Below are 54889 nucleotides of genomic sequence, written 5' to 3' on the forward strand. Positions count from 1 at the left end.
TCCGCCGGCGTGATCCCGCCTCAGCCCCGGCTCTCGGCGAGCGCTTGGTTGGTTTGCTCCAGGCGCAGCGCGAGCACCCGCATCAGGGCGATACTGATCTGTGGAAACTGTGCCAACAGCTCCAGGAACACGCCGCGGTCGATGCGCAGGGCGGTCACCGCGGATTCCGCCGTCACGGTGGCCGACCGGGGCTGCTCGGCCAGGATGCCCATCTCGCCCACGAGGGCATCCTGGCCGAGCAGCGCCAGACGCACCGGGCCGGCGGGACCGTCGATGCTGACCTCCGCGGTCCCCTGCAGGATCACGTAGGCCGCATCCGCCACGTCGCCGCGGGCGAAGAACCGCTGCCCGGGCTCGAAATGCACCCGCTCGCTGGTGAAGGCCAGGAGCTTCAGGCGCGCCGGCTCCACTTCGCGGAACAGCGGCACCTGCTTCAGGGAGGAAACCTCGGTGTCGAGGGTCATACAGCGGCTCCGCGGCGGATCTCAGGCCCAGGACGGCGGGGCCGGACGAGCCCGCACATCCATGCGGTTCGTCAAGCACTTGTCTAGTCCCGCACCGGGCCAAGGGGGCTCCCGGACGCGCCGGAGCCTCACCGCCCTGTCGCTGCTGGCCCTGTGCCTGGCCGCGCCGCCGGCCCGGGCCCGCCTCGTTCAGGCCGACCTCGCCCGCGTCGCGGCGGCACCGTCGCCGGGCGCCCGCGCGCCCCTCGACCTTCCGGTCACAGACGCCCGTACCGGGCGGGCCACGACGCTCGGACAGGCGCTGGCCGGACGGCCCACCCTGCTGCTGCCGGTGGACTACACCTGCGGCAACGTCTGCGACCCGATGGTGTCCATGTCGGCCGACGCCCTGGCGGCCACCGGCCTGCCGGCGGGCGGCTATGCCCTGATCCTCGTGGGGATCGACCCGCGCGACGATGCCGCAGCCGCCCGCCGGATGATCCGGGAGACGCTGGGCGACCGCGCGGACGCGATCGCCCTCGTGCCGCTCGTGGCCGCGGAGGCGGCCGTCGCCCGGCTCACCGGGGCCCTCGGCTATACCGCGATCTACGATGCCGACACGGACAGCTTCGCCCACCCAGCCGCCGCCCTGCTGCTCGCCGGCGACGGGCGCGTCGCCCGCGTGCTCTCGCCCCTGGCTCTCACCGGGCGGGACCTGCGCCTCGCGCTCACGGAGGCCGGCGAGGGCCGGATCGGCGGGCTGGCCGACCGGCTCGCCCTGCTGTGTTACGGCTTCGACGCCGTCCGCGGCGTCTACACGCCACTCGTCCAGCGCATCCTCGCCGTGGCCGGGATCGTCACGATCCTGGCCATCGGACTGCTGATCTTCGGGCTCACCCGCCTGACGCGGAGGCAGGCGGGCTGAGCCGGCACCTCATCGCTTGGTCGACAGGCCCTGCTCGCCGGGCCCGGGGGCCTCGCGCTTGAGGCTCGCATTCAGGTGCGGCGAATCCACCGGCTCCTCGCGGGTCGTTGGACGGGCGGAATCCTCCGGTGCCGGCATCGGCGGAAGGGGCGGTGCATTCGGCTTCATCTGCGGCGGCGACCCGGCGCCGTCCTTCACCATGTTGCGATTCGTCATCCTGTCAGAAGCCCTTTCGCGATCGCCGCCCCATGCGGCCCGCCGAGTCGTCCGCCGCGCCTCGGGCGCATTCCGAGAACAGGCGCGGACAAGCAAACCCGGTCGTTCGGTGGTCAACGCGGCGCACAAGAGCCCGGTTGCCGCCAAGCTGAGCTGTTAGAAGCTTAAGCAGGTCTCGGAACAGGAACCTTGGTTATTGCTGAAGGTTGTTGCGGGGTGAAGCGAAGCCTGAGGAGGAACTGATGGCATCCGGAAATTCGACCTCGAAGCGGGGCTTTGCCTCGATGAACTTGGAGCGGCAGCGCGAGATCGCCAGCAAGGGCGGCCGCAGCGTGCCCGCCGAGAAGCGTTCGTTCTCCCAGGACCGCGAACTCGCGTCGTCGGCGGGGCGCAAGGGTGGCCAGTCCACGGGTACCGGCCGCGCCGAGTGACGCAGCCGAACCTTCGTAATGCGTAACGGCGCCGCGTCCTCCGGACCGGCGCCGTCTTCATTCCCAACATGGCGCGCACAACAAAAGGCCCCGCCGATGGACGGGGCCTTTTGTTGTGCGCGGTGATAGGTTTCTCGATCAGGAGATGCAGCGGCCCGGGGTCATGCGCCGCGCCTCAGGACCGACCAGTGAGCTGAGGGCCGTCTCGCAACCCTCACGCACCAAGCGACGCGGGGGCTGCTTCAGGATCGGGCGGATGCTCAGATCCTCCGCCTCGCCCGCCACCGGCGCCGTACGGCTCTCAATCTTCTGGACCCCCGCGACCCGGGTGGGGCTGATGGACAATGGGACCGGCCGCATTCCCGGCAGCGGCGCTTGGCTCATCTGCATCGTCGGGACCGGCGCAGTCCAGCGATCGGCTGTTTCCCGCACCACCGGCTGCACCAGAACGGTGAGGAGAGCGGCGGGAGCGCTCACGCCCAGAATGAAACCAGACCGCAGCATCGCCCCGACCTCATCGCGAGAGCTTGACAGGATGTGGTGATAACGCGGCCTGCAATCGCAGGTTCCTAGACTTCCGCGCTTCTACGCGCCCTCAGTATTCAATCGCCGTCGCGGGATTGGTGCGACGGCGCACGCGCGCCATCCACAACTGTCCCCCGTGGTTTTTTAGCCACTTCCGTCGAAAAAGTGCGCGCCCTGGAACCTCCCGGTTCCGCGGCCGTTTCTCCAGCACCCGGCCACCTGGTCCTCCCCGCATTCCCCTTGTGCATCGGCCGGAACCTTCGCGACGGGCTGGAGCCTTCTCCGGCCCGTTTTTTTGCGTCCGGCGCCGGACCGTGCCGGCATAAAAAAACCCCGGCTCGCGCCGGGGCTTCGTATCCGTTCGGAGACGTCGGGGCGGCGGACTGTCCCGCCGATACGCCGCGTCAGGTCACGCGGTCTTGGCTTCCCGACGGCGGGCCGTCTGCTGGAAGAACAGCGCTTGGCTGATGACAGCGGAGACGTTGGCGGGCTGGAACGGCTTCGCGATGAGGAAGGCCGGCTCGGGCCGCTCGCCGGTGAGGAAGCGCTCCGGATAGGCCGTGATGAAGATCACCGGCACCTCGAAAGTCTTCAGCAGGTCGTTCACGGCGTCGAGACCGGAGGATCCGTCGGCGAGCTGAATATCGGCCAGGATCAGTCCGGGCCGCTTGCCCTCGCCAGCGATCTTGATCGCTTCGGTGCGAGTGCGGGCGACGCCGATCACGTTGTGGCCGAGACCCTCGACAAGCGCCTCGAGATCCATGGCGATGAGCGGCTCGTCCTCGATGATGAGGATCTCTGTGGCCATGTCGGCGGCGAGCTCACGGCCGGCCTCGTCCACGAGGTCGCGGACCTCTGACACGTCGACGGCCAGGATGATCGCAGCGTCCTCCTCGGAGAAGCCTTCGAGGCAGGAGAGCAGGAAGGCCTGCCGCGGCAGCGGCGTGATCTGGCCGAGGCGGACCTCCGCCGGAAGGTCGTGCTGAACCTGCTCGCTGCGGCCGTTCACCGAGAGCGAGTTCCAGATCCGCGTGAAGACGCGGAACAGGTCGGCCTTGATGTTGGTGCTGCGGCCGAGCGTGTCAGGCTCGTTGACCAGGGTCTCCAGCGTGGCGGCGACGTACGCGTCACCCGCCACTTGGCTCCCCGTGAGCGCGCGCGCGTAGCGGCGCAGGTACGGCAGGTGCTGTACCACGAGTTGCGATGTCGACATTCGATCCCCTGTGCCTCGCCGTGTTGCCCGGCCGCGTCACCTCGATCTGTAACCGAAGCGGTGCCGGGGCCGGCTTGTATCCTGCGCAGCCTACCGCCCAACGCGGCGGCCCGCACTCCGTTCCACCCCCCGGCGGAACCGATCCCGGCGGGCAGGCGTTGCCGCCGCAGCCATGGCGTATGTCGAGCCGCAGCACAATGCGGCCAAGCCGACTTCGGCACTAAGGGGCGTATCGATGGTGGACCAGGGGAAGGATGCGGCTCTCCGCGCGCGGGATCCGCGTTCGGGAACTGCTTCCGATCACAGATCAGAGATCCGAAACAGCAACGTCGACGAAACCCGTCCGTCGAGCGCCAGAAATGCGACCCGCAGCAGCCTGACTGATCACACCCGCAATCGCCTCGCCGCGCAGTTGCGGACGATGTACGATTCCATCACGCAGCAGCCCGTGCCCGATCGCTTCGCGGACCTGATCGCCAAGCTCGACAGTGGTGACGGCGGGAAAGCCTGACGGGCGTCTGGTTTCGGCCGCTCATCGCGGCAACTTTGCGCGACGCTCTCTGCGCAGTCTTCGCGGGCAGATGACGACAGCGGAGACTCGTGAGGCGTGGCGGCCGCAGCATCCGGTTGCTCCGCTCTGATCGCGCAGGCCGGCCGAGAACAAGGCTCGCAGTTCACCAGAGGCCAACGGACCGGAGCACGCCTGCGTGTCTGAGAAGCGGCACTGCCGCGATCGCGAAGCCGCCCGTCGCACCGACCGATAGTATCAACGAAGAAGCCGCCGCGAATCGCGGCGGCCCTCACCTTCGTCGCGCCGGCACGAACGCCGGGCCGGCGTGAATTGACACGCGTCAGAGTGTCGGCGAGCGGCCGCGCATCAGGCCCACGACGGCCGAGATCGCGAATAGGACGATCGCCACGAAGAACACCAGCTTTGCGGCTTCCACAGCCGTTCCGGCGATTCCACCGAAACCAAGCAGCGCGGCCACGAGGGCGACGACAAGGAAAGTTACGGCCCAACCGAGCATTGTTCGTATCCTTCGAAAAAATTCAACGCGGGCGGGCCGCGTCGTTCTGACCACGAAAACGCCAAGGTTTCGCTCGGGTTCCGCCCCCTCGACAAAGTCCTGTGCGCGGTATCCCCAGGGCTGCGACGTCCAGAACGTCGGGCCGCGGCAATGGGTGACGGAACGGTACGGAGAGGCTAGCGTTCGAAGATAGGTCGTCAGGTTCGAGCCGGGATCCGTGATGCTGCACTCTGCCAAGAAAGCCGTTCAATCGAAGACAGCCGCGACGGCCGCCCGCCTCGCGGCGTTCATCGACAGAGCCGGCGACGCTCTGCGCGAGGCAGCGCTCGGCCTCGTTCCGGCCCCCGCGCCCGTCCCGGTCCGCGTCCGCGCCCGGCGCCAGAACCGGGCGGAATGAGCCGACGCCGTCGGTCGATCCCAGACCGGCCCGCATCGGCGGCTGGCCCAGGATGTCGTCGGTGCCTGCAGCGTTTGCTACGCGGCGTGGATGAGCCTTAGGAAGCGCCCACCAGATCGCGCGAGGCGGCGATGGCGGACGCAGACGAGATCAAGCTGACTTTCGATCCCTCGATGCCCCGGGCCGAATGCCTGGAGACGGTCGCACCGCTGATACGCCGGCGCGTGGCGCCGAACGGCGGCCCGTTCACGGCGAGCGGCACCTGCACCTACGTGATCGGCCAGGGTCGCGTCGCGGTGCTTGATCCCGGCCCGGACCATCCCGGCCACATCGACGCGCTCCTCCGTGACCTCTCCGGCGAGACGATCGAGGCCATCGTAGTCACCCACACCCATCGCGATCACTCGCCCGGCGCCCGGCTCCTCGCCGCCCGGACAGGGGCGCCGATCCTCGGCTGCGGATTGCATCGGACCGCGCGGGACCTGACCGACGCGGAGGTACCGAGGCTCGACGCCAGCGCCGACCGGGATCACGACCCCGACCGTGTCATGGCGGAGGGCGATGCCGTCACCGGTCCGGGCTGGACCCTCGTCGCGGTGGAGACGCCCGGGCACACGATGAACCACCTCGCCTTCGCGCTGCCGGAGGCGGAAGCCCTGTTCTCGGGTGACCACGTCATGGCGTGGTCCACGACGATCGTGGCCCCACCGGACGGGACGATGCGCGCCTACATGGCCTCGCTCGACAAGCTGCGCGGCCGCACTGAATCCATCTACTGGCCGGGCCATGGCGGCCCGGTCCGCGACCCGGCCCGCTTCCTCCGCGGCCTCGCGGGCCACCGCCGCCAGCGCGAAGCCGCGATCCGGGGCCGGCTGGCCGCCGGTGACGAGCGCGTCGCCGAGATCGTCGCGGCGATCTACCAGGGACTCGATCCGCGGCTGAAGGGAGCGGCGGCCCTGTCGGTCCTCGCCCATCTGGAGGATCTGGTCGGGCGCGGGCTGGCGCGGACGGAGGGCACGCCGAGCCTCGACGGGACCTTCGCCCCCGCCTGAGGACGGTCGGCGCGGCCTCACTTCACCGCGAGGGCGAGGTTGGCGACGTCGTCGAGGTAGGCGCGGATCCGGTCGGCATTGCTGCCGAAGTCGCGCCCGCCGAGCCGCGAGGCCGACCGGACGTCGATCCGGGCCCCGTCGGCACGGGGGCGGATCCGGACGGTCACGTCGTCCGGCAGGTTGAGGATCAGACCGCGCGCCACCGCCTCGATCCGGCCGTTGCCGGTGCGGCCGCCCGGGCGGATCGCCTCGACGATCTGCCAGTTCCGCTTCAGGGCGGCCTTGCGGGCCAGTTCGAAGGCCTCGTCGGCGCCGATATCGAGGGTCAGCGGGGCGATCTGCGGATAGGCGCCGCGTTGGCGCTCGCGGAGCGACGGATCGGGTTCGGCCGGGTAGCGGCCGCCGCGGGCCGTGAAGGCGGCGCGGGAGCGCGAGTAGGCGGGCGGATTGTCGATGTCGGTGGTGATGTCCGACAGGGCCGGCAGGCGCAGGCCGCGCAGGCCGAGGAAGGCCGGATAGCCCAGCACGAGGAGTGCGAGGATCAACCCGGCGACGGCGGCGCCGAGACCCCGCGCGCCCTCGCGCCAGACCTGCACGAAGGCGAAGACCGCGGCGAGCGCCGCCGCGATGGCGATGCCGAGCCCGGCCACCAGGGCGGCGAGCGCCGCGTCGGTATCGGCACGCGGGTCGCGGACCAGGATCAGCGCGATCCCGGTGGCGACGATGGAGAACACGGCCAGCCGGCGGGCCAGCGGCCCCGCGCGGGTGACGGGTTCCTCGATGAGCAGGCGGCGCATGGGGATCATGGGGCGGTGGGCGCGATCTTAGAGCTTGGCCGTCGAAGGCGCCATCGGGGATGCTACGGAGCGTAGGCGCGGACCGTGCCGGGGAGGCCCAGCGCGGCGGGTTCCTTGAGGGCTTCGGGCAACATCGCCTCCCCTGCCCGGCCCGCCGCCTCGGCGGCCTCGTCCTGCGCGCCGGTCTGAACGGCGGGCGCGCTCAAGGGTCCCGCGATCTCGAAGGACAGCCCGCGCGACGGCTCGCTCGAGGGTCGCAGGACGAGACTGCCCCTGGCGTTGAGGCGCCGGTCCGGCAGCGACACCTGTCCGTGCAGGGTCGCCCCGACCGCCGACCCGATCAGGCCCGCCTCGGCGATCTCGCCGATGCCGTCGGCGAAGCGGAGGGTGATGGCGGCGCGCTCGAAGGCCGTACGGCCGTTGCGGCGCGCGAGCGCCCCGGCCGCGACGGCACCGTTGCGGTGGATGACGTCGGCGAGGTCGAGGCCCGTGATCGTGCCGTTCTCGACGGCGAGGCTCGCCCGACCGCCGAGGCGCGCCAAGAGGCCGGCGCTGTCGCGGGCGCTGGCCTCGAGGGCGAACTGGCCGTGCGCAGGCCCCGTCAGCCAGCGGGCTACGCCGAGGTCGCTCAGCAGGCTGCCGAGATCGAGGCGGTCGAGGCTTCCCTGCGCGCGCATCTCGGTCGCGTCCGGATCGGCTCCGCTCGCCAGGGTCATCCGGCCCTTGAACGTGCCGTTCTGGATCCGGGCCCGGTTCACCGCGATCTCGACGGCGGCGTCGCGCACCAGGACGCTCGCCGCCAGATCCTGGACCTGAACCGGCCCGACCTGTCCCTCGGCCGCCGACAGGCGCAGATCGAGGTCCCCGCGCGTGAACGGTCCCAGGGCCAGCGGTCGGGTTTCCCGGTCGAGGAGTTGCCTGAGGTCACCGACCAGGGGCGCGAGGTCGAGGGTCTCGGCCGCCAGCGTCGCCTGAACGGAGAGGCGGGGCGTGGCGCCGGGGCCCAGGGCGACGGAGCCCGCGCCCTCCAGCACGTTCTGGCCGAGGCCGATCCGCAGGCTTGGCCAGGACACCGACCTGTCCGCGGTCTCGATCCGCCCGGCGATCGAGAAAGCGCCGGCGAGGGGCGAGAGCGGCACGTCCCGGCCGATCCAGGTGAGGCACTCCGGCAGCGCGCGCGTCTCGAACCGCACCTGTCCGGCGAGGACCGGCAGCGCAGCGCCGGGCCTCGGGGGCGCCACCGTCCCGTCCGCCGCGAGGCGCCCGCCCGGCCACGCGACCTCCGCGGAGAACGGGCTGCTTCGCCCCTGGACGATGTCGGCCGGGCGCAGGTTCGCCAGGGTGATCCGCGTGGCCACGCCCTGCCAGGTCAGGCTCGCACGGCCCTCCGCCGCGGCGCTCCAGAACGGCCATGCGAGGTCGAGGTCGATGTCCCGGGCCTCATCGCCACCGTCGAGGCGGGCAGCGCTCAGAGTGATCCGGCGCGGCCGCACCGTCCCGCCGGCGCGGGCCTGCTCGGCGAGGCGGGTCAGGGGCGTCCGCCAATCGGCGTCGCGCGCGAGGCGGGCGCCCTCCAGGCGCAGCCCCCCCACGGCCGCCCGCCCGGCGAGCAGGCTCAGAAGATCGAAGTCGAGGACCAGGCGGCCGTCCGCCGCCAGCGGCGGCCCGTTTGATTCCGCCGCCACGCGGACGCGGCCCAGGGTGAGGCGCGGCAGGGGCAGCAGCGTCAGGCTCGCCGGCCCCTCGACGGTCACCGTGAGACCGTATGCGTCGAAGGCGCGGCCGGCGAAGGCGGAAGCCCTCACGGCATCCACCGGCCAGTCGCGCAGGCCGAGACCAGCGACGACCACGCTCCCGGCGGCGAGGAAGAGGATAGGGCGGCGCGGCGACATCTTGCTCCGGACGGGCCGCGGTTGCGGCCGGAAGCCGGGGCCGCGCCAGGCCCCCTCAAGCCGTCGCGGGGCCCGGCAGGCTCTGCTCATCGAGGCGGCGTTGTAGCGTCCTCCGCGGGTTTTGTCTGCCGGCTCCGCACAGGACCTTCGGCCCCTCCCCTGCCGCCGGGGGTTACGGATCGCCGCCGGCCGCACGGAGTTGCGGTGTACGGCACTGGATTTCGCCGGGGGAATCGCCGACAGGGGGCGCGAGGAAACGCGCTTCCCAAAGATTTCGGCCGGTCGGGTCCGGCGGGAAAAGGACGGTTCGATGAAGAAGGTCTACTCGGATGCCGCCGCGGCGCTCGCCGGCCTCCTGCGCGACGACATGATGGTGATGTGCGGCGGCTTCGGCCTGTGCGGCATTCCCGACGAGCTGATCGAGGCGGTGCGCCTCTCCGGCGTCAAGGGCCTGACCGTCGTCTCGAACAATGCCGGCATCGACGGCGTCGGCCTCGGCAAGCTCCTCGACACCCGCCAGGTGCGGAAGATGATCTCGTCCTACGTGGGCGAGAACAAGGAATTCGCCCGGCAGTATCTCGGCGGCGAGCTGGAGATCGAGTTCAACCCGCAGGGAACGCTGGCCGAGCGCATCCGCGCCGGCGGCGCCGGCATCCCGGCCTTCTTCACCAAGACCGGCGTCGGCACCAAGGTCGCCGAGGGCAAGGAGGTGCGCGAGTTCGACGGCGAGCACTTCGTCATGGAGCGCGGCCTGTTCGCCGACCTCGCCCTGGTCCACGCCCATACGGGCGATACCGAGGGGAACCTCCGCTACCGGATGACCGCGCGCAACTTCAACCCGATGATGGCGACCGCCGCCCGGATGACGGTGGCGCAGGTGGAGCACCTCGTGAAGCCCGGCGAGATCGACCCGGACACCATCCACACGCCCGGCATCTTCGTGAAGCGCATCATCGACGTGGGCACGCGCGACAAGCGCATCGAGCAGCGCACGACCCGCAAGCGCGGCGACAGCACCCCGGCCGCCGCCGCCGGCGGCGGCACGCACTGATCGGACGGGAAGGGAGCGAACATCATGGCCTGGACCCGCGAGCAGATGGCGGCGCGCGCCGCCAAGGAGCTGGAGGACGGCTTCTACGTGAACCTCGGCATCGGCATCCCGACGCTGGTGTCGAACTACATCCCCGAGGGCATGTCGGTGCAGCTTCAATCCGAGAACGGCATGCTGGGCATGGGTCCCTTCCCGTACGAGGGTGAGGAGGACCCGGACCTGATCAACGCCGGCAAGCAGACCATCACCGCCCTGCCGACGACGAGCTACTTCTCCTCGGCCGACTCCTTCGGGATGATCCGCGGCGGTCACATCAACCTGTCGATCCTCGGCGCCATGCAGGTGGCCGGCAACGGCGACCTCGCCAACTGGATGATCCCGGGCAAGATGGTGAAGGGGATGGGCGGCGCCATGGACCTCGTGGCGGGCGTGAAGCGCGTCGTGGTGGTGATGGAGCACGTCGCCAGAAACAAGGACGGCACCGAGAGCCCGAAGCTGCTCAAGGCCTGCGACCTGCCGCTGACCGGCACCCAGGTGGTCGACCTCGTCATCACCGACCTCGGCGTGTTCGAGATCGACAAGAAGGGCGACGGCGGCATGAGGCTCATCGAGCTCGCCGACGGCGTCACCGAGGACGAGATCCGGACGAAGACCGAGGCGGACTTCACGGTCGCGCTGAAGGGCTGATCCACGCGAGCCCGGCGACACCCTTCGCCGGGCATCGTGATCGGGGATCGTCCCCCCCGCGTTATGATCCCGAACGGCTCCGCAGCAGCCTCGGCGGCGCGCTCCCGGGACGCGGTTCGATCTGGGGGCTTCCGCTGCGCCCCCGCACCGCGCGATGGCGGCGCGGGCGGGATGGCCCGCGGCGGCGGAGTCAGGCCCCGCGCTCCGACCATTCCGGTCCGCCCGACGAGGATCGCCGGGCGGGCCCCTCGCGTCGTTACATGGGCGGGGTCAGGCCGTCCTTGCCGACGGCCACCAGCTTGCCCTCGGCCTTGGCGCCGTCCTTGGCGACCACCGCGAACACCTTGGAGCCCGGGCTCAGGATCGCCTTGTCGGCCGGCTCGAAGGCGACGATCGGCGCCGAGGACGGCACCACGATCTCCTTCGACCCGTCCTTGCCGTAGCTCACCGTCAGGGTCCGCTCGCCGCCGGAGGCCGCCTTGTCGGCCTTCACGGTGCCGTTGGTCATCGCGCTCTTCACCTTGGGCGCGTTCGAGGTCTCGGCCTTCACGGTGCCGTTGGTCATGGCGCTCTTCACCTTGGCGCCGGCGCCCGCGGTCTGGTCGGTGATCGTGTCCCAGCCGTAATGGCCCTCGCCGGTGCCGCGCATCGACTCGGGGAACAGCACCACCTCCAGGGCCGTCATCGGATCCTCGCCCTTGGTGGCCGTGCCGATGAAGACGCCGTCCTTGATGGCGTCGAGGTTCGACGGGACCACCCAGGCGAACTTGGCGCCGCCGACATCCACCGTCTCCGACTTGCCGTCGTCGGTCTTGATCGTGAGCGTGCTGCCCTCGGCCTTGTCGATGGTGCCGCGGACGCGCTCGACCTGCGCGGCGAGGGCCGCGCTCGACAGCAGGGCTGTCAGGCCGGCGGCGGCGAGGGTCTTGCTGAGGTGCTTCATCGGGATCCCATCCTGACTTCAGGAGCCGGGTTATGGGGCGCCAGACCCGCCAAACAAGGTTGCGCGCAAGCGAAACATACCAGACTGACAGACAAATAAGGCGGCGCCCTCCCGGGCGCCGCCTCGAACTCACCCGGGTGCGGCGCGAACGCCGCCCCGCTGAGGGATCAGGCCGCGAGCGAGCGCAGCACGTAGGGCAGGATGCCGCCGTTGCGGAAGTATTCCAGCTCGTCGAGGGTATCGATCCGGCAGGTCAGCGGGACCTCCTTCACCGAGCCGTCGGCGGACTTGATCTCCGCGATCAGCGTCTGGCGCGGCTTCAGCTCACCCGCCAGCCCCTTGATGGTGACGGTCTCGTCCCCCTTCAGGCCCAGCGACTGCCAGCTCGTCTCGCCCTGGAAGACCAGCGGCACCACGCCCATGCCGACGAGGTTCGAGCGGTGGATGCGCTCGAAGCTCTCGGCGACCACGGCGCGGATGCCGAGCAGCTTCGTGCCCTTGGCCGCCCAGTCGCGCGACGATCCGGTACCGTATTCCTTGCCGGCGAAGACGACGAGCGGCGTACCCTCGGCGGCGTATCTCTGCGCCGCGTCGTAGATGAACATCTTCTCGCCGGAGGGCTGGAACAGCGTCCAGCCGCCCTCGACCACGCTGCCCGAGGGGTCGCGGACCATCTGGTTCTTGATGCGGATGTTGGCGAAGGTGCCCCGCATCATCACCTCGTGGTTGCCGCGCCTTGTGCCGTACTGGTTGAAGTCCTGCACGCGCACCTGATGCGACTGCAGGTACTCGCCGGCCGGCGAGGCCGCGCGGATGTTGCCTGCGGGCGAGATGTGGTCGGTGGTGATCGAGTCGAGGAACAGGCCGAGGATGCGGGCCTCCGCGATGTCCTCCACCGGCTTCGGGGTCTTCTCCATGCCGACGAAGTACGGCGGGTTCTGCACGTAGGTGGAGCCCGGGTTCCACGCGAAGGTCTCGGCCTCCGTGACCTCGACGTCCTTCCAGTTCTGGTCGCCGCCGAACACGTCCGCGTAGCGCGACTTGAACAGCGCCGAGGTGATGTTCTCCTCGATGAACTGCTGGATCTCGGCCGAGGACGGCCAGATGTCTTTCAGGTAGACGGGCTTGCCGTCAGACCCCAGGCCGAGCGGCTCCGTGGTGATGTCGATCTGCATCGAGCCGGCCAGCGCGTAGGCGACGACCAGCGGCGGCGAGGCGAGGTAGTTCGCCCGCACGTCCGGGTTCACCCGGCCCTCGAAGTTGCGGTTGCCCGAGAGCACCGCCGCCGCGACGACGTCGTTGTCGTTGATCGCCTTGGAGATGGCCTCCGGCAGCGGGCCGGAATTGCCGATGCAGGTCGTGCAGCCGAAGCCCACGAGGTTGAAGCCCAGGGCGTCGAGGGGCTCCTGCAGCCCGGACTTCTCCAGGTACTCGCCGACGACCTGCGATCCGGGGGCCAGCGAGGTCTTCACCCACGGCTTGGAGCGCAGGCCCTTGGCGACGGCGTTGCGGGCGAGCAGGCCCGCGCCGATCATCACCGAGGGGTTCGACGTGTTGGTGCAGCTCGTGATCGCGGCGATCACCACGTCGCCGTGCCCGATGTCGAAGTTCGTACCCTCGACCGGGTAACGGCGCGCGAGGTCGGCGGCCTTCTTGAACTCGGTCTCCATCGAGGTCGCGAAGCCGGGCTTGGCGCCGTCGAGGAGCACCCGGTCCTGCGGGCGCTTCGGCCCGGCAAGCGAGGGCCGGACCTCGCTCATGTCGAGCTCCAGCGTGTCGGTGAAGACCGGATCGGGCGTGCGGGCGTCGCGCCACATGCCCTGCGCCTTCGCGTAGGCCTCCACCAAGGCGATCCGGTCGTCGGACCGGCCGGTGACCTTCAGGAAGTCGATGGTCTTCTGGTCGACGGGGAAGAACCCGCAGGTCGCGCCGTACTCGGGCGCCATGTTGGAGATGGTGGCCCGGTCGGCGACCGCCATGTCGTCGAGGCCGGGGCCGTAGAACTCCACGAACTTCCCGACCACGCCCTTCTTGCGCAGCATCTGGGTGACGGTGAGCACGAGATCGGTGGCGGTGGTACCCTCGGGCAGCTTGCCCGACAGCTTGAAGCCGACGACCTCGGGTATCAGCATGGAGAGCGGCTGGCCGAGCATGGCCGCCTCGGCCTCGATGCCGCCCACGCCCCAGCCCAGCACCGCCATGCCGTTGACCATGGTGGTGTGCGAATCGGTGCCGACCAGCGAATCCGGGTAGGCCACGTCGGACCCGTCCTCGGATTTCGTCCAGACGGTCTGCGAGAGGTATTCCAGGTTCACCTGATGGCAGATGCCCGTGCCCGGCGGGACCACCGAGAAATTGTCGAAGGCCGACTGGCCCCATTTGAGGAAGGTGTAGCGCTCGCCGTTGCGCTCGTATTCCAGCGCGACGTTATCGGCGAGCGCCTTCGGGGTTCCGAACTCGTCGACGATCACCGAGTGGTCGATGACGAGGTCCACCGGGACCAGCGGGTTGATCTTCTGCGGGTCGCCGCCCAGGGCCACCATGGCGTCGCGCATGGCGGCGAGGTCGACCACGGCCGGGACGCCGGTGAAGTCCTGCATCAGCACGCGGGCGGGGCGGAACGCGATCTCGGCCTCGGCCTTGCCCTTCTCGGCGAGCCAGTCCACCGCGGCCACGATGTCGGTCTTCTTGACCGAGCGGTCGTCCTCGTAGCGCAGCAGGTTCTCCAGGATGACCTTCATGGAGAAGGGCAGCGCGGCCGCCGAGGCGAGGCCGTTCTTCTCGGCCTCGGGAATCGAATAATACGTGTAGGTCTTGCCGCCGGCTTCGAGCGTCTGGCGAGCCTTGAAGCTGTCTAATGATGGCACGGCTGGTTCTATCCTCGCTGCGGTTGTCGAACACGCACAGGCAAGACCTGCGCTACGAAGTCTGTGTTCGGCCTGTGTAGCGCCCGACGGGCGCGCGCCGCCCCGGGAGTGCCCGGGCAGGAGACGATGCGCGGGGGCGATTTGGACGCCCGTGGAGCCGCGCGGCGCAGCCGCGGAACGATATAGAACTTTTCGAATCTGGCCGCTACCGTGTCGTGATGACAGGTGCGTTTGCGTGTCCGGCATGGCGCGGAGGCGCGTGACGGTGGCGGGCGGACGCGCGGGGTCGCTTCGCCGTGACCGGCACTCAGGCGTCCTGGCACGGCGTCACGCAGGGGATCCGCGTCGCGGCCCCTGAACGGCAAGGCGGTTGACGGCAAGGCGGTTGTTCGTCGGAGGTCTCGGGGCGTCCGCGAAGCGGTACTGTGATGCGCCGCCGCGTCACCCCTGCCCCGGCGCACCCGCGCCGGACAGCGCCTTGGACCGATTCGGCTGGGCCGCGAGCTTGCGCAGGGACGCGACGTTCGTGGCCGCCTCCTCGGGGCTCATGTCGCGGCACAGGACCGCCTCGGCGTCGGCGAACCGGCCCTTCAGGCCCAGCACCATGGCGAGGTTCGCCCGCACCCGCGCATCGGCACCGGGCTGGTCGGCGGCCAGACGCAGGGTCTGCTCGGCCTGATCGAGGTTGCGCGACAGGGCGTAGGACAGGCCGAGATTCGACAGGAGCGAGGGCTCGTTGGGCCGGATCTTGAGGGCGGCTTCGTAGAAGCCCTGGGCGCGGGTCTGCTCGCCGAGCTGTGCGGAGGCTGAGCCCTGCGCCGACAGGATGCGCCAATCCGGGGCCGCCGGGGAATGGGCGTTGGCGAGGACGTCGATCGCCTCGCGGTAGCGGCCGACCTCGACCAGCGACTTGCCGTAGGCGCCGAGGATCACGGTGTCGCGCGGGTTGCGCAGGGCCGCCTGCTGGAGGACGGCGCTCGCCTGGCTGGTCTGGTCGGTGGCCCGGAGGGCGCGGGCATACGCGATGGCGGTGCGGGCGTCGCCCGGGTTGGCGTTGTAGCGTTCGGCCAGCGACTCGACCTCCTTGCGGGCATCGGGCGCTCGGGCGCCGCGATCGCCGATCGAGCCGGTCGTCTCCGGGGAGCGGGTGTTGCAGCCGGCGAGGCCGAGGGCGGCCAGCAGGGCGACGGCGAGGCCGGCGCGGCGTCCCGCGGAAGCCGACGTGGTGGCGACACGGGTCAGGGCCGTCATCATGGTACGCTCCGCGGGCGGGACGGTGAAGGCTGGCGCGCGCTTCACGCTCCCGGCCGGCCGGTGATAGAGCGTTAACCCTAACCAGCGGTTAAGCCGGCGGACCGGCCGGCGCACGAGAGGCCCATGACTCAGGCTGACACGACGCAGGCCGGAACTCCGGCAGGGCGGCCGGCTATGATGCCCGCAGACACGCCGGCCGTGCCGGTGACCCTGGTCACGACGGCGTCCTGGACGGAGGCCGAGGCCGGCCTGGAACAGGCCCAGCGGCGATTTGCGCAGGCCCTCGGCTTCACGCCGAAGGCGGGCAGCCTCGCTCTGCTGCCCGGCCCGGACGGCACCCTCGCCCGCGTGCTGTACGGCCTCGGCGACCCCGAGGCGCCCACCTACGACCGGCTGCTCGTCGGCAAGCTGCTGGGTCTGCTGCCCGAGGGCATCTTCCGCCTGGAGAACGCGCCCGATCCCGCAGAGGCCGCCCTCGCGTGGCTGATGGGGAGCTACCGGTTCGGCCGCTACCGCTCCGGCGGCGGCACCAAGGCGCGGCTCGCGGCGACGGCGGGCATCGATGCCACCGAAGTGGAGCGCATCGCCGCCGCGGTGGCGCTTGGCCGCGACCTCGTCAACACCCCCGCCAACGACCTCGGCCCCGCCGAGATCGAGGCCGCCGCCCGGGGGCTCGCCGAGCGCCATGGCGCGGCGATCAGTGTCGTGCAGGGGGACGCGCTCGCCAGCAATTTCCCCCTGATCCACGCCGTAGGGGTCGCTTCGCCGCGGGCGCCGCGGCTGATCGATCTGACCTGGGGCCCGGCGGACGCCCCGCGCGTGACCCTGGTCGGCAAGGGCGTGGCCTTCGACACGGGCGGCCTCGACATCAAGCCGTCCTCCGCGATGCTGCTGATGAAGAAGGATATGGGCGGCGCCGCCGCGGCGCTCGCGGCGGCCGACATGGTCATGGGCGCCGGTCTCAGGCTGCGCCTGCGCGTGCTCATCCCCGCGGTGGAGAACGCGGTCTCGGGCAATGCCTTCCGCCCCGGCGACGTGTTGCCGAGCCGCGCCGGACTCAGCATCGAGATCGGCAACACCGACGCGGAAGGCCGGCTGATCCTCGCGGACGCCCTGACCCTGGCCGATGCGGACGGCCCGGAGCTGATCCTCGATTACTCGACGCTGACGGGCGCGGCGCGGGTGGCGCTCGGGCCGGACCTGCCCGCATTCTTCACGGAGGACGAAGCGCTGGCCGAGGCGGTGGCGCAGGCCGGCCGGACGGCGATCGACCCGATCTGGCGGATGCCCCTGCACGCCCCCTACGCGAGCCTGCTCGACTCCAAGGTGGCCGACCTCAACAACGTCTCGGGCGGGCCTTTCGCGGGGGCGATCACTGCGGCCCTGTTCCTGCGGCGCTTCGCTCCGAAGACGAAGGCGCACGGGCATTTCGACCTGTACGGCTGGAACCCCTCGACCAAGCCCGGCCGGCCGGAGGGCGGCGAGGTCCAGACCGCGCGGCTGACCTACGCGCTCCTGAAGGCGCGCTACGGGGGGTGATGCGGCTGCCGCGTCGTCGCGGGCGCTGCGGGGCTACCCGGCGCGGCGCCCGATCTCCGCGTCGGTGCGCCCGCGATGACGATGGCGCCGGCGGGCGTGCGGCCTGTTGGCGGGCACCGCGGCTTTCAGGCCGAAGATCGGGCGGGCCAGACGTCGACGTGACCCCCGAGCCGGTACAGCCGGCCCAGGGTCGTCAGGGTGTAGAGCCCGGGCAGCAACGGGATCCGGGGCATCTCGGCGATCTGGCCGGCGGGTCCCCTAAGGACGGGGCCGCCCCGCGCAGCCAGAGCGGGACGGCCTCGGCGAGGGCGTGAACCCTCAGGCTTGGAGCGGCAATCCCGTCTCGATCAGGCGCGCCCATAGGGAAGCGCCGTATGGCGCAGCCGCGTCGTTGAAGTCGTAATGGGGATGGTGGAGCGAGGCACTGTCGCCGTTGCCGATGAACATGTAGGCGCCGGGGCGGCGCTCGAGCATGTAGGAGAAGTCCTCGGCGGTCATCATCGGCGCCACCGCGCGGTCGACGTTCTCCTCACCGACCACAGCCGCGGCTACGTCGGCCATGAAAACCGTCTCGGCCGGATGGTTCTCGGTAACCGGGTAGCTGCCGCCGAACTCGGTGACGCCGGTCGCGCCGAAGCCCGCGGCGATCTCGGCCACCAGCGTCTCGATGCGCGCCCGGACCTGCGTGCGCAGCGCCGAAGACAAGGTGCGCACGGTGCCCCGCAGGGTCACGGTCTGCGGCAGCACGTTGAACGCATCGCCGGCTTCGAGCGTGCACACCGAGACCACGGCCGACTGCACCGGATCGATGTTGCGCGACACGATGCTCTGCAGGGCGATGATGACGTGGCTCGCCACGAGCACGCTGTCGACGGCGTTCTGCGGCAGGGCCGCGTGGCCGCCGCGGCCCTCGACGGTGATGGTGAAGCGGTCGGTGGAGGCCATGATCGGACCCGGCCGGACCGCGAAGGTCCCCACAGCCATGCCGGGGATGTTGTGCATCCCGTAGACCGATTCGATGCCGAAGCGCTCCATCAGCCCGTCCTCGACCATCGCCTCGCCGCCGCCGCCGCCCTCCTCCGCGGGCTGGAAGATCAGCACGGCCGCGCCGTCGAAATCGCGGGTCTCGGCGAGATACTTGGCGGCGCCCAGCAGCATCGTCGTGTGCCCGTCATGGCCGCAGGCGTGCATCATGCCCGGCACGGTCGAGCGGTAGGGCAGATCCCGCACCTCCTGGATCGGCAGCGCATCCACGTCCGCGCGCAGCCCGATGGCGCGGTTGGAGGCGCGCCCCTTCCCGCGGATCACGCCGACGACTCCGGTGCGGCCGATGCCGGTCACCACCGCGTCGCAGCCGAAGGACCGGAGTTTCTCGGCCACGAACCCGGCCGTCCGCTCCACGTCGTAGAGCAGCTCCGGATGGGCGTGCAGGTCGTGGCGCCACGCCTGCATCGTTTCGGCGAAGTCGCGAATCCGTTCGAGGACGGGCATCGGATCGGGGCTCTCGTGGTCCAGGGAATATCGACCGTCCCAGCAAAGCCGGGGCCAGAGCCGTCGTCAACGGCCGCGCTCGGGGAGGCCGCAGAAGGAAAGCTGACGGACGAGCGGTTGACCGCCGAGCGGTGGCCCGGCCGCGTCCACCTCAAACGTCGTCAAGAACCGACCGCGAGGACGCTGCCCCGCTCAGACGCTCTTCCGCGCCGGTCCGCGCCCCGGCAAGCCGCGGCGCGACGGCCGGGGCATCGGCGCACGATCCGCCGCGGCGAGGTCGTCCAGGATCGGGCATTCGGGACGGTCGTCGCCGCAGCAGGCATCGGACAGGTGCTCCAGGGTCCGGGCCATGCCCTCCAATTCGGCGATGCGGCGGCGCAGATCGGCGATCTGCTCCTGCGCGATCGCCTTCACTCCGGCACTCGGCCGGGCGCGGTCGCGCCAGAGCGCCAGCAGGTCCGCGATCCCGTCCACGCTGAAGCCGAGATCCCGGGCCCGGCGGATGAAGCGCAGCGTGTGCAGGTCGGCCTCGCCGTAATGGCGGTACCCGGACTCCGACCGAACGGCTGGCGGCAGCAGGCCTGTCGCCTCGTACCAGCGGATCATCTTGGCCGAGACGCCGGTGCGGCGCGCCGCCTCGCCGATGGTCAGGGGCGCGGCGCTCATGCCGGCCTCGGGGTGAGTGCGTCCGCGCCGGCCGGCGCAGGTCGCCGGCCCGCCCGGCGCAACCGCAGGGCGTTGCCCAGGACGAAGACGCTGGAGAACGCCATCGCGCCCGCGGCCAGGATCGGCGAGAGGGCCGGGCCGCCGAACGGCACCAGCACGCCCGCGGCGACGGGGATCAGCGCGGCGTTGTAGGCAAAGGCCCAGAACAGGTTCTGGCGGATGTTGGCCATGACGGCCCGGGAGAGGGCCAGCGCCTCGACCAGGGAGTCCAGGGCGCCCGACATCAGCACCACATCGGCGCTGTCCATGGCGATGTCGGTGCCGGTCCCGATGGCCAGCCCGACATCGGCCTCGGCCAAGGCGGGCGCGTCGTTGATGCCGTCGCCCACGAAGGCCACCGGCCCGTGCTCCGCCCGGAACCGCTGGACCGCCTCGACCTTCCCGCCGGGCAGAACCCCGGCGGCCACCACGTCGATGCCGAGGCCACGGGCGACGCCCGCGGCGGTGCGGGGATCGTCGCCCGTCACCATCGCGACGGTGAGGCCGCGGGCCTTCAGTGCCGCCACCGCCTCACGGGCGCCGGCCTTCACGGGATCGGCCACGGCCAGTACGGCGGCGTGGCGCCCGTCCAGAGCCAGATGGATCGGGCTCCGCCCGTCCTCGGCCAGCCCCTCGGCGCGGGCCATGAGGGTGGGATCCGGCGCGATGCCGAGACGGTCGAGGTAGCGCGGCGCGCCCAGGACCACGGCCTGCCCGGCCACGCGGCCGGAAATGCCGAATCCCTCCAGAGCCTCGACGGTGTCGGGTTCGAGCGTGCGGAGGCCGCGGGCCCGCGCGGCCGCCACGACGGCGCCGGCCAGCGGATGCTCGGACCGGCTCTCCAGGCCGGCCGCCAGCGCGAGCGCCTCGTCCGCCGCGACGCCCGGCGCCGGAACGAGATCCGTGATCCGCGGCCGTCCCTCCGTCAGGGTGCCGGTCTTGTCGAGGGCGACGACGCGCACGTCACGCAAGCGCTGCAGCGCTGCGCCGTCGCGGAACAGGACACCGCGTCCCGCCGCCCGGCCGGTGCCGACCATGATGGCGGTCGGCGTCGCCAAGCCCATGGCACAGGGGCAGGCGATGATCAGCACCGCCACCGCGTTGACCAGTGCCGTCCCCAGGGCGGGGGCCGGAGCGAGGAACAGCCACGCCAGGAAGGTGATCAGAGCGATGCCGATCACGGCGGGCACGAAGCGCCCGGTCACCCGGTCGACCAGCGCCTGGATCGGCAGCTTGCCGCCCTGGGCGCGCTCCACCATGGCGGCGATCTGGGCGAGCACGGTGGCGCCTCCGACCGCATCGACGCGGAGATCGAGGCTGCCGCGGCCGTTGAGGGTGCCGCCGACCGTCCGATCGCCCGGCCCCTTGCGCACCGGTGCCGCCTCGCCGGTGACCATGCTCTCGTCGACGAGGCTGGTGCCGGACACCACGGCGCCGTCGGCGGCGACGCGCTCGCCCGGACGGACCCGGACCACATCGCCGACCCGCAGCGCGTCGAGCGGCACCTCGGCCTCCGCGCCGTCCCGGACCACCCGGGCCACCTTCGGTGCCAGGTTCATCAATCGGGCGATCGCCTGCCCGGTGCGGCCCCTGGCCCGGGCCTCCAGGGTCCGGCCGAGCAGGATCAGCGTGACGATGAGCACGCTCGCCTCGAAGTACAGATGCGCCGCGCCGACGGGTAGCAGGGCGGGCTCCACGGTCGAGACCAGGGAATAGAGATAGGCCGCACCGGCGCCGAGGGCGACGAGGGCGTTCATGTCCGGATGGCCGCGCAGGAGGCCCGGCACGCCCTTGAGAAAGAAGCGCCGGCCCGGCCCGACGAGCACCAGCGTAGCCAGGACGGCCTGGACCAGCGCTGTCACTGCGCCGCCGTCCGCGCTCGGCAGGACGTGGCCGCCCATGTCGAGGATCACCACGGGGGCCGAGAGCAGGGCCGCGGCGAGCAGGTCGCGGCGCAGGATCCGGCTCTCGGCCTCCTGACGCGCCGCGGGGTCGGCGGGATGCGCCGCGTCGACGGGCCGGGCCTCGTAACCCGCCGTCTCGACGGCGGCGACCAGATCGGCCATCGCGACGACGCCCTCGGGATAGCGGATCGCGGCGCGCCCGGCGGCGAGGTTGACGCTGGCGCCGGTCACGCCCGGTACGGCGGCGAGCGCCCGCTCGACGCGGCCGACGCAACTCGCGCAGGTCATCCCGTCGACCGCCAGCAGGCTCTGCGTCTCGGGCACCGGATAGCCGGCCTCCGCCAGAACCGCGGCCGCGTCGGCCGGACCGGCGGCGCCTTCCAGGATGAGGCTGGCCCGGCTGGTGGCGAGGTTGACCGCCACGTCGCGCGCGCCGGGCAGGGTCCGGAGGACACGCTCGACGCGCCCGACGCAGGAGGCGCAGGACATCCCCTCCACGGGGAGTGTCAGGACGACGGGGTCCGGCATGGCGGCAGTTCCATTCGAAGCTTCCACGCTGCGTCAGATGGGGGTTCCCATCATGGGAAGGTCAAGGGCCAGGCTCGCGGACGTGTCACGGGGGGCTTCGTCGAAGTGCCCGTTGCGGAATCGCGCGGGTCCGTCGAAGCTCGGCCGCACCCGGGACGACGAGGAAACAAATGACCGAACCGCTGACGATCTACGGCGATCCGGGGTCCGGGAACTGCCTCAAGGTCAAATGGGTCGCCGCCCACCTCGGCATTCCCGCACTCTGGCACGACGTCGACGTGCCCCGCGGCGGGACGCGCACACCCGAATTCCTGGCCCTGAACCCGGCCGGGCGGGTGCCGGTCGTGGTCTTTCCCGACGGCGCCGTGCTGTCGGAATCGAACGCGATCATCGCCTACCTCGCGGAGGGCTCCCCGCTTATCCCGGAGGCGGCACTCGCCCGTGCCCGGATGCTGCAGTGGATGTTCTGGGAACAGTACAGCCACGAGCCCTACATCGCGGTCCGGCGCTACCAGCTTCACTACCTCAAGCGTCCGCCCGAGGACCTGGATTCGAAGCTCGCCGTGCGCGGTGCCGACGCGCTGCAGCTGATGGATGGAACCCTCGCACGCTCCGCCTACATCGCGGGGGACGCCCTGACGCTCGCCGACGTCGCCCTCGTCGCCTACACCCGCATGGCCCACGAGGGCGGCTTCGATCTCGGCGCCTATCCGGCCGTCCGCGCCTGGATCGGACGCGTCGAGGCCGGGCTCGGGATCGGCGCCTACGTCTGATCGGCTGGCGGCTGCACGGCGGCGGAGCCGTATTCGGGCAGGCTGACCCGCACCGTCGTCCCCTGGCCCGCCGAGCTCTCGATGGTGAGGCGGCCGCGGTGGCGGTTCAGGCTGTGCTTGACGATGGCGAGCCCCAGGCCGGTGCCTCCGCGGGCCCGGCTGGAGGCGACGTCGACCCGGTAGAAGCGCTCCGTCAGCCGCGGGATGTGCTCGGGCGGAATGCCGGGCCCGTCATCGGCCACCGAGAGGACGATCCGGGATCCGAGCCGGGGGTCGTCCTCGCGGGACAGCCCCACGCTGATCCGGCCGCCGCCGTACTTCACCGCGTTCTCGATCAGGTTCTCGATCACCCGGGCGAGCTCGTCCGCGTCACCGGCCACGCGGTAGGGCCCGTGACCGTCCTCGAACCGGATCGCGGCGCCCCGGGCCTCGGCCGGCGGCGCCTGCGCGTCGACCATCTGGTGGGCGAGCGCCCCGAGATCGACCACGGTGGTGGGCGCGACGTGCTCGCGCAGCTCGATCCGCGAGAGCGAGAGCAGGTCGTCGATCAACCGCGTCATGCGCAGGGCCTGCCCGCGCATGATCTCGAGGAAACGCTCCCGGGCCCGCGTGTCCTCGCGGGCGGGGCCCTGGAGCGTCTCGATGAAGCCGATCAGGGTGGCGAGCGGCGTGCGCAGCTCATGGCTCGCGTTGGCGACGAAATCGACCCGCATCGCCTCCAGCCGCCGGGCGGCCGTGAGATCGCGCAGGAACAGCAGGGCGCTGACCCCCGAGCCGTCGGGCATCGGCAGGGCGCCGATCTGGACGTCGAAGGTCCGCTCCAGGGGAATCCGGGTCGAGAGGGCGACCCGACGGGGCATGCCGGAATTCAGGACGGCCTCGACGGCGTCGAGGACCTCCGGGTCACGCAGAGCGAAGGACAGGGGCCGGGCCTGATGCAGGGCCGGCAGGAGCGAACGGGCGGCGGGATTCGCCTCCACCACCAGGGTCCGCCGGTCCACGAGGATCACCGGGTCCGGAACGTGGGCGAGCAGCGCCTCCGCCACCGCGTAACGCTGCGCCGCGGCGGCGGGCCGCGGTGCCGGAGCTTCGCGGTCGCGCCCCCCCAGCCATCCGCCGAGGCAAACCGATCCGAGCCCGACCAGGATCAGCGGGAGATCGAGGCGTCCGGCGAGGGCCGTGGCGAGCCCGAACAGACCCGCAGCGATCGCGGCACCGGCCCAGGCGGGGGAACTGTGCAGGCGGCCGGACATGGCGGGCGCGGCGGGCGGATTACCGCGACTCGGTCTTGTCGCGCCACGCCCGACCGGACGGTCCGGCGGTGCCCTCCGGCGGCCCGGAATCGCGCGCACCGCCCGCGCGCTTCACAATCTCATACAGGCCGAGCATCGCGAGGGCGGTCACGAAGGGCACGACGTAGTAGCAACCCCGGAACAGGAGGAGCGAGGTCAGCACCTCGTTGCGCGGCAGGCTCGACAGGGCGAGCAGCACCGTCGCCTCGAACACGCCGATGCCCCCCGGGGCGTTCGACGCGATGCCCAGCATGGCGGCGAGCACGTAGACCGCCAGGAAGGTCGTGAAGCCAATCGTCGTCTCCTGCGGCAGCAGGACGTAGAGCACGGCCGCGGCCGCGCAGACGTCGCCGATCCCGACGATCATCTGCCCGATCGACACCGAGGCGCCGGGCAGCTCGAGGCGCCACTGCTTCACGGTGATGCTGCGCTTCTTGGCCGAGACCCAGGCCAGGTAACCGAGCACCAGGGCGAGCGCCGCGAGCCCGACGCCCTGGTTGATCCGGATCGACGTGAAGGCGAGCCCGGCGAGCTGGCCCGCCTCGATGATCAGGCTGAGGCCCAGTACGACGCCCATGCCGAGCCAGAAGGTGAAGCCCGCGATGACGGTGAGCGCCGCGATCTTGGCCGTCGACAGGCCCTGCCGGGCGTAGATCCAGTAGCGGATCGTGCCGGCGGTGAGCAGCGGGAAGCCCAGGGTGAAGCTCACCGCGTAGCTGGTGAACGAGGCGAGCGCCGTGATCCGGTAGGGCACCTTGATCTTGAGCTGGCGCAGCGCGAGGGCGTCGTAGCCGGTGAGGAACAGGTAGCTGATCCCGACGAACAGGAAGGCGAGGCCGAGTTGCTCGGCGGTGGCGGCCGCGATGGCGGTGCGCACCTCCGCCCAGCTCACGCTTTGGACGAGCTTCCAGAGCACGCCGAGGGAGACCGCGACCAGCACGATGCTGGCGGCCGTGCCGATCCAGGCATAGCGGCTGCGCCGGATCTTGCGCTTCGCGGCGGCAGCGTCGTCGGGCTGGACCGGCTCGGCCTTCTCGGCCGCGTCCCTGTGCTGTCCCTGAAAATTCATGCCGTTCGGCGTCCGCCCTTCCGGCTGCGCGGCCCGGCCGAAGGCCGTCAGCCTATGCCGGGATCTCCCGGACCGCGGCCCGTTGCCCCGCATGTAGGCCGAACAAGCGCTTAAGGCCAGGGAAGGTCCGACGGTGTGCGCTGTTCTATCCGCAACCTGCCGCTCGGCCAAGGATCGCGGCCGCCTCGGCGAGACCGCGCCGGATGCGGGCGGGCACGTCCGGCGAGGTGCAGACGTAGGTCGGGCTCGGGTGCGGAACCCGGATCACCGGCAGGTCGGGTCGGAGCGCCGCGACCACAGGGGCCGCCTCGCCGGCATGGCGGCCGGCCAGAATGGCCACCGCGAGGCGCGGCAGCAGGTCGAGGAGCGGCTCCAGATAGGGCCCGGCGGCCGCGATCTCGGCCCGGCGGGGGGCGCGGTTGAGCGCGCCTTCCGGGTGAATCAGCCAGGGTACGGCGTTCCAAATCAGGGTGTCGGTCCGGGCGATGCCGGCCTCGGCGAGGAAGCGGAACAGGTTGGCGGCGGTGCCGTTCGCGCTGTCGCGGGTGACGAAACCGGTGCGCAGCACGGCCGGACCGGGCGTCTCCAGGAGGAGCAGCATCCGCGCGCCGACCCCACCGTCGAGGGGATCGGGCACCGGGACCGGCGCCCCGCGCTCCGCGGAGATCCGGTCGCCGAGCGCCCGGATCGGCGCGATGTGCGGAGCCCCGATCATCGCGCGGCGGGCCGCGAGGGCGTCCGGATCAGCCAGGGACTTCGGCGCCTGCGGCTCAGCCGACATCGAGGCCGCGGATGGCTGCACCGAGCCGGCCGGACAATCGATAGCGCTCGACTCCCTGTTCCTGGGCGAGCCGCGCATCGAGGCCCTTGCGACCGCCGAACTGGAAGCCGATCTGGCTGGCATAGGCGGCGCACGATGCCCGCTTCCGGGCCTGCGCATCCGGACCGAGACGCATCGTGGGCTCGGCGAGATTCGTGAACGACGCGGCCAGCGGCGCTTTCGGGGCAGCATCGCGCACGGTGTAGGGGAAGTCGCGCCACCACAGGATCGGCTGCGCCGGATCGAGGCTGCGGAGCGCCCGGACCAACTGCACGTGGTCCACATGTCCGCCGATCGCCTGCGGCGCCAGGAGGAGGTCGGGGCTCTCGGCCGCGATCAGCTCCGCGATGGCCGGGGCGAGATCGGCCGCGATGCCGTCGTCCGGGCGGGTGTCGGAGAACAGGTCCGGCGCCGAGCCGTAGCCCCGGTGCGGCGCTTCCCGGAACGGCAGATGGACGGGTGGCGCGATCCCGAGTTCGGCGGCGGCGCCGATATCCTCATCCCGGCGCAGCGCCATGTAGTCGATCCCGGCGGGCAGGCCCTTGTCGAGCTGACAGGCCAGCGCAAAGCCCTTCGGCTCGGCGACGCTGCCGGTGAACAGGGTCGCCATCACCACGCGCCAGCCGTCCGCGGCGAGGCTCGCCAGGAGGCCGCCGCAGGAGAAAGCGGCGTCGTCGAGATGGGGTGACAGGGCGAGGGCAATTGGCACGTTTCAAGGCCTCTCGGCTGGGGCGAAGTCCAATCCGCCGCCGCCTCCCGCGGCGCCGGAGCGCCGCGCCTCGGGATGATAGGCTGGGCGAGTCATCCCGCGTGAGCGATGCCTTCAGAGGAGATGCGGTTCGGCTCGGAACCGGCAGCTCGGATCGTAAGGCAGGTCCGGCGTGAAGTCGGTGGCCGGCCGTTCGTGCCGGACGCGCCCGTAGATCTCCATGATCTGCTGCCCGACCGCGTGCCAGGAATAAACCCGCCGGCACTCCTCGAGGCCGGCCGTCGCGATGCGGCGGCGCAACTCCTCGTCCGTGATGATCCGGGTCAGCGCGGCGGCCTGCGCCGGCACGTCGCCGGGATCGACCAGCAATCCGTTCTCGCCGTCGCGCAGGCAGTCCGAGACGCCGACGGCGTGGCACGACACCGTGGCGAGGCCGGCCGCCAGCGCCTCCAGGATCGTGTTGGAGAACCCCTCCGCGTAGGTCGGCGAGACGAACACATCGGCGCGGCGGTAGAGATCGGGCACCGAACCGTACTCGGCGTAGCCCGTGAAGGCGATCTCGGCCGCCGAGAAGGCCAGTTCCGCGGCGAGCGCCTGCGCCGGCTCCACGTCCGGTCCGATCCCCGAGATGGTCGCGGCGAACGGCGTGCCCTGTTCGCGCAAGATCGCCAGGGCATTGATGAAATCGAGCACGCCTTTCCGGCGGTCGACACGACCGTGGTAGAACAGCCGCACCGGACCGGCATGGGGCGCCGGCAGCCCGTCCGGCGTCCCCTGCGCGAAGCGGTCGGTATCAACCGCGCCGGGTACGATCGTGAAGCGGGCGGGATCCGATCCCAGCCGGCCGCAGACCTCGTTCACGAAGGAGGCGCCGCCGATCAGGAGCGCGTTGGCATGGGCCAGGACCTCGCACATCGCGACCCTGTGGGTCTCGCAGCAGGAACCGACCCAATGGCCGTCGCCGCCCTGGATCGAGACGACGCTCGGCACGCCGAGCCTGCGCGCGGCGAGCAGCACCGCCCAGCCCGTGGGGTAGCCGTACTGCGCGTGCAGGATGTCGAAGGGCTCACGCGCGTGCTCCCGGCAGATGGCGTCGACCATCGTGGCGATATCACGCTCGAAATCGCCCGCCTCCTGCTCGCCGAGCTGCTCCAGGCCGATCACCCGCACGCCCGGCACCGGCGGCGGCGGACCGCCCCCGTAGACGCGGGTCCCGAAGGCGTCGCCCCGGTACTGCGAGATCATCGTCACGTCGTGGCCGGCGCCAGCCAGTTCACGCAGCAGGTTCTGCGCGTAGACGCTCATGCCCGATATGGCGGGAAAGTAGCGGCGGCTGAGGAAGAGGATTCTCATCGCGCGACGCCATCGATCCGGCAGGAGGAGAAGTTCCGGAATGTCCTCTCGCGAGCGGATGAGGGGGCCTGCGCCGCATCCTCGGCCCGCCGCGGCATCACCCTCACCGTCATTGACGCCGTGTCTCCTGCCTGCCGGCCAGCACCGGGCCGGAGCGCCGGCAGCCGCGGAGATAGTCCAGCGCCTGCGGGATCATCACGTCGGCCCGGTGGCTCTCGCGGGACAGCTCGACGCAGATCAGCTTGCCGAAGCCGACCGCCTCCAGCGCCTCCAGCACGCCCGGCACGTCCATGTCGCCCTCGCCGAAGGGGAGATGGATGTGGCTGCCCCGCTTCATGTCCTCGATTGCCACGGTGCCGATCCGGTCGGCGAATTCCCGCACCGCCGCTTCCGGCTCGCGCTCGCCGGTGACGAGGCAGTGACCGGTGTCGAGGGCGAGCTTCAACCCGGGGATGTCGAGGGCCGCGTAGTCGTCGAGCGTCTCGATCAGCATGCCGGGCTCCGGCTCCAGGCAGGCTACGATCCCGGCCTCGGTGGCGAAACCCGCGACCTCGTGAAGGCCCTCGGCCAGCCAGCGCCGGGCCTCGCCGTGATCGACGCCGGGCTTCGGGACGCCGGCCCAGAACGAGACCGCCTCGGCGGAGAGCATGGCGCCGATCTCGATCGCCCGCTTGAGGAAGCCGACCCGCCGCGCCCGGCCCGCGGCGTCGGCCGTCACCAGCGTCGGCTCGTGCTTGGCATTGGGGTCGAGGAGGAAGCGGGCGCCCGTCTCGATGACGCAGGTCAGCTCCAGCTTCTCCAACAGGCTCGCCACCCGGCCGGCCTCGGCCGCCCAGGTCTCGGAGAACGGATCGAGGTGGTGGATGTCGAGGGTCAGGGCCACGCCGTCGTAGCCCGCCGCCTTGATCAGGTGGATCGCGTCGTCGAGGCGGTGGTTGGCCGCGCCGTTGGTGTTGTAGGCGAACCGGAGCGTCACGCCTCTCTCCCCTTCCGCTGGGCGAGCCGGAACGGCGCGTGGTGCGATTCGGGCTCGCGGTAAAGCGGATAGTGCCGCCCGACGATCGTCTCGGCCAGGGCCACGTCGAACAGCGGCTGGCCGCCGAACCGCTCCAGGGCCTCCGGCGTGAGCCGCACCGGGCGCAGGGTCTCGCTCTCGGTGCCGAAGCGGATCAGCGGATGGTCGCGGTCGAGGAGCTTCCTCGTGTTGCGCTCGCCGATCCGGTAATAACTCATGGTCTCGACCTCGAGCCCCGGCACGATCGCCTTCACCACGCCGACACCGCCGCCGGGAGGCGTGCAATCGACGTAGAGCACGTCGAACCCGGCCTCCAGCAGCCGGTCGCAGGCGATCTTGCCCCGGGCATGGCCGTCGGCGGCCGGGGTCGAGGGCAGCTCCGCGAAGCGCTTGGTGCTGCGCTGGGAATAGACGGTGTCGGCAAGGACGCCCCGGAGGTCGCCCGCCGGCATCTCGATCCATTCGAGCATCGCCTGGAGTGCGCGGCTCTCTTCCAGGTCGAGGCTCGGCAGCGCCTTCTGGATGAACGCGTCGATATAGCCCGGCGGCGTCACCGTGGCGGCCATGTCGAGGGGGCCGTGCCCGAACGTCTTGCGCACCCGCGCGGCCTGGAATTCCAGGAGCGCCTTGCGGAGCGCCCGCTCCCGGTCCGGATCGCAGGCCTCGCCGCAGGCCGACAGCGCGATCGGCGCCGGGGTGCGCGCCGGGTCCTCGTCGTAGCCGACGACGTAGAGGTTGGTCAGGCCGAACTGGTCGGTGGCGAATTTCGGCAGCGCGCGGATCCCGAGCTCCTTCAGCCGGGCCAGCATCGCGGCGTTCTCCGGGCCGATGCCGTCGAGATCGAGCATCACGCCCTGGTCGAGGGCCCGGAACAGCAGGCCGTTGCCGTCCCGCTGGAGCAGCTCCAGCACCCCGTGGCCGAGCGCGAAGGGCACGTCCGGCCCGGCGCCGAGCCCGTTGGTGATCAGATTGGTGAAGGGCCGGTAGCCCTCCGACAGCTCGAAATAGTCGGTGGCGGCCACGTCGAGGGGCATCAGCACGATCTCGCCCGTGGCGTGCCGGACGCTGGGCGTCCATTCGAGCACCGTGTCGCGGCCGACCGGTGAGCCAGCGGGCAGGCAGAGGGTCAGCGGGTCGGCAACGGATTTCAGGCCGTAGACGCGCGCGAGATCATTGTAGCTCGCCCGCTCCTTGGCCCGGGGCAGCACCGCCAGCGACGGCATCAGGTTCTCGGCAATCTCCGCCACGGCGCCGATCAGCGCCTCGTCGTCGGTGGCGCCGTAGCCGATGCCCGACGGCATCGCGCCGACGAAGAACGGGTCGTCGAGGAACAGGGCCACGAACCAGACCGGGATGCCGGTGCGGTCCAGCGGCGCCAGCGGGAAGCCGACGACGCGGCCCTCCGGCAGGACGTCGAGATAGGCGCGCACGGGATCGGGCAGGATCGCGGGCAGACCTTCGATGGGCCGCTTGGCACCGAAGCGGTAGGAGCGCGGCGCCTTGATCCGCTCGTGGCGGGCGCGGTCGTCCTGGTCGTGGAAGGCGTCTGCGTTGGTCAAGGTATGGTCCCGTCCCTCTCGTATCCGCCCGTTCCGCCGTCATGTCCCACCCGACCCCTCATCCTGAGGTGGCGGAGCGCAGCGGAGGCCTCGAAGGAGCCCTTCAGGGACCGTGCGGCCGGCTGGAGCCCTCCGTCGAGGCCCGCTGGTGCGGGCACCTCAGGATGAGGGCGGGGACGGGATGGAGCGGGTGGTGTGTCGGCGTCTGGTCGTCCTGTCCTGTGGTCGCTACCCCTGCCCGTAGGCGCGGGCGACGAGCCGCATCGTGTGAAGGTCGCGTGCGGCCGAATACGCGACCCGCTCCTCGGGCCGGCGCAGGGCCGAGCCGAAGGCGCGCACCTGCTCGGTGAAGGGGGACCGGTCGCGGTCGAAGGCGACCGGTTCGGAGCGCCCGCTCGCGCCGTCGATGAAGGTCAGCGATCCGCCGGCCGTCTGTCCCATCGTGTTCTCGGCCACCAGCATGCCCTTCGTGCCGACCACCTCCAGGCGACGGCGGGGCAGCGCGTCCGGGCAATTGTAGGCGACGTGCAGGCTCGCCAGCGCGCCGCTCGGCGTGCGCCCGATCAGCAGGGCGCCGTCGTCGACGGCGTAGTCCTGGGCGCGGGTCTGTGTCAGGGCCGCGAGGTCCGTGATCGGCTCGGCGAGGAGGAAATCCACGAGGTCGAGCCCGTGCGGGGCGAGGTCCATGAGGGCGCCGCCCCCGGCCTGGGCGGCGTCGATCCGCCAGTTCGGCTGGCCGGCCTCCGACCAGTCGCGCCCGAGCCAGCAGGCGTAGACGATTCGCACGGTGGTCACGGTTCCGAGCCGGCCGGCCTCGATCTGGGCGCGGATCGCACGGTGGGCCGGGTGGTGCCGCTGGTCGAAGGCCGTACCGTAGAAGGCTTTCTCGCTCTCGACCGCCCGCGTGATCGCCTCGGCGTCGCTGAGCGTCGCCGCCATCGGCTTCTCGCACAGGATCGCCTTGCCGGACGCAGCCAGCGCCTCGACGGCGCCCCGGTGGAGATGGTTCGGCGTGGCCACGTAGACGGCCTCGACCTCCTGCTCGGCGATCAGGCCGGCGAGGTCGGCATGGCCGCGGGCGCCCGCCCGCTCGGCGGCGGCGCGGCTGTCCGGATGCGGATCGCAGACCGCGACCAATCGGTGGCCGGCGGCGCGGATGCCCGGCTCCATGTAGTCGCGGGCGACCCATCCGTAGCCGACGATGCCCCAGCCGACCGCGTCCATCACCACCGCTCCGGCAGGTCGACGAATTCGCGCACGCGGACGCGCTGGATTTCCGCCGCGTCGAGGCCCTCCGCGAAGGTCAGCGTTTCGGGACCGGGGGAGTGCAGCGGGTAGGTGGCCCGGGGGGCGTATTCCGCCTCGTAGCGTTCCGACGGCCACCGGATGGCGTAGCCTTCGCCCTCGGCCTCGTAGAGCGGGTTGAGCCGCAGCACCGTACCGGGCTTCGGCAGGGTCAGACCGTCGACCAGCGCGCGCGGTGCCGGGCGCATCCCGGGACCGCACACCACCGAGAAGGCCTCGCAGCTCCGCAGGGCCGCGGGCTCCTGCGGACCCGGCGCCCGCGCCGCCACGAGCGCCCGGGTCAGCTCCGCGTCGTCGTAGACCAAGGCGTCGGGGAACAGCTCGGCGATCTCCTCAGCGGCCACCGCCCGACCGGCCGAGAAACCCGGGCAGTCGCTGTTGTGGATGTGGCTGAGCGCCAGCCACCCGTCGTCGCCGGCATTCTGGCGCAGGCAGTCGAGGAGTGTCGCCTTGTCGTCGAGGAAGTAGAAGGCATCGTTGCAGACGACGAGATCGACCGGCGCCCCCGGGATCGGCCAGTGCGGCGAGCCCGCATCGAAGCAGACGAGCTGCGCTTTCTCGGTCACGACCCAGTGGCGCGCGACCCAGAGCTTGGCGAAGACCACGTCGGCCCCCGCGACCTTGCAGCCGCGGCGCTGCAGCTCCCGCAGGTAATGACCGATGCCGCAGGCGAACTCGAAGACGCAGGTCGGCTCGTTCCAGTGCGCCTCCAGGAGCGACAGGCCGGCCAGGTAGGTCGGGTCGCTCCACCGGTGCACGAAGTAGTCGCCGACGCGTCCCCACCCGAGGAGCTCGACCGCGTCGCGCAGGGTGGCGGTGCGGCGATCCTTGATGAGGCGGATGATCCCGGCGGGATCGGCGGGGGGGCCGTTCCACCACTCGTCCTGATCGACCAGCAGGGCGGCCAGAGCCTCGTCGGGCTCACCCGCGTCGAGATGCGCCAATACCCGTTCGATGAGGGTGTCGCGGCCGACGCGCAGGTACGGGATGCCATCGATCACGGGCCAGCGCGCGCCGGTGACCGCGTCGCGCAGGGCGTGCGGGCCGTCGGCCTTCAGCGGGTGGCCGGTATCCGGCGATCTGAGTTCGAAGGGGATCATGGCTCTCGGGACCGCCCGGGCAGATGGGCGGATGGGTCGGGCGATCAAGGGATGCGCATGTCGGCGAGGACACGGTCGTGAAAACCCTTCACGGGGCCGGCATGGACCAGCTCCCACTCGTCGAGCACCATCCCCATCGTGGTCGAGGCCCCGCGCAGGTGCTGGGCGATCTGCAGGACCCGGTCGATGCAATCCGCCGCGTGGAAGGCACGGCCCTCGGCGGTGGCGTCGTCGGGGAGCACCGCGCGGGCGCGCTCGACCTGACCCCGCAGGGGCTCGGCGAGTTCGTCCAGGGCCCAGGCGGTGGTGGCGGCCATGATCGGCCCCAGATGATCGCCGAGCAGCATCTCGCCGGTGAAGCCCGCATCCGGCATCGCGGCGTTGTGGAAGTGGTGCGCCATGGCGGCCAGGAACACGGTGCCGGGGTCGGCCCGGTAGAACGGGCTGAGGCAGACGCCGTAGGCGGCCACGATCAGGCAATGCTCGGCGTGGTTCTCGGGCGGCTCCAGCAGGATGCGGGCGCGTCCCGGACAGGTGACGCCGGCGCGCGGCTGCTGCGCCAGGGCGCCGACGAAACCCGGCAACGGGCCCGGCTGACCGGCCGGACGCGGGGCGAGCCGCGCCCGCAACCGGGCGCGGAGATCCGGATCGAGGTCACCCGTCACGGCATCGAAGCCCGCGACCAGCACCGCGCTGGCCGCTTCCTCCGACAGGCCCGCCGCCGTCAGGAAGGCCGCGTCGAGGTCGCAGAGGCGCGTCGCCGCGAGGGTGGTCGCGGTGATGTCGAGGGCGACGTCGTCCGGCGGAGTGCCTCCGGTGAGGAGACCCCACCCCTGCGCGAACAGCCGCTCGGCGATCGAACCCGTGCGTCCGGCGGAGCGGACGCGCTTGAGGTCGTTCATCTCGACCAGCAGGTCGCGCAGCGCTTCCGGCGCCGCGGGGCCGGATCCTTGGTTGTCGCTGGACATCGGCTCTTTCAGACAGCGGTCGGCAATGCGCGCGGGGTCCTCGCCGGATTCCGCGCGGATACTTCTGGACCGTCAAGGCGCGAAACTGAAGGCGCGAGGCCGCTTCCCTCGTGGGAAGGGCCACAGGGGGATGGCGTGGCGCAGGCTCGAGCGTCCGGGGGGCGCCCGCCGTCTCCAGGCCCCTCCCGCCCGGGGGAGGAGCGTCCGCGGTGACGCGTCAGCGCCCGGTCAGTGCACGCCCAGCCAGTCGTGGAGCATCTTCTCCTGCTTGCCGAAGGCATGCTCCGGACCGTGGCCGTTCTTGACCATCGGAGCCTTGAAGAAGGTCGAGAGCTGCTCCTGCACGCCGCCGTCTCCGCGCTTGCTGGCGAGATCGAGGACGCGGGCGATCTCGATGACGAGCGGCGCGGCCAGGATCGAGTCCTTGCAGAGGAAGTTCACCTTGATCTGCATCCGCTGGCCCATGAAGCCGGTGACGTCGATGTTGTCCCAGGCTTCCTTGTCGTCGCCGCGCGGGCGGTAATAGTGGATGTGCACCAAGTGGTCCTCGACGGGGTAGCCGAGGATCGAGTCGAGCACCGTGCCCTTGGTGTTGAGCTTCGACTGGAGCGAGTTCGGATCGTTCAGGGCGAGGCCGTCGCGGTTGCCCAGGATGTTGGTCGAGAACCAGCCGTCCACGTGGAGCGCCCGCGCCTTGAAGGCGGGAGCCAGCACGGTCTTCATCATGGTCTGACCGGTCTTGCCGTCCTTGCCGGCCACCGGAACGTTCAGTTCCCTGGCGAGGTCGAGGAGGGCCGGGACGTCGGCGGCCACGCTCGGGGTGAAGTTGGCGTAGGGGATGCCGCTCTTGATCGCCGCGTAGGCGTAGAGCATCGCGGGCGAGATCGACTCGTCGCTGGAATCGAGGCCCTTCTCGAAGGCCGCCGCGGAGTTCAGGGTCGGGTCGTTCAGGTCGGGCCAGCGCTCGGTGGAGGCGAGGTTCACCACGACCACGTCGTCGAGGTTGCTCTCCTTCTGGAAGCGGCGGAGATCGTTGGCGATCACGGAGACCGCCTCGCGGTGATCCTTGGCCACGATGCGGTTCTGACCGTCGATGTTCTTGCAGAACTTGGCACTGCCGACGGCCGGCCAGGGCGTGATGCCCTTCAAGACCTGGGCGCCGTTATCGATGTCGTCCTTCGACAGCACGCCGTGGCCGCTCGCGGCCGCGCCGAGATCGTCGCCGTTGAGATCCCATCCGCCGAAGACGAGATCCTTGTAGTCCACCATGCCCGCAACGGAGAGGCCGGCGAGCGGCAGCCCGTCGAGCCGGTTCGAGCCGGATTTGATCATCTCGATGCCGGCGATGGCGGTGGTGGCGACTGCGCCTCCCATGCCAACGAAGGCGACACCGACGCGGCGACCGGACTGTATGCTCATCGGAAATTAGAGTCCTTGTGGGGACGCGGGTGGCGTCTTGGGACGGAAAGTTCTGCCCCCCGGGCCGTACCTAACTGGCTCGGACGTGCGGCGTTCCAAGCTGAATGCGACAACTTTGCGCCTCCATCGTCGCATCCACGGCGGGATCGCGGCGCCCGGACGGCCTTAACGCGCACGGTTAACCCTTCCTTGACCGTGCCACGCTTGGATCACGCGGTCGTCCCATTCTGGTCACGGCCGGCGCCGATAGGGCCGCCGCTTCAAGGAGCCCGGCCGGAAGACGTCGGGCCGACGTAAGGACCAATCGGAAGAGGACCAGTGATGGGGGTTTTCCCGGAGCCGGCGCGTCGCGCCGACGACGTGAGCCGACTCGTGCCGCAGATCCGGAACGGCGCGGGCCATTTCGAAGATGAAGCCGTGGCGTGGCTGCCGCGCGCCGGTCGCACGATGACGCGCCGGCCACGCCGCCGCGCGGGCCGGAGCGGGATCCGGCACCTCTCGTCGACGCTGGCACTCGGCCTCGTCGCCGGGTTCGGCCTGCCGCAGGCCGCCTTCGCGCCCGCCTATTTCGCGCCTGCCGCGCAGGCTCACGACCGCGTCGATACCAGCCCCCGCGCCGCACAGGACCTCGCTGCGCAGGCGCTCGCCGCACAGGCGCAGGCCGTCGCGGCATTCGCGCAGGAGCTGTCCCTCCGGACGAGCCTGGACCAGGCTCCGGCGCCGGAGATCGACACCCCGGCCGCCTGGAACGGCCTGCCGGTGCCCGAGCAGGAGCCGGCAACCACGGCGCTGGTCCAGGAGGACCTCGCGACCCTTCCGCGGGTGACCGAGGGGGAAGGCGAGACCACCGTTCAGTTCGGCGAGCGGAGCGTGCCGCGCAAGGTGGTCGACACGATCGTGAAGGCCTCCGACGAGGCCGGGGTCGACCCCGTCTACATGATGGCGCTGGCCGACAAGGAATCGAGCTTCGACACGGACGCGAAGGCCGCGACCTCCTCGGCGCAAGGCCTGTTCCAGTTCGTGGCCCGCACGTGGCTGGAGATGATCCGCGATTACGGGGCCCGCTACGGGCTCGCCGAGGAGGCCGCCTCCGTGAAGGGTCGCGGCTCCGCGATCACCGTCACGGCCGGCATGCGCACCCGGGTTCTCGGGCTGCGCAACGATCCCCGCGTGGCGGCGCTGATGGCGGCCGAGCTGATCAAGCGCGACCGCGAGCGGATCGAGGCCCGTGTGGGCCGCGCTCTGACCACGACCGAACTGTACCTCGCCCACTTCCTCGGCACGGCCAGCGCCGGCCGCTTCCTGTCGCTCTCGTCCGAGAGGCCCGACGAGGTCGCGGGACGGGAATTCCGGAGCGCTGCCCGGGCCAACCGCAGCCTGTTCACCCAGAAGACGGGCGGCAAGCGCCGCAGCCTGACCGTCGCGGAACTGCACGGGCGGATCGACGGCATGATCGACCGGCGCCTGACCCGCTACCAGGGCGTCGCCGCGGTGGCGGAGGCCCTGGAGAAGCCGCCGGCCCCGACCGAGGTGGCCGCCGAGGAGACGCCCGCGCCCGCCGGCAGCCGCCGCGTCGAGGTGACGGAAGCGCTGCCGCCGGACGGGGTGTGACGGTCGCTCGGGGCGAGCGGATCCGGCCGCGGGTGGAGTTCCGTTCCGAAACCGAGGACCGCGCGACGTGCGGGGCGCGGTCCACGTTCTTGAACCTCGACTCCCGCCTCAATGCCCGGCCGGGGCGCCGCCGCCACGCTTCACGCTCTTGAGACTGAGTGCGATCGGCACCGCGCAGGCGGCCACGACGCCGAGGACCCAGAACACGTCGATATAGGCCCAGTAGGCTACCTGCGTGCTCAGCACGCTCCCGATCCACGCCGTTGCCTGGCTCTTCGCCTCGACGCCGGCGTAGCCGTGCTCGGAGAAGTACTGCGTCGCCTGCCGCATGGTCTCCTGATACGCAGGCGCCGTCGAGTTCACGCTCTCCGCCAGCCGGCTCTGATGGAACTGGCCGCGGTAGGCCAGGATGTTCTGGGCGAGGGAGACGCCCATGGAGCCCCCGACGTTGCGGGCGACGTTGATCAGCGCCGAGGCCTGATCGGTCTGGTCCTTGCGGATGCCCTCGTAGGAAGCCGAGGTGATCGACAGGAACACCATCGGCAGGCCGATGCCGATGTAGACCCGCGACCACGCGAAGAACGAGAACGTCGTGGTGCCGTCGATCCGCGTCAGGTCGTACATGCCGAGCGCCACGATGGCCATGCCGGTGGCGATCAGCCATTTCGGCTGGAGGAACGCCGAGGCGCGCCCGGTGAGGAACATCATCACCACGGTGACGATGCCGCCCGGGCCGAGGACGAGTCCCGACAGGGTGGCGGTGTAGCCGTAATATTCCTGGGTGATCTGCGGGATGAACTGCGTCGTCGAGATGAGGATCGCCCCGGTGAACATCATCACCACGAAGCAGGATCCGAACTGCCGGTTGCCGATGAGCCTCAGGTCGACGACGGGGTTCTTCGCGTTCAGGAGCCACGGAATCATGGCCACGAACGAGACCACCATGAGGACGCCGGACACGTTCATCAGCGTCGAGGTGCCGAACCAGTCCTTCCGCTGCCCCTCGTCGAGGATCACCTCCAGCGAGCCGAGGAAGAGGGCGACCAGCAGGAAACCGACGCTGTCGAACCGGATGCCCCTGCGCACCAGGGCGCGCCGCTCCTTCTTGGCCGCCTCGCTGTCCTCGATGAGCCAGTGCATCAGGCCGAGGGCGATGACGCCCACCGGGCCGTTGATCAGGAAGCACCAGTGCCAGGATGCGTTGTCGGACAGCCAGCCGCCGAGCGTCGGCCCGATCACGGGCGCGACCACGATGGCGACGCCGTAGAGCGCGAAGGCCTGCCCCCGCTTCTCCGGCGGGAAGGAATCCGCCAGGATCGACTGGGCCAGCGGCGCCATGCCGCCGCCGCCGAGTCCCTGCAGCACCCGGAAGAAGAGCAGCGATTCCAGGCTCCAGGCGAAGCCGCACAGGATCGACGCGACGGTGAACAGGCCCACCGACCACATGAAGAAGGCCTTGCGGCCGTAGCGCTTGGCCAGGAAGCTCGAGGCCGTCAGCGTGATGGCGTTGGCCACGAGGTAGCTCGTCACCACCCAGGCGGCCTCGTCGGGGCCGACCGCGAGGCCGCCCGAGATGTAGCGGAGGGCCACGTTGGCGATGGTGGTGTCGAGCACCTCCATGAAGGTCGCCAGCGCGACCACGCCGGCGATCAGCCACGGGTTGTGGCCGCCCGGTGCCGTGCCGGACGATGCTTTCCCGGAAGACGCTTTCCCGGAAGACCCCTTGCCGGACGATGCTTGGCCGGACGATGCCCGGCCCGCCTTCGACTTGTGCCCGGGCACGGCGCCCGCTTGGCCGGTCACGGCGCTCACCGCACCGTGACGGTCGGGACGATCGACATGCCCGGACCGATCGCGACGTCCTTCGGCCATTCCTCGACGACGATCTTCACCGGGATACGCTGCGTCACCTTCACGTAGTTGCCGGTGGCGTTCTGCGCCGGCAGCAGGCTGAAGGCTGTGCCCGAGCCCGGCTGCACGGAGGCCACGGTGCCGTGGATCCTGCGGCCCGGATAGGCGTCGATCTCGACGTCGACCGGCTGGCCCGGGCGCATGTCGGTGATCTGCGTCTCCTTGAAGTTCGCGGTGATCCAGATGTCGTCGGGCACGAACATCGACAGGCTCTGGCCGGCCTGCGCGAGTTGTCCGCTGCCTCCGGTGAGCCGGACGATGCGGCCGGGCTGCACGGACCGGATCGTGGTGTAGCCGAGGTTCAGCTCGGCCTGCTCGACCTGCGCGGCGTCGCGGGCGAGCTGCGCCTCGGTCGAGGCCTTCTGCGCCTGGAGGGAGCCGATCTGCTTCTGGGCCGCGACGACGCTGGCACTGGCACTCTGCAGGGAGGCCTGCCGCTGCTGCAGCGTCGAGGTCGCGGATTGCGACTGCTGGACCGAGCCCGAGCCGCGCTCGGCGAGGTCCTTGTAGCGGGCCGCGTCCTCCTGGGCGAATTTCAGGGCCGCCTCGGCGGTGGCGACCTGCGCCTTGGACACGTCGATGTTGGCGTTCTGCGCCTGGATCTGCGCGTCGATGTTCCGGATCGCGGCCTGATCGGCCTGGACCTGTGCCTTCGCCTGCTCCAGCGCGATCTGGTAGTCGCGGGGGTCGATCCGGAACAGCACCTGACCACCCTCGACGTGCTGGTTGTCGGTGACCGGCACCTCGGCGAGGTAGCCCCCGACCTTCGGCTGGATCGCGATGCTGCGCGCGTCGACGAAGGCGTCGTCGGTGCTCTCGTACGGATGCATGTACAGGAGCCAGTAGAAGAAGATGCCGACGCAGAGGGCGACCACCGCGAGGCCGCCGAGCAGGAACGCAAACGGGTGGCGCCGCAGAATGTTGGGCCGCCGCGCCCAAGCATCATCGTCGCCGTCGTCGCCTTCGCCGTCCTGCGTATCCGGGTCCTCGGCCGGATCCGCGTCTTCGGTGCCGGGCTTGCGGGTGGTCTCGCGGTCCGCAGCCGCGCGGTCCCGGCCGAGGTCGAGCACATCGCGATCGACCGCACCGCTCCGGCCGTCGACCGGCCGCGCGCACGCCTCGGCCTCGGAGGCCTGCCGCTGATCGTCAAACATGGGAAATCGTCGCCCGATGGGCCGGTCGCCTCGCAGCGACCGGGCGCTGCACATCGCCCGCCTCGACCTTCACAAGCCGGGCCCTGCTACAAGGTTCCCTATCGTCTGGCCGGGGCTCAGGAACGGTTGCCGCAGTGCGGCGTTCTGCGCCGGGAACCTTTGCCGTGCACGACCAGCACGTTCCGGAGTCCAGCCATGACCAGCAGCCCGAACCCAGGTCCGACCGCCACCTCATCCTCCGGCGTCCCCCTCGTCGGGGTCGCGCGCCTCGACGCCATGAGCGCGGCCCTCGCCCGCAACTGGTGGCTCATCGCCCTGCGCGGGGTCGTCGCCATCCTGTTCGGCATCCTGGCGTTCGTGGCGCCGGGCGCCTTCGTGCTCTCCCTGGTGCTGTTCTTCGCGGCCTACATGTTCGCCGACGGCGTCTTCGCCATCGTGGGCGCCGTCCGGGCCGCGCAGCGGCACGAGCGCTGGGGCTTCCTGCTGCTGGAGGGCATCGTCGACGTCATCGTCGGCGTCGCCGCGGTGCTCGTGCCGGCGGCCGCCGTCTGGGCCTTCGTCCTCCTGCTTGCGGCCTGGGCGCTGGTCACCGGCGGCCTGATGATCGCGGCCGCGTTCCGCCTGCATCTGCATTACGGGCGCTGGTGGCTCGTCCTCGGCGGCGTCGTGTCGATCCTGTTCGGAGCCGCGCTCCTCATCAACCCGGGCATGTCGGCCCTGGTGCTGACGTGGTGGATCGGCTCCTACACGTTCGCGTTCGGCGTGCTCCTGCTGATCCTCGCCTTCAAGCTGCGCAGCCAGCACGGTTCGACGCTCCCGCCGGCCCGGCGGTGACCGCAGGTGGCCCGCGGTCCGACGCTCGCCGGGCGGGATTGCGTCCCCGCAGCGTGGGACAGGGATCCGGATGAGGCTTAAGACACGCCGTCGACCGGAACCCCCCGGTCCCGGAAGCCGCACTGCGATGACGCCCGACGCGCCGGAACGCGCCCCGGCCGAGGAGCCGACACCGCCGAGACCGGATTCCGGATCGGCCGCCCCCGCCCCGGATCCGCGCTTGGCGGCCCGGGAGGCGCGGCGCGCGGCGCTGGACCTCGTCCGCCACCTGTGGGTCCTGATCGCGGCGGCCGCGCGCGGCGTCGTCCGCCTCGGGCGCAGGGCATCGGCGCGGTCCGGCGCCCTGATGGCGCGGGGCCGCGCTCGCCTGCGACCCGACGCGGCCTCGACCGCCCGCCCGCCAGCCCCCGCCGTGCGGCCGAGCGCCAGGGCGGCCGGATTCCGGCGCGGGGGCCGGATTCCCGTCCTGCGCCTCGCCGGCGCCGCGATCCTGCTGCCGGTCCTGGCCCTGGCGGTCTACCTGCTCGCCGCGCTTCTGACGCTGCCGCCGCTCGGCGGGGCCGTGGTCGAGACCGGACAGCGGGCGATCACGGTGGAGTCCGACGACGGGCGGGTCTTCGCCACACGCGGCAGCTTCCGCGGTCAGAAGCTCACCCAGGCCGACCTGCCGCCGCACCTCGCCCAGGCGATCGTGGCGATCGAGGACCGGCGTTTCTACAGCCACTGGGGCATCGACCTGCGCGGGCTCGCCCGGGCGGCCTGGCGCAACTTCGCGGGCGGCGGCGTGCGCGAGGGCGGATCGACGATCACCCAGCAATATGCGCGTCTCACCTCCCTCAACCAGGAAAAGTCGCTCTGGCGCAAGGTCCAGGAGGCGTTCCTGGCGCTGCGCGTGGAGGCGACGATGAGCAAGGACGAGATCCTGCTCGGCTACCTCGACACCGCCTATTTCGGCGCCGGTGCCTACGGCGCGGACGCGGCCGCCCGGCGCTACTTCGGCAAGCCCGCCAAGGCCCTGAACCTCCCGGAATCGGCCATGCTGGCCGGGCTGGTGCGGGCGCCTTCGCAGCTCGCCCCGACACGCAACCTCGGCGGCGCAAAGGAGCGCGCCGACGTGGTGCTCCAGACGATGGTCGAGACGGGAGCGATCACCCCGGCCGCCGCCGACGCGGCCCGCAAGCAGAGCGTGACCCTGAAGTCGCCGCCCGAGGCGCCCCCCGGCACCAACTACTTCCTCGACATGATCGCGGGCGACGTGAAGCGCCTGGCCGGCAAGGACGGCGACATCACGGTCCGGTCGACCCTCAACCTCGACCTCCAGAGCCTCGCCGAAGGCATCGTCGGCCGCCGCCTCGACAAGGACGGGGCGCGCCGCAAGGTCGGCCAGGCGGCCATGGTGGTGCTGTCGAAGGAGGGAGCGATTCTCGCCATGGTGGGCGGGCGCGACTACGAGGACAGCCAGTTCAACCGGGCTGTTCAGGCCAAGCGACAGCCGGGCTCGCTGTTCAAGCTGCTCGTCTACCTCACGGCCTACGAGCAGGGTTTCACGCCCGAATCGATCGTGGTCGATCGCCCGGTGAAGATCGGCGACTGGGAGCCGGAGAACGACGACGGGCGCTACCGCGGGTCGGTGCCGCTCCGGACCGCCTTCGCGCTCTCCATCAACACGGTGGCGGCGGAACTCGGCCAGGAGGTCGGCATCCCGGCGGTGATCGCCACGGCGCGCAAGCTCGGGATCCAGTCCGACCTTCCGAACGTGCCGAGCCTCGTCCTGGGCTCCGGCGGCGTCAGCCTGCTGGAGATGACCCGGGCCTACGGCTCGGTCCTCGCCGGCCGCACCCCGCTCGACGCCTTCGCCATCCACGCGATCCGCGGCGGCACCCCGCAGCCGCTCTACGTCCACGCCGACCCGGCGGGCGGAACGAGCCTCGCCCAGGAGCCGCGCACGATGATGCTCGACTCGCTCCAGGCGGTGGTGGAATCCGGCACCGGCCGAGCCGCGCGGGTGCCGGGGCAGATCATCGGCGGCAAGACCGGCACGAGCCAGGATTTCCGGGACGCGTGGTTCATCGGCATGACGCCCGACCTCGTGGTCGGAGTCTGGATCGGCAACGACGACGACAGCGCGATGAACCGGATGTTCGGCGGCGAGATGCCGGCCGGGATCTTCCACGATTTCGTCCAGCGGGCCTCCGAGAAGCTCACGAAGGGCAAGCCGCGGCCCGCGGCGGAGCGCGCCGAGGCGGCCCGCGCAGTCGCAACTCCGGCCGGTGCGGCGGCGGCCGGCGAGGTCCGCGGTGTGCCGGAGGTGATCGATACCGGAACGCTGACCCTGCGCGGGCGACCCGTGCGCCTCCTCGGCGTCGAGGGCGAGCGCGGCCACCTCGCCCGCCAGCTCGCGAGCTATCTGCGGCGGCGAGAAGTGGTCTGCACCGGCGTCTCGGACAGCGCCACGGCGCGCTGTCGCATCGAGGGTGATGATCTCGCCGCGCTGATCCTCGCGGCGGGCGGCGCGCGCGCCTCCGAGGATGCGCCGGCCGACCTTCTCGGCGCCGAAGAACAGGCCCGGGCCGAGCGGGTGGGCCTGTGGGGCCGTTGACCCGCCCGGCTCAGCCAAGCTTTTCCAGGGTGAGGGGGTCGGGTGAGCCAGCAAAGTAGTGCGCCAGCGCCTCCGCGAAGCACGGCTCCTCCGGTGCGGCGGCGGCGAACAGGGTCATGCTGGAGCGGAACTTCACGTCGTCGGGAGTCCCGAAGATCGCGTTTGCCGAGCGTCCGGACAGGGCGTTGACGGCTGCCGTGCAGGCGCGCAGGCGTGGCCCGAGCAGCGGATGGCCGAGATAGGCGCGTCCCTCATCGAGGGACCGGATCGCGTAACGCCGCGCCATCGAGCTGAGGCCCAGCCCGGCGATCTGCGGGAAGATGAACCACATCCAGTGGCTGCGCTTCTCCCCGGCTTGAAGCTCCGCCAGCGCCCGCGGATAGATGCCTTCCTGTGCCGCCACGAAGCGGCCGAGATCGTACGCGTCGTTCATCCTCTCGCTCCTCGGTACCCCTATGGCCGGCGCGTCACCCGCGCGGCCGATCCGAGACGCTCTCGGCCGCAGATCCACCGGCCCGGTGTAAGCGCGGACGCATGCTCGAATCCCTCGTCGCCTTCATGATCGCGAACCCGGCGGCCAGTCACGCCCTCACGGCGGTCCTGGAGACCGTGGGCGTGGCGGTCGCCATGGTCGCGCTGCGCGGTCCGCGCCCGGAAGTCACCGCAGCCCTCGTCGTGTCGAGCTACTATTACGGCCGCGAGGCCGGACAGCGCGAGCACGACCTCAAGCATGCCGGCTGGGAGGCCGTTGAGGCGCATCTCGGCGCCGAGTTCCTGTACGGTTGGACGCTTCCGAACCTCCAGCAATGGGTCGCGCCGACCTGCACGGCTTGGGCGGTGGCTGCGGCCATCGTCCTGATCCGGTCCCGGACCGGGCGGGACGCGACCACTGTCCCGTCGAACCGCAGATCATCCTAGCGCCCGCCTCACGTTCCGCGCGCACCGCGGCCGGGTGCTCAGGTCCGCCGGAAGGGCCCCTCCGGCGGACCGATCTCGCGACGATCGCCGAGGAGCCGCCGCCCTGAGGCGATGATCTGGACCGTGTCGGGGCTGTCGCAGTGGCGCCCCGCCAGCGCCTCCAGATCGCGCAGGTCGTCGGTCGCCGGACCGCGCAGCGTCTCACCCCGTCCGATTACCGGCTCAACCTTCGCGGTGACCAAACCGGCTACCGTCTCCCAGATCTCAGCCGGGCGGGTCGCAGGCTCGCGGGATGTAGGATCCTGAACCGAAGGCTCGTGCATCGCGCGTAACCCTCCCGCTTCGCAGCGTGCTGTGCCGGGCGAATGTCCGTGATCCGCATCGACACATGTTGCAGGCTGGCCGCCGGCGCCAGCATTCCGGAGGGACCGTGATGCGGTCCGTGGACCCGACGCCGATCCGCGCGTTGGCCGGTGAATCAACCGCAGGATTCCGACATGGCCGGGGAAGATGTGCCAGCCCAGGACCGAGCCGGTCCGGTCCCCGCGGAGCAGCGGGCCGCGCTCGCCCGCGAGAGCCGGGTCCGCTCGATCGCCAAGGCGGTGAGCTGGCGCATCATCGGAAGCCTGGACACGCTGGTGCTGTCCTACCTGTTTACCGGGAACGTCCTCATCGCGGGGTCCATCGCGTCGACCGAGACCGTGACCAAGACGGTTCTGTACTACCTGCACGAGCGCGGCTGGAGCCTGATAGCGCTGGGCCGCGCCTGACCGGGACGCCGCGATGCCCCCTCAGCGGGACCGCCGGCAAGACGAGCGCTCACTCCGAGCGGCGGCACGCCCGCGGTCCGGAGCACGGGAGCGACGATCGCGATCGGGGCTGCGGCCTCGCATCACGGGCACGGCGGATCCTGTGGCGAACGGGCCCGTGCTGTTTCGGCGGGTGCTGCCCATCGGCCGGAGCGAGACCTATCTCGACGGGGCTTGCTTCCTGCGGGCGTGATGCGCCGCGGAGGTGAGACCGTCATTCGGAGGTTACCGCATGTCCCAGATCGCAATCGGCGGACTCACGTTCCGCTACGTCCTCGCGGGACCGGAGGACGCCCCGGTGGTCGCCTTCTCGAACTCCCTCGGGGCAACGCTGGAGATGTGGGACGGAGTGCTGCCGGTACTGGGGGACCGGTTCCGCACGCTGCGCTACGACACGCGAGGACATGGCGGCTCGCAGACCCGCGACGCGCCCGCGGAGATCGCCGATCTAGCCGGTGACCTCGCGGGACTGCTCGACGCCCTCGAGATCGGCCGCGCCCATCTGGTGGGCTTGTCGCTCGGTGGCATGACCGTTCAGGCCCTCGCGAGCGCCCATCCCGAACGGGTGCTCAGCGCGACCCTGATGGCGACGGCGGCGCACTTGCCGAGTGCGCAGAGCTGGAACGAACGCGCCGACACCGTCCGGAGCCAGGGCACCGGCGCCGTCGTCGAGGCGACCCTGGGCCGATGGTTCACCCCCGGCTTCGCCGAACGCGCGCCCGAGGCGATCCAGGCGGTGCGCGCGCGCTTCCTGGCCTGCGACCGGGTGGGTTACGCGGTCTGCTGCGGCGCCATCGGACGCATGGACCTGAGGCCGGTTCTTCCCGCCATCACCGCGCCGACACTCGTGATCGCCGGACGCGATGATTCCTCGACGCCGCCCGCGATGGCGGAGGAGATCTGCCGGGGGATCGCTCAGGCCGAACTCGTGGTCCTGCCGCGAGCCGCCCACCTCCTGGCCGTCGAACGCGCGGGGGCCGCCGGTGGCTACCTGCGGGCCTTCCTCGAACGCAACGCGGCGTCCGACGCCTGAGGCCGACAAACGGGAAGGCCCCCGCGGATACGACCGCGAGGGCCTCCCTTCGCGCTCCTTCAGGAACGCTCACCGCGCCTCACTTGATAAGGGCAAGGAGCGCCTTGCCGGCCTTCGAGTTCAGCTCCTTGGCATCCAGGGTACCGTCGCCGTCCGGGTCGGCCATCTTGAAGCGCTCGCCGACCGCCGCGAGGTACTCCTTCTTGTCGAGGGTGCCGTCGCTGTCCGGATCGGCCCGCTTCACGCCGGCCTGGCTCAGACGACCCTTCAGCTCGCGGGCATCAAGGGTGCCGTCCGCATCCTTCTCCAGGCGATCGAAGGTAGCCGAGGCCACCGCCTCCACTTCCTTCATGTCGACGGTGCCATCGTTGTCGGTGTCGATCATCTTGACGGCGCTCGCCCCGCTCACCGGCTTGGCCAGCGCAGCCGGAACCGAGAATGCGGACACGGCGAGGGCTGCCGCGGCGAAACCACTGAGGATACGAAGGGTCATTGCCAGATGCTCCCGAAATTTGATGCTTGGTCGTCCTAATCCTAGCGCAGCCATGCTGCAAGTGCGAAATCGCCTGCCCAGGGTCGCGCGTCGTGTTTGGATGTTCCGCGCGCAGAAAAAGGGGCCGGCGGATGCCGGCCCCTTCCTGTAGGGCTAGTCCTCGAAACCGAAGTGGAGCGCCGAATCAGTATCCGTAGCCGCGGCGGGCCACGGAACGATCCTTGTCGAAGCGGTGACGCCGGTAGTAACACCCTCGTCGCAGGTGCGGACGCAGCGATACTCTTCGCGGCCGACGTCACCGTCACGCTGGGCGCGGGCATGCAGGTCGACGCGCGGGCCGCCCGGTCCGATGTCGACCTGCGCTGCGCCGCTGCGCCGAAGCCGGGACGACCGTCGGCACGGTGGGGGCCAGAACGGCGCCAGCGAGCAGGGTCCTCGTGGGACGCTCCTGCGTGCCGTGGCGACCCGACACGTTCTTACGAAGATCGCTCCCGGCCGCCCCGTCGTCGCTGCCGCGCCCGAGGTATCCCGTGGGATCAGGCGAGTGTCGCCAAGTCCTGAAACCAATGCTGAGCCTGAACATACTCCTTCACTCGTGGTGACAATGCGTGGGGATTGGTGTCGTGCACCACCCACACCTGCACGGCATCATCGACGACGATCCCGTGGATGCGCGCCAGCAGCCTGTTCTGCTCATCCGCGTCGAGGCTCGCCTTCACTTGGTCGCAGAGGGCGTCGACCTCGGGATTGCGATAGTGACTCCAGTTCACCCCATTCGGGGCGATCTGCTTCGAATCGTAGAAGCGCAGGATCGCGTAGAACGGGTCCGAGGTGACGTACGCGATGTTGCCGGCGGTGACGCCCTTGAGGCTCGGATCGGCCGCGCCCTGGCGCCAAGCCGTGTAGGCGACTTCGAGCTCCACGGTCTTGAACTCGACCTGGATGCCCACCTCGGCCCAGCTCTGCTGCAGAAACTCATTGATCGGGAGCGACAGCATCTGCCCGGTGCCGCCCGTGGGGATCAGGATCGTGGCCTTGACGGGCTTCTGGACGGAGTAGCCGGCCTGCTCCACGAGCTTGCGGGCCGCGTCGACGTCGGTCTTGATCTGGAAATTGGGCTTGCCGAACCACGGGCTCGACGCCTGAACCTGCCCGATCGCCGGCTGGGCGAGGCCGCCCATCAGCTCGACGACGCCGGCGCGGTCGATGGCGAGGTTGGCCGCCTTGCGCAGACGCAGGTCCCGCCAGGGCGAGCCCTCCAGCATCGATAGGTGGTAGTTCCAGACATGGGGCGTGTCGTTGCCGACGACGCGCATGCCGGCGGCCTTCAGCCGTGGCACCGCGTCGGGCGCGGGCGATTCGATCAGGTCGACGTTGCCGGACAGGAGCGCGTTCACCCGCGCCAGATCCTCGGGAATGCAGGTGAGCGTGAGTTTGGCGAGCTTCGGGACCCGCTTCGGATTCCAGTACGCGGCGTTCGGTAGGAGTTCGAGGCGCACCCGCGGGACCAGCTGGCCCATCCGGAACGGCCCGGTGCCGGCCGGCGCGAAGGCGAACTTCGCCCAGTCGCGCCCGACCGCCTCGTACTGTGCGGGCGAGGAGATCAGGAACCACAGCATCTGGTAGGGGAACAGGCTGTCGGGAGTCTTGGTCGTGACCTGAACGGTCTTGGCGTCGAGCTTCCGGTAGCTCGCCACGCCGGGCAGGCGCGGGCGGACCTGGGCGGCCTGCCGCTGATCGAAATGCGGTGCCTCCTTGTTCAGCACCTTGTCGAAGTTCCAGATCACCGCGTCGGCATCGAAGCCGGACCCGTCGTGGAATTTGACGCCCTCGCGCAGGTGGAAGGTCCAGACCTTGGGGTCCGCCGGGTCGCTGGACCAGTCGGTGGCGAGCCCGGGGACCATCTTGCCCGGCCGGTCCGCGACGTCGAGTTCCCACGCCACCAGCGGGTCGTAGAGGGTCAGGCCGGTGAACTGGTAGCCGCCGGCGCCCCGGTCCGGCTGCCCGGTGGTGAGCGGCAGGTCGGTCATCGAGATGCCGTAGGTCAGGCCGCCGGGCGCTGCGCCCTGTGCACCGGCCCGGCCCGGAGCCGCGACCGCGGCGAGCGCCGCGGCCCCGGCCATCAGGGATCGACGTGTCGGCTTGATCGAGTCCATCGTGTCTCTCGGCTGAGGGCGGATGCGCCGCACGGAGCGGCGCCCGCCTCTCAGGCGTGCGGCGGCGCTCCCGCGCCGCGAACCCGTGCCGCACACAGAATGATGCACGCATCATGCCGAGCTGGACGGCGGGTTCAGGCCTCCCAGACCTGACCGGGCCGGAGCGCCAGGAACCGCTCGGGCGGCAGGCCCGCGGCCCCGAGTGCCGCCGTCAGGGCCTCGGCGGGTCGCTCGATGCCCTCGTCGGTGAGCTGGAAGGTGCCCCAGTGATGGCCCAGGGCCTGCTCGGCGCCCAGCAGCGTGAAGGCGTCGACGGCCTCGGCGGGATTGACGTGCTGGGCCCGCATGAACCAGCGCGGCTCGTAGGCGCCGATCGGCAGCGTCGCCAGCCTCGGAGGCCCGAAGCGGGCTCGGATCTCGCGGAACAGGCCGCCATCGCCGAAGCCGGTATCGCCGACATGGTAATGCACGCCGCGGGGCGAGGTGATCACGAAGGCGCACCACAGGGCCATGCGCCCGTCGTTGACGCCCCGGGCCGACCAATGGTTCGCCGGCGTGAGGTAGACCTGGAGCCCGTCGCCGAGATCGACCGTCTGGCCCCAGTCGCGGGTCTCGACGTGCATCGTGTCGTCGTAGCCGCGCAGGATGGCGTCGTTGCCCAGGGGCGCCACGATCAGCGGCTGGTGCTGCTGCCAGATCCGCGCGAGGCTCGGCCCGTCGAGATGGTCGTAGTGATTGTGGGTGATCAGCACCGCGTCGATGGGCGGAAGATCGGCCGGGGCGATGCCCGGCGGGTTGACGCGCCGGGGCCCGGCGAAGCGGACGGGACTCGCCCGTCTGGCAAAGACCGGATCGATCAGGATGTTGCGGCCCGCGACCTGCACGAGGTAGCTCGCATGGCCGATGAGCACGACCCGCAGGCCGGCGACGCGCTCGGGCGGATGGTCCGCTGGATAGGGGCTGGGGGCGCTCTTCGGCCAGGGCTCGCGCTGCCGCTTGGCCTGCCAGCGGAGTACGTCCGGCAGCGACTTGTCGGTGGCCTGATCCGGCAGGAAGAACCGCAGGCCGTCGAAATGATCGGAGGTCGGCCCGCTGTAGTACGGGTTCCTGCCGCGCCGATGGGCGGCGTAGCCGACACCACCGAGAGTCATCACCGTGGCCGCGCTGGCGACCGTAAGCAGGCTGCGCCGTTTCATGGGTGTGAGATGGCCGCAGGCGCGGACCGGTCAAGCTCTCCGGCGGCGCGGCCGGGCGCCTCAGGGGAGACCCCGGGGAAATTCAGGGACGCCTCAGCAGCGACTGGGCAGCGGGCCCGCTCAGTCGACCGCCTCGGCGGCCAGCGACAGCCGCGCCCGATAGACGACCTTCCCGACACCGTCGCGCACGCAGGCGACGTAATCCTGACGTTCGACGTCGGGCAGCATGTCGCGGGCGATCGCCGACATGATGCGGGTGACCTTGGCGCGCGCGGCCGGCAGGTCCGGAAGATCGAAGCCGACCTCATCGCGGATCGGCTGCAAGCCGTCATGAAGATCGATGAAGAAGCGAGGCATCAGCGCAAATTGTCTCAATGAGAGGTAATGCACCGAAACGATTGATCTCCTATGGTTAACAATGCCTTAAACGACCGGCTTTCGGAACTACAGCCGGCGCACTGTCAGGAGCGCCAGCGCAGGTCCCGCCGCTCCAGCGGGTTCGTGAAGGACCGCCCGTCGCGCGCCGCTTCCAGCGCCTCGCGCTTCAGGCGGAAATACCATTGCGAGGGCAGATCGCCCTGGCCGAACAGCACCATGGTGGGCTTTCTATCCAGGCCGGCTTGCGCGTGCTGAAGCACCTCCTGGTCCTGGGTGAGGAACTGCCGCATCAACGGGCGCGCGACCGGCTTGAGCAGGTTCAGCGCCGGCATGCTCCAGTAGAGGGCGTTGGTAAGAAGGGTCCGGTCGGCGGTCAGCGGCGTCGCGAAGGTAAAGTTCGCCACGCGCTTCTCGCCCGCGCGGATGCGCTCCAGGCGCACCCCGGGCAGGCGGAACTCGATCTCGACCTCGGGCACGCCGCCGAGCAGCCGGTAGATCGGCGAACTCGTCGTGGTGGCGTGGCTCGTCATGACGAAGCCGTGCGGCACCGGCTGGAAGGTCTTCACCTTCTCGCGGAGCTGCTTCGAGGGGCGGAACCACCAGGAATCATGGACGAAGGCGACGTGCCCCGGGTCCACGAGGCTCAGGGTCGTCAGATCGAAGGAGGCCTCCACCACGAGTTCGACCACGAGCGACCCGGCCGGCTCGAAATCCAGCGCCGGAACCGCCGGCACCTCCCCGGCGGCGGGACCAAGATGTGGGTTCACCCAGAGGAACCCGGCGCTCTCTCGGACGGGGAAGCGCTGAACCTGGATGCGTGAGAAATCGGCGGCGTCCTGCTCCGACAGTGTCGGAACGTCGCGGCAGCGCCCGTCCGTCCCGAAGCGCCATCCGTGGAACGGGCACATCAGCGTGTCGCCGTCGAAGCGGCCCTTCGACAGGGCCATGCCGCGATGGGGGCACCGGTCGCGCAGCGCGAAGGGACTGCCATCCGGGGCGCGCCCGAGCACGATCTGCTCGCCGTTCAGTTCCACGGCCCGCAGCCCCGTGCTCCCGCCGGACCTGCCGCTGGACTTGCCGAGGCCTCGGGACTGGCCGACGCAGTACCACGCATTGCCGAGCGGCTGGCGCATCGAACCGGGATCGAGGTCAGGTTCCTCGGCGGGGCGCGGCGGATTCGTGAAGGGCGCGTTCAAGGCGGTTCGGGCTGACCACGGATGGCCCGTCATACGCCCGGTGCCCGGAGTGGGGAAGCGCGGCACCGAGGGAGGACAAACGGGCGCAGGCGCGGGGCTTCACAAGTCCGGCGCGGCCACCTACCTTCGCCTCACCCGCAACGAACGAAAGGAGGTGATCCAGTGTCTCATTGTCATCAGCCGTGTGTCTCGGCTCATCGGACCTGGACCGTCGCCTCCGGCGCGTCGCTCTAAGACGCGTCAGAGACCCGATTTCGGGACAGTTCCGCCGGACACGACGGTTCGGCAATGGAAGGGCCACCCACTCGGGTGGCCCTTCGGCTTTTCGGGGGTCTCGACGAAGACCGGCGCGCTTAGCGCTTCTGCATCTGGAACAACGGCTGGGCCAGCGCCTCGGTCCGCGCGCGCCACAGGTCGCGCTCCTCGCGCAGCGCGTCGCGCTCACCCGCCAGGGTAACGGCCTCGGTGCGCAGGACGTCGCGCTCGACGCGCACCCGGTCGTGTTCGAGCCGCATCGCCTCGCACTCGGCAAGCAGCCGCGCGCGCTCGGCCTTAAGCGCCTCGCGCTCGGCGCGGACCTCCTCCTGTTCTGCCCGCAGATCCTCCAGGGAGCCCATCTCCTCGCGGATGTGCTCGCGCAGCGCCCGGATCTCCTGCGCCAGGATCGCCTGCAGCTCGTCCTTCCGCTCGGCCTCCAGGCGGAGCTTGGCCTTCAGCATCAGGTTCTCGGCCATCAGCTCGGACAGGTCGGCATCCTCGACCGTCTCGTTCTGCGGCACGGCCGGCTCGACGATCCGCGGCGACCAGCTCGCCTCGGCGGGGCGCGCGCCCTTCGACTCCGGCGACATCTCCGGGGCGCGAGGCTCGCTGCGCGTCTCGGCCGGGCTGTGCGTCTTCATCGCGGCGAGCCAGTCTCGGAGCGGGCCCGGCGCGGTGCGGGTGCCGGCGTCGATCGGCGGCGTGGAGCGGGCGGGTTCCGACATCGGCGGGCGTCCTGAGCGAATACCCGCCGATGACAATCCGAACATGCTTAACGATCGGTAAAGCCCGACCGCCTCGCGACGCCCCATCGCAGGTTCGCCCCGGGGCACTAAGGCGAAGCGCGGGTGCGCAAAATTGACTTTCCCGCATATCGCGGCTACGCCCCGCCCTCCCGATCCGTAGCAGATCGACCCGTGCCAAGCCGACCGGCCCCGTGAGGCCGGAGGTCAACGCCCGACAGCGCGTGCGCGCCCTCGGGCGCGATGGGCGTTGGGCCGCGCCGCCGCGACGGGATCCGCCGGCCGAGGCACCCGCATGACGCGAGATCAGCAAGCGTTGCAGCACGAGTTGCACATCGAGGACGCGATCAACGAGACCTGCCCGTGGTCGGGCAAGCCGATCTCGGCCGACGCGCTGACGCTCTACAGCGGCGCCGTGGTCGGCTTCTGCAACCCGGATTGCCGGGACAAGTTCGCGAGCGCCCTGCGCAGCTTCGAGGCCGCCCTCCAGGCGCGCCGCGTCGAGCGCTCCGGCCTCGAACAGTAAGCGCGGGTCCAGACCATGTTCGAAGGCCTGTCCGACCGCCTCTCCGGCATCCTCTCGGGACTGACGCGCCGCGGCGCGCTCACCGAGGCCGACGTCACCGCCGCCATGCGCGAGGTGCGCCGCGCCCTGCTGGAGGCCGACGTCGCCCTTGAGGTGGTCCGCGGCTTCACCGACCGGGTGAAGGAGAAGGCCGTCGGCGCCGTCGTCCTCAAGTCGGTGACGCCCGGCCAGATGGTCGTGAAGATCGTCAACGACGAGCTCGTTGCGATGCTCGGCACCGATGCCGAGACCGTCGATCTCAACGCCCCCGCCCCGGTGCCGATCCTGATGGTCGGCCTGCAGGGCTCGGGAAAAACCACCACCACCGCCAAGATCGCCCGGCGGCTCTCCGACCGCGAGAAGCGCAAGGTCCTGCTCGCCTCCCTCGACACGCGCCGCCCGGCCGCCATGGAGCAGCTCGCGGTTCTGGCGAAGCAGGTCGGCGTCGAGTCGCTGCCGATCATCGCCGGCCAGTCGGCGGTGCAGATCGCCAAGCGCGCCATGGACGCCGCGCGGCTCGGCGGCTTCGACGTGGTGATGCTCGACACCGCCGGCCGCACCACCGTGGACGAGGCCCTGATGGCCGAGGCCGCCGAGGTGAAGGCCGCGACCCGGCCCCACGAGGTCCTGCTCGTCGCCGACGCGCTCACCGGCCAGGACGCGGTCAACACCGCCCGCGCCTTCGACGAGCGGCTCGGCGTCACCGGCATCGTCCTGACCCGCATGGACGGCGATTCCCGCGGCGGCGCGGCCCTGTCGATGCGCGCCGTCACCGGCAAGCCGATCAAGCTCGTCGGCGTCGGCGAGAAGGTCGACGCGCTGGAGGAGTTCCACCCGGCCCGCGTCGCCAACCGCATCCTCGGCATGGGCGACATCGTCTCGCTCGTCGAGAAGGCCGCCGAAACCATCGACCACGAGCAGGCGCTCCGCACCGCGGAGAAGATGCGCAAGGGCAAGTTCGATCTCGAAGACCTGTCCATGCAGCTCGCCCAGATGGAGAAGATGGGCGGCATCGGCGGCCTGATGGGCATGCTGCCCGGAATGGGCCAGATCAAGAAGCAGGTCGAGGGCGCCAACCTCGACGAGAAGATGTTCAAGCGCCAGCGGGCGATCATCTCGTCGATGACCCCGCAGGAGCGTAAGAACCCTGATCTGCTCAAGAACAGCCGCAAGAAGCGCATCGCCGCGGGCTCGGGCGTCGACGTCTCGGAGATCAACAAGCTCCTGAAGATGCACCGGACCATGGCCGACATGATGAAGGCGATGGGCCAGGGCAAGCGCGGGATCGGGCAGGCGCTCGGCTCGATGTTCGGCCTGGGCGGGGGCGGGATGGGCGGCGGGATGGGCGGCATGCCCGGCCTTCCCCCCGGCATGCCGGAGCCGACGCCGGAGCAGATCGCTCAGATCGAGAAGCAGTTCGGCGGCAAGCTGCCGCCGATGCCGCCCGGCCTGGGCGGGGGCATGCCGAAGCTCCCCGGACTCCCCGGCCTCGGCGGCCCGAAGCTTCCGGGCCTCGGCGGGTTCATGCCGGGGAAGAAGAAATGAGCCTCCTCTCCGCTCAAGCCGTCGATCCCGAACTGGCGCGCCTGCGGGACAGCATCGACAATTTCGATGCGGCGCTGATCCATCTCCTCGCCGAGCGTTTCCGCTGCACGCAGCGGGTCGGCGAGCTCAAGGCCCGAAAGGGGATCCCCCCTTCCGATCCGGACCGGGAGGCCCGTCAGGTCGCCCGGCTCCGCAAGCTCGCGGTCGAGGCCAAGCTCGA

The 54889-nt window shown here is 70.9% G+C and carries 53 protein-coding genes (2 of these 53 only partly in view); 19 read left to right on the forward strand and 34 right to left on the reverse strand.

Annotated elements, in window-relative coordinates:
- On the forward strand, window positions 1-13 hold the 3' portion of the coding sequence (locus MFF58_RS08625) for a VOC family protein (RefSeq protein WP_238286651.1). The gene continues 431 nt to the left of window position 1, outside the view; only the last 13 of its 444 coding nucleotides appear in the window; its start codon lies beyond the left edge, outside the window; it ends in the stop codon at window positions 11-13.
- Between the two features lie 7 nt (window positions 14-20).
- Here MFF58_RS08625 and MFF58_RS08630 read toward each other — a convergent pair whose 3' ends face one another.
- Entirely contained in the window at window positions 21-464 is a 444-nt protein-coding gene (locus MFF58_RS08630) for a cyclic nucleotide-binding domain-containing protein (protein ID WP_238286653.1), read from the reverse strand.
- 61 nt (window positions 465-525) lie between these two features.
- Here MFF58_RS08630 and MFF58_RS08635 point away from each other — a divergent pair, with 61 nt between their 5' ends.
- Window positions 526-1368, forward strand: a complete 843-nt coding sequence (locus MFF58_RS08635) for an SCO family protein (protein WP_238286654.1) — start codon at window positions 526-528, stop codon at window positions 1366-1368.
- Window positions 1369-1377: 9 nt separating this feature from the next.
- On the opposite strand, the gene MFF58_RS08640 is transcribed toward MFF58_RS08635, so the two are convergent.
- The gene (locus tag MFF58_RS08640) at window positions 1378-1584 is read right to left on the reverse strand and encodes a hypothetical protein (protein ID WP_238286655.1); all 207 of its coding nucleotides are present in this window, start codon (window positions 1582-1584) and stop codon (window positions 1378-1380) included.
- A gap of 242 nt (window positions 1585-1826) precedes the next feature.
- Between MFF58_RS08640 and MFF58_RS08645 the strand changes: the two genes are divergently transcribed.
- The gene (locus tag MFF58_RS08645; RefSeq protein ID WP_043349455.1) at window positions 1827-2015 is read left to right on the forward strand and encodes a con-10 family general stress protein; all 189 of its coding nucleotides are present in this window, start codon (window positions 1827-1829) and stop codon (window positions 2013-2015) included.
- A gap of 138 nt (window positions 2016-2153) precedes the next feature.
- Here the strand turns inward: MFF58_RS08645 and MFF58_RS08650 are convergent, their stop codons facing one another.
- Complete coding sequence (locus MFF58_RS08650; protein ID WP_238286656.1) at window positions 2154-2519, reverse strand: hypothetical protein; 366 nt, start codon at window positions 2517-2519, stop codon at window positions 2154-2156.
- 430 nt (window positions 2520-2949) lie between these two features.
- The gene (locus tag MFF58_RS08655; protein WP_058194056.1) at window positions 2950-3753 is read right to left on the reverse strand and encodes a response regulator; all 804 of its coding nucleotides are present in this window, start codon (window positions 3751-3753) and stop codon (window positions 2950-2952) included.
- A 172-nt stretch (window positions 3754-3925) separates the two neighbouring features.
- On the opposite strand from MFF58_RS08655, the gene MFF58_RS08660 reads away from it, so the two are divergent.
- Complete coding sequence (locus tag MFF58_RS08660) at window positions 3926-4264, forward strand: NepR family anti-sigma factor (protein WP_238286657.1); 339 nt, start codon at window positions 3926-3928, stop codon at window positions 4262-4264.
- 340 nt (window positions 4265-4604) lie between these two features.
- Here the strand turns inward: MFF58_RS08660 and MFF58_RS08665 are convergent, their stop codons facing one another.
- Window positions 4605-4781, reverse strand: coding sequence for a DUF1328 domain-containing protein (locus tag MFF58_RS08665; RefSeq protein ID WP_238286658.1), 177 nt, complete (start codon window positions 4779-4781; stop codon window positions 4605-4607).
- 220 nt (window positions 4782-5001) lie between these two features.
- Here MFF58_RS08665 and MFF58_RS08670 point away from each other — a divergent pair, with 220 nt between their 5' ends.
- Both MFF58_RS08670 and MFF58_RS08675 read left to right on the forward strand, forming a co-directional pair.
- The gene (locus tag MFF58_RS08670; protein WP_238286659.1) at window positions 5002-5178 is read left to right on the forward strand and encodes a hypothetical protein; all 177 of its coding nucleotides are present in this window, start codon (window positions 5002-5004) and stop codon (window positions 5176-5178) included.
- Window positions 5179-5309: 131 nt separating this feature from the next.
- Window positions 5310-6230: an MBL fold metallo-hydrolase gene (locus MFF58_RS08675; protein ID WP_238286660.1), complete on the forward strand. Its 921-nt coding sequence runs from the start codon at window positions 5310-5312 to the stop codon at window positions 6228-6230.
- Between the two features lie 17 nt (window positions 6231-6247).
- Here the strand turns inward: MFF58_RS08675 and MFF58_RS08680 are convergent, their stop codons facing one another.
- Both MFF58_RS08680 and MFF58_RS08685 read right to left on the reverse strand, forming a co-directional pair.
- Complete coding sequence (locus MFF58_RS08680; protein ID WP_238286662.1) at window positions 6248-7027, reverse strand: DUF1499 domain-containing protein; 780 nt, start codon at window positions 7025-7027, stop codon at window positions 6248-6250.
- Between the two features lie 62 nt (window positions 7028-7089).
- A complete protein-coding gene (locus MFF58_RS08685; RefSeq protein WP_238286664.1) occupies window positions 7090-8919 on the reverse strand; it encodes an AsmA family protein in 1830 nt (609 codons plus the stop codon).
- Between the two features lie 310 nt (window positions 8920-9229).
- Here MFF58_RS08685 and MFF58_RS08690 point away from each other — a divergent pair, with 310 nt between their 5' ends.
- The gene (locus tag MFF58_RS08690; RefSeq protein ID WP_238286667.1) at window positions 9230-9970 is read left to right on the forward strand and encodes a CoA transferase subunit A; all 741 of its coding nucleotides are present in this window, start codon (window positions 9230-9232) and stop codon (window positions 9968-9970) included.
- Window positions 9971-9994: 24 nt separating this feature from the next.
- On the forward strand, window positions 9995-10657 hold the full coding sequence (locus tag MFF58_RS08695) for a 3-oxoacid CoA-transferase subunit B (protein WP_238286669.1): 663 nt from the start codon (window positions 9995-9997) through the stop codon (window positions 10655-10657).
- Between the two features lie 256 nt (window positions 10658-10913).
- Here the strand turns inward: MFF58_RS08695 and MFF58_RS08700 are convergent, their stop codons facing one another.
- The 3 genes from MFF58_RS08700 to MFF58_RS08710 form a co-directional block, all read right to left on the reverse strand.
- Window positions 10914-11600: a metal ABC transporter permease gene (locus MFF58_RS08700; RefSeq protein WP_238286670.1), complete on the reverse strand. Its 687-nt coding sequence runs from the start codon at window positions 11598-11600 to the stop codon at window positions 10914-10916.
- Window positions 11601-11767: 167 nt separating this feature from the next.
- The gene (acnA, locus tag MFF58_RS08705) at window positions 11768-14467 is read right to left on the reverse strand and encodes an aconitate hydratase AcnA (protein ID WP_238286671.1); all 2700 of its coding nucleotides are present in this window, start codon (window positions 14465-14467) and stop codon (window positions 11768-11770) included.
- Window positions 14468-14908: 441 nt separating this feature from the next.
- Window positions 14909-15718, reverse strand: a complete 810-nt coding sequence (locus MFF58_RS08710; RefSeq protein ID WP_373323309.1) for a CDC27 family protein — start codon at window positions 15716-15718, stop codon at window positions 14909-14911.
- Window positions 15719-15895: 177 nt separating this feature from the next.
- On the opposite strand from MFF58_RS08710, the gene MFF58_RS08715 reads away from it, so the two are divergent.
- Window positions 15896-17260 (forward strand): leucyl aminopeptidase family protein, encoded by a 1365-nt coding sequence (locus tag MFF58_RS08715; protein WP_373323310.1) that lies wholly within the window; start codon window positions 15896-15898, stop codon window positions 17258-17260.
- Window positions 17261-17578: 318 nt separating this feature from the next.
- On the opposite strand, the gene MFF58_RS08720 is transcribed toward MFF58_RS08715, so the two are convergent.
- The 3 genes from MFF58_RS08720 to MFF58_RS08730 form a co-directional block, all read right to left on the reverse strand.
- Window positions 17579-18751 (reverse strand): M20 aminoacylase family protein, encoded by a 1173-nt coding sequence (locus MFF58_RS08720; RefSeq protein WP_238286674.1) that lies wholly within the window; start codon window positions 18749-18751, stop codon window positions 17579-17581.
- A gap of 192 nt (window positions 18752-18943) precedes the next feature.
- Window positions 18944-19417: a Cu(I)-responsive transcriptional regulator gene (gene cueR, locus MFF58_RS08725; RefSeq protein WP_238286675.1), complete on the reverse strand. Its 474-nt coding sequence runs from the start codon at window positions 19415-19417 to the stop codon at window positions 18944-18946.
- The gene (locus MFF58_RS08730) at window positions 19414-21888 is read right to left on the reverse strand and encodes a heavy metal translocating P-type ATPase (RefSeq protein ID WP_238286676.1); all 2475 of its coding nucleotides are present in this window, start codon (window positions 21886-21888) and stop codon (window positions 19414-19416) included. Before MFF58_RS08730 ends, cueR begins: the two co-directional genes overlap by 4 nt.
- Window positions 21889-22058: 170 nt before the next feature.
- Between MFF58_RS08730 and MFF58_RS08735 the strand changes: the two genes are divergently transcribed.
- Window positions 22059-22661, forward strand: a complete 603-nt coding sequence (locus MFF58_RS08735; RefSeq protein ID WP_238286677.1) for a glutathione S-transferase family protein — start codon at window positions 22059-22061, stop codon at window positions 22659-22661.
- On the opposite strand, the gene MFF58_RS08740 is transcribed toward MFF58_RS08735, so the two are convergent.
- The 11 genes from MFF58_RS08740 to MFF58_RS08790 all read right to left on the reverse strand — a co-directional run bounded on the left by MFF58_RS08740 (window position 22652) and on the right by MFF58_RS08790 (window position 35270).
- The gene (locus MFF58_RS08740) at window positions 22652-23914 is read right to left on the reverse strand and encodes an ATP-binding protein (RefSeq protein ID WP_238286678.1); all 1263 of its coding nucleotides are present in this window, start codon (window positions 23912-23914) and stop codon (window positions 22652-22654) included. The two genes, MFF58_RS08735 and MFF58_RS08740, sit on opposite strands and share 10 nt — an antisense overlap.
- A 19-nt stretch (window positions 23915-23933) precedes the next feature.
- Window positions 23934-25022, reverse strand: a complete 1089-nt coding sequence (locus tag MFF58_RS08745; protein ID WP_238286679.1) for a lysylphosphatidylglycerol synthase domain-containing protein — start codon at window positions 25020-25022, stop codon at window positions 23934-23936.
- Between the two features lie 145 nt (window positions 25023-25167).
- The gene (locus tag MFF58_RS08750) at window positions 25168-25803 is read right to left on the reverse strand and encodes a uracil-DNA glycosylase (RefSeq protein WP_238286680.1); all 636 of its coding nucleotides are present in this window, start codon (window positions 25801-25803) and stop codon (window positions 25168-25170) included.
- Entirely contained in the window at window positions 25793-26551 is a 759-nt protein-coding gene (locus MFF58_RS08755) for a PIG-L deacetylase family protein (RefSeq protein ID WP_238286681.1), read from the reverse strand. The genes MFF58_RS08750 and MFF58_RS08755 overlap by 11 nt, the downstream gene beginning before the upstream one ends.
- A gap of 114 nt (window positions 26552-26665) precedes the next feature.
- Complete coding sequence (locus MFF58_RS08760; RefSeq protein ID WP_238286682.1) at window positions 26666-27904, reverse strand: glycosyltransferase family 4 protein; 1239 nt, start codon at window positions 27902-27904, stop codon at window positions 26666-26668.
- 109 nt (window positions 27905-28013) lie between these two features.
- Window positions 28014-28880: a sugar phosphate isomerase/epimerase family protein gene (locus MFF58_RS08765; RefSeq protein ID WP_238286683.1), complete on the reverse strand. Its 867-nt coding sequence runs from the start codon at window positions 28878-28880 to the stop codon at window positions 28014-28016.
- Window positions 28877-30478 (reverse strand): YcaO-like family protein, encoded by a 1602-nt coding sequence (locus MFF58_RS08770; protein WP_238286684.1) that lies wholly within the window; start codon window positions 30476-30478, stop codon window positions 28877-28879. Before MFF58_RS08770 ends, MFF58_RS08765 begins: the two co-directional genes overlap by 4 nt.
- A gap of 228 nt (window positions 30479-30706) precedes the next feature.
- Window positions 30707-31702 (reverse strand): Gfo/Idh/MocA family protein, encoded by a 996-nt coding sequence (locus MFF58_RS08775; RefSeq protein ID WP_238286685.1) that lies wholly within the window; start codon window positions 31700-31702, stop codon window positions 30707-30709.
- Window positions 31702-32883, reverse strand: a complete 1182-nt coding sequence (locus MFF58_RS08780) for a class I SAM-dependent methyltransferase (RefSeq protein WP_238286686.1) — start codon at window positions 32881-32883, stop codon at window positions 31702-31704. Before MFF58_RS08780 ends, MFF58_RS08775 begins: the two co-directional genes overlap by 1 nt.
- Window positions 32884-32927: 44 nt before the next feature.
- Complete coding sequence (locus tag MFF58_RS08785; protein WP_238286687.1) at window positions 32928-33851, reverse strand: HD domain-containing protein; 924 nt, start codon at window positions 33849-33851, stop codon at window positions 32928-32930.
- A gap of 228 nt (window positions 33852-34079) precedes the next feature.
- Window positions 34080-35270, reverse strand: a complete 1191-nt coding sequence (locus tag MFF58_RS08790) for an inositol-3-phosphate synthase (protein WP_238286688.1) — start codon at window positions 35268-35270, stop codon at window positions 34080-34082.
- A 321-nt stretch (window positions 35271-35591) separates the two neighbouring features.
- Here MFF58_RS08790 and MFF58_RS08795 point away from each other — a divergent pair, with 321 nt between their 5' ends.
- Window positions 35592-36881, forward strand: a complete 1290-nt coding sequence (locus MFF58_RS08795) for a transglycosylase SLT domain-containing protein (protein WP_238286689.1) — start codon at window positions 35592-35594, stop codon at window positions 36879-36881.
- 108 nt (window positions 36882-36989) lie between these two features.
- Here the strand turns inward: MFF58_RS08795 and MFF58_RS08800 are convergent, their stop codons facing one another.
- Entirely contained in the window at window positions 36990-38693 is a 1704-nt protein-coding gene (locus tag MFF58_RS08800) for a DHA2 family efflux MFS transporter permease subunit (RefSeq protein WP_238286691.1), read from the reverse strand.
- Window positions 38690-39946, reverse strand: coding sequence for an HlyD family secretion protein (locus MFF58_RS08805; RefSeq protein ID WP_238286692.1), 1257 nt, complete (start codon window positions 39944-39946; stop codon window positions 38690-38692). Before MFF58_RS08805 ends, MFF58_RS08800 begins: the two co-directional genes overlap by 4 nt.
- A gap of 195 nt (window positions 39947-40141) precedes the next feature.
- Here MFF58_RS08805 and MFF58_RS08810 point away from each other — a divergent pair, with 195 nt between their 5' ends.
- Window positions 40142-40780: an HdeD family acid-resistance protein gene (locus MFF58_RS08810; protein WP_238286693.1), complete on the forward strand. Its 639-nt coding sequence runs from the start codon at window positions 40142-40144 to the stop codon at window positions 40778-40780.
- A 127-nt stretch (window positions 40781-40907) separates the two neighbouring features.
- A complete protein-coding gene (locus MFF58_RS08815) occupies window positions 40908-43379 on the forward strand; it encodes a PBP1A family penicillin-binding protein (RefSeq protein ID WP_238286694.1) in 2472 nt (823 codons plus the stop codon).
- 10 nt (window positions 43380-43389) lie between these two features.
- Here the strand turns inward: MFF58_RS08815 and MFF58_RS08820 are convergent, their stop codons facing one another.
- Complete coding sequence (locus tag MFF58_RS08820; protein WP_238286695.1) at window positions 43390-43812, reverse strand: DUF1810 domain-containing protein; 423 nt, start codon at window positions 43810-43812, stop codon at window positions 43390-43392.
- A 101-nt stretch (window positions 43813-43913) separates the two neighbouring features.
- Here MFF58_RS08820 and MFF58_RS08825 point away from each other — a divergent pair, with 101 nt between their 5' ends.
- Complete coding sequence (locus MFF58_RS08825) at window positions 43914-44297, forward strand: hypothetical protein (RefSeq protein ID WP_238286696.1); 384 nt, start codon at window positions 43914-43916, stop codon at window positions 44295-44297.
- 38 nt (window positions 44298-44335) lie between these two features.
- Here the strand turns inward: MFF58_RS08825 and MFF58_RS08830 are convergent, their stop codons facing one another.
- On the reverse strand, window positions 44336-44620 hold the full coding sequence (locus tag MFF58_RS08830) for a hypothetical protein (RefSeq protein ID WP_238286697.1): 285 nt from the start codon (window positions 44618-44620) through the stop codon (window positions 44336-44338).
- Window positions 44621-44794: 174 nt separating this feature from the next.
- Here MFF58_RS08830 and MFF58_RS08835 point away from each other — a divergent pair, with 174 nt between their 5' ends.
- Both MFF58_RS08835 and pcaD read left to right on the forward strand, forming a co-directional pair.
- A complete protein-coding gene (locus tag MFF58_RS08835; RefSeq protein ID WP_238286698.1) occupies window positions 44795-45067 on the forward strand; it encodes a DUF2061 domain-containing protein in 273 nt (90 codons plus the stop codon).
- A gap of 271 nt (window positions 45068-45338) precedes the next feature.
- Entirely contained in the window at window positions 45339-46139 is an 801-nt protein-coding gene (pcaD, locus tag MFF58_RS08840) for a 3-oxoadipate enol-lactonase (RefSeq protein ID WP_238286700.1), read from the forward strand.
- Window positions 46140-46218: 79 nt separating this feature from the next.
- Here the strand turns inward: pcaD and lanM are convergent, their stop codons facing one another.
- The 6 genes from lanM to MFF58_RS08870 form a co-directional block, all read right to left on the reverse strand.
- Window positions 46219-46632: a lanmodulin LanM gene (lanM, locus tag MFF58_RS08845; RefSeq protein ID WP_238286702.1), complete on the reverse strand. Its 414-nt coding sequence runs from the start codon at window positions 46630-46632 to the stop codon at window positions 46219-46221.
- A 536-nt stretch (window positions 46633-47168) separates the two neighbouring features.
- A complete protein-coding gene (locus MFF58_RS08850) occupies window positions 47169-48788 on the reverse strand; it encodes an ABC transporter substrate-binding protein (RefSeq protein WP_238286703.1) in 1620 nt (539 codons plus the stop codon).
- 134 nt (window positions 48789-48922) lie between these two features.
- A complete protein-coding gene (locus MFF58_RS08855; RefSeq protein WP_238286705.1) occupies window positions 48923-49984 on the reverse strand; it encodes an MBL fold metallo-hydrolase in 1062 nt (353 codons plus the stop codon).
- Between the two features lie 120 nt (window positions 49985-50104).
- Window positions 50105-50341: a DUF6894 family protein gene (locus MFF58_RS08860; RefSeq protein WP_238286706.1), complete on the reverse strand. Its 237-nt coding sequence runs from the start codon at window positions 50339-50341 to the stop codon at window positions 50105-50107.
- 104 nt (window positions 50342-50445) lie between these two features.
- The gene (locus MFF58_RS08865; RefSeq protein ID WP_373323303.1) at window positions 50446-51495 is read right to left on the reverse strand and encodes a Rieske 2Fe-2S domain-containing protein; all 1050 of its coding nucleotides are present in this window, start codon (window positions 51493-51495) and stop codon (window positions 50446-50448) included.
- A gap of 416 nt (window positions 51496-51911) precedes the next feature.
- A complete protein-coding gene (locus tag MFF58_RS08870) occupies window positions 51912-52541 on the reverse strand; it encodes an ATPase (protein WP_238286708.1) in 630 nt (209 codons plus the stop codon).
- Window positions 52542-52854: 313 nt separating this feature from the next.
- Between MFF58_RS08870 and MFF58_RS08875 the strand changes: the two genes are divergently transcribed.
- The 3 genes in view from MFF58_RS08875 to MFF58_RS08885 are tightly spaced (at most 15 nt apart) and all read left to right on the forward strand, a layout consistent with a single transcriptional unit that may run on beyond the window.
- Window positions 52855-53085: a glutathione S-transferase gene (locus MFF58_RS08875; RefSeq protein WP_238286709.1), complete on the forward strand. Its 231-nt coding sequence runs from the start codon at window positions 52855-52857 to the stop codon at window positions 53083-53085.
- Between the two features lie 15 nt (window positions 53086-53100).
- Window positions 53101-54669, forward strand: a complete 1569-nt coding sequence (ffh, locus tag MFF58_RS08880; RefSeq protein WP_238286710.1) for a signal recognition particle protein — start codon at window positions 53101-53103, stop codon at window positions 54667-54669.
- Window positions 54666-54889: the 5' portion of a chorismate mutase gene (locus tag MFF58_RS08885; protein ID WP_238286711.1), read on the forward strand. It continues 109 nt past the right edge of the window; only the first 224 of its 333 coding nucleotides appear in the window; it begins with the start codon at window positions 54666-54668; the stop codon falls past the right edge of the window. Before ffh ends, MFF58_RS08885 begins: the two co-directional genes overlap by 4 nt.

This window comes from Methylobacterium longum, from assembly GCF_022179385.1.
Lineage (GTDB): Bacteria > Pseudomonadota > Alphaproteobacteria > Rhizobiales > Beijerinckiaceae > Methylobacterium > Methylobacterium longum.

Bases quoted from the DNA above. Each gene is read 5' to 3' on its own strand.
- MFF58_RS08630 (WP_238286653.1), bottom strand. From the start codon at position 464: ATGACCCTCGACACCGAGGTTTCCTCCCTGAAGCAGGTGCCGCTGTTC.
- MFF58_RS08635 (WP_238286654.1), top strand. From the start codon at position 526: ATGCGGTTCGTCAAGCACTTGTCTAGTCCCGCACCGGGCCAAGGGGGC.
- MFF58_RS08640 (WP_238286655.1), bottom strand. From the start codon at position 1,584: ATGACGAATCGCAACATGGTGAAGGACGGCGCCGGGTCGCCGCCGCAG.
- MFF58_RS08645 (WP_043349455.1), top strand. From the start codon at position 1,827: ATGGCATCCGGAAATTCGACCTCGAAGCGGGGCTTTGCCTCGATGAAC.
- MFF58_RS08650 (WP_238286656.1), bottom strand. From the start codon at position 2,519: ATGCTGCGGTCTGGTTTCATTCTGGGCGTGAGCGCTCCCGCCGCTCTC.
- MFF58_RS08655 (WP_058194056.1), bottom strand. From the start codon at position 3,753: ATGTCGACATCGCAACTCGTGGTACAGCACCTGCCGTACCTGCGCCGC.
- MFF58_RS08660 (WP_238286657.1), top strand. From the start codon at position 3,926: ATGGCGTATGTCGAGCCGCAGCACAATGCGGCCAAGCCGACTTCGGCA.
- MFF58_RS08665 (WP_238286658.1), bottom strand. From the start codon at position 4,781: ATGCTCGGTTGGGCCGTAACTTTCCTTGTCGTCGCCCTCGTGGCCGCG.
- MFF58_RS08670 (WP_238286659.1), top strand. From the start codon at position 5,002: ATGCTGCACTCTGCCAAGAAAGCCGTTCAATCGAAGACAGCCGCGACG.
- MFF58_RS08675 (WP_238286660.1), top strand. From the start codon at position 5,310: ATGGCGGACGCAGACGAGATCAAGCTGACTTTCGATCCCTCGATGCCC.
- MFF58_RS08680 (WP_238286662.1), bottom strand. From the start codon at position 7,027: ATGCGCCGCCTGCTCATCGAGGAACCCGTCACCCGCGCGGGGCCGCTG.
- MFF58_RS08685 (WP_238286664.1), bottom strand. From the start codon at position 8,919: ATGTCGCCGCGCCGCCCTATCCTCTTCCTCGCCGCCGGGAGCGTGGTC.
- MFF58_RS08690 (WP_238286667.1), top strand. From the start codon at position 9,230: ATGAAGAAGGTCTACTCGGATGCCGCCGCGGCGCTCGCCGGCCTCCTG.
- MFF58_RS08695 (WP_238286669.1), top strand. From the start codon at position 9,995: ATGGCCTGGACCCGCGAGCAGATGGCGGCGCGCGCCGCCAAGGAGCTG.
- MFF58_RS08700 (WP_238286670.1), bottom strand. From the start codon at position 11,600: ATGAAGCACCTCAGCAAGACCCTCGCCGCCGCCGGCCTGACAGCCCTG.
- MFF58_RS08710 (WP_373323309.1), bottom strand. From the start codon at position 15,718: ATGACGGCCCTGACCCGTGTCGCCACCACGTCGGCTTCCGCGGGACGC.
- MFF58_RS08715 (WP_373323310.1), top strand. From the start codon at position 15,896: ATGATGCCCGCAGACACGCCGGCCGTGCCGGTGACCCTGGTCACGACG.
- MFF58_RS08720 (WP_238286674.1), bottom strand. From the start codon at position 18,751: ATGCCCGTCCTCGAACGGATTCGCGACTTCGCCGAAACGATGCAGGCG.
- cueR (WP_238286675.1), bottom strand. From the start codon at position 19,417: ATGAGCGCCGCGCCCCTGACCATCGGCGAGGCGGCGCGCCGCACCGGC.
- MFF58_RS08730 (WP_238286676.1), bottom strand. From the start codon at position 21,888: ATGCCGGACCCCGTCGTCCTGACACTCCCCGTGGAGGGGATGTCCTGC.
- MFF58_RS08735 (WP_238286677.1), top strand. From the start codon at position 22,059: ATGACCGAACCGCTGACGATCTACGGCGATCCGGGGTCCGGGAACTGC.
- MFF58_RS08740 (WP_238286678.1), bottom strand. From the start codon at position 23,914: ATGTCCGGCCGCCTGCACAGTTCCCCCGCCTGGGCCGGTGCCGCGATC.
- MFF58_RS08745 (WP_238286679.1), bottom strand. From the start codon at position 25,022: ATGAATTTTCAGGGACAGCACAGGGACGCGGCCGAGAAGGCCGAGCCG.
- MFF58_RS08750 (WP_238286680.1), bottom strand. From the start codon at position 25,803: ATGTCGGCTGAGCCGCAGGCGCCGAAGTCCCTGGCTGATCCGGACGCC.
- MFF58_RS08760 (WP_238286682.1), bottom strand. From the start codon at position 27,904: ATGAGAATCCTCTTCCTCAGCCGCCGCTACTTTCCCGCCATATCGGGC.
- MFF58_RS08775 (WP_238286685.1), bottom strand. From the start codon at position 31,702: ATGGACGCGGTCGGCTGGGGCATCGTCGGCTACGGATGGGTCGCCCGC.
- MFF58_RS08780 (WP_238286686.1), bottom strand. From the start codon at position 32,883: ATGATCCCCTTCGAACTCAGATCGCCGGATACCGGCCACCCGCTGAAG.
- MFF58_RS08785 (WP_238286687.1), bottom strand. From the start codon at position 33,851: ATGTCCAGCGACAACCAAGGATCCGGCCCCGCGGCGCCGGAAGCGCTG.
- MFF58_RS08790 (WP_238286688.1), bottom strand. From the start codon at position 35,270: ATGAGCATACAGTCCGGTCGCCGCGTCGGTGTCGCCTTCGTTGGCATG.
- MFF58_RS08795 (WP_238286689.1), top strand. From the start codon at position 35,592: ATGGGGGTTTTCCCGGAGCCGGCGCGTCGCGCCGACGACGTGAGCCGA.
- MFF58_RS08805 (WP_238286692.1), bottom strand. From the start codon at position 39,946: ATGTTTGACGATCAGCGGCAGGCCTCCGAGGCCGAGGCGTGCGCGCGG.
- MFF58_RS08810 (WP_238286693.1), top strand. From the start codon at position 40,142: ATGACCAGCAGCCCGAACCCAGGTCCGACCGCCACCTCATCCTCCGGC.
- MFF58_RS08815 (WP_238286694.1), top strand. From the start codon at position 40,908: ATGACGCCCGACGCGCCGGAACGCGCCCCGGCCGAGGAGCCGACACCG.
- MFF58_RS08820 (WP_238286695.1), bottom strand. From the start codon at position 43,812: ATGAACGACGCGTACGATCTCGGCCGCTTCGTGGCGGCACAGGAAGGC.
- MFF58_RS08825 (WP_238286696.1), top strand. From the start codon at position 43,914: ATGCTCGAATCCCTCGTCGCCTTCATGATCGCGAACCCGGCGGCCAGT.
- MFF58_RS08830 (WP_238286697.1), bottom strand. From the start codon at position 44,620: ATGCACGAGCCTTCGGTTCAGGATCCTACATCCCGCGAGCCTGCGACC.
- MFF58_RS08835 (WP_238286698.1), top strand. From the start codon at position 44,795: ATGGCCGGGGAAGATGTGCCAGCCCAGGACCGAGCCGGTCCGGTCCCC.
- pcaD (WP_238286700.1), top strand. From the start codon at position 45,339: ATGTCCCAGATCGCAATCGGCGGACTCACGTTCCGCTACGTCCTCGCG.
- lanM (WP_238286702.1), bottom strand. From the start codon at position 46,632: ATGACCCTTCGTATCCTCAGTGGTTTCGCCGCGGCAGCCCTCGCCGTG.
- MFF58_RS08850 (WP_238286703.1), bottom strand. From the start codon at position 48,788: ATGGACTCGATCAAGCCGACACGTCGATCCCTGATGGCCGGGGCCGCG.
- MFF58_RS08855 (WP_238286705.1), bottom strand. From the start codon at position 49,984: ATGAAACGGCGCAGCCTGCTTACGGTCGCCAGCGCGGCCACGGTGATG.
- MFF58_RS08860 (WP_238286706.1), bottom strand. From the start codon at position 50,341: ATGCCTCGCTTCTTCATCGATCTTCATGACGGCTTGCAGCCGATCCGC.
- MFF58_RS08865 (WP_373323303.1), bottom strand. From the start codon at position 51,495: ATGCGCCAGCCGCTCGGCAATGCGTGGTACTGCGTCGGCCAGTCCCGA.
- MFF58_RS08870 (WP_238286708.1), bottom strand. From the start codon at position 52,541: ATGTCGGAACCCGCCCGCTCCACGCCGCCGATCGACGCCGGCACCCGC.
- MFF58_RS08875 (WP_238286709.1), top strand. From the start codon at position 52,855: ATGACGCGAGATCAGCAAGCGTTGCAGCACGAGTTGCACATCGAGGAC.
- ffh (WP_238286710.1), top strand. From the start codon at position 53,101: ATGTTCGAAGGCCTGTCCGACCGCCTCTCCGGCATCCTCTCGGGACTG.